Origin of the sequence: Dolichospermum circinale AWQC131C, from assembly GCF_000426905.1 — a bacterium.
GTDB classification, from domain to species: domain Bacteria; phylum Cyanobacteriota; class Cyanobacteriia; order Cyanobacteriales; family Nostocaceae; genus Dolichospermum; species Dolichospermum circinale.
This window is the reverse complement of the sequence record NZ_KE384657.1, coordinates 69,587-127,257: the sequence shown is the minus strand read 5'-3', so window position 1 is coordinate 127,257 and position 57,671 is coordinate 69,587. Positions and strand designations below refer to the sequence as shown.

The window sequence follows — 57,671 nt, the reverse complement described above, 5'->3', positions numbered from 1 at the left end:
CTTGGGTTTTCTGCTGTTAACTCAATCTACCTTTCTGATAAGATTTTGTCTAACAAGACTGACCACAACCAAGTAAAGTTGGATAATTTGCTAGAATTACGCATTGATTTTAGGAGTCTGGTTAATGACAACAATCTTAGAAATAAGTAGTATAAATATACTTTTGCTACAAATATCACAAATAACATCATTTAGTGAAGCAGTCAGTAGTCAAGTTGATTTAGTTCAAGGAATCATACAGGCATTTATTTTAGGTATTGTCCAAGGAATTACAGAGTTTTTACCAATTAGTAGTACAGCACATTTAATAATTTTTACAAAAGTATTTGGTTGGAAAGAACTTGGTGATAAAGATTTTGTTGATGCTATTCAATTTGGTAGTGTAATTGCAATTTTATGGTATTTTTGGTCTGTGATTTCTAGTTTAGTTAAAGGTGCAATTAAAGCTTTTAAAAATAAAGACTGGGAAAGGGAAGATTGGAAAATTGTTGTGGGAATTGCTGCGGGGACAATTCCAGCTTTAACAATTGGTTTTGTTTTCAAAGATGTAATTCCAGAAAATTCCTTAATTATTGCGATAATGTCAATTATTATGGCATTTTTACTGGGTTTAGCCGAAAAAATTGGGACTCGGAAACGGGGTTTTGATGCTTTAGAAATTCGAGATGGGATTTTAGTAGGGTTGGGACAAACTTTAGCTTTAGTTCCCGGAGTTTCTCGTTCTGGTTCAACCTTAACCACAAGCTTATTTTTAGGGTTAAAAAGAGAAGCAGCAGCGAAATTTTCATTTTTATTAGGATTTCCAACTTTGACAATTGCGACTTTGTACAAAAGTTTGAAAATATTGAAAATGTTTCAAGCTCATGAGTTACCAGATAATATTGTGATTTTGTTGATTGTTGGTATCATTTCCACGTTTATTTTCTCTTATTTATCAATTGCCTTTTTAATCAAATACTTACAAACTAAAAATACCTTGGTTTTTGTTTGGTATAGATTGGCTTTTGGTATTTCCATCTTATTAGCCATTGCCGCAGGTTGGCCAGGATAACTCTGTTATAATATTGACGGTAGTTGGGAATTGGGTATTAAATTTTAGATTTTACTTGTCTTAAATTAATTTCTACCCCCTGACTATGAGAATAATATAGATTTAGTCAATAAAATATCGCTAAATCGGAAATCTAAGGGACAACAAACAACAAACAACTAACCACTGACAACTGACCACTGACAACTGACCACTGACCACTGACTCATGACTACCATTCAACCTGCTAAAATTACTAAGGTGCTTCCTGACTCAATTGCTGAAGAAATTGGCTTTGAGGTTGGTGATATGATTGTTAGTATTAATGGCACAAAACCCCGTGATTTAATTGATTATCAGTTTTTGTGCGCTGAGGAAATTCTTGAATTAGAAGTTTTAGATACGACAGGGAAAACCCATTATGTAGAAATTGAAAAAGATTATGATGATGATTTAGGTGTAGAATTTGCCACAGCTTTATTTGATAGTTTAATTCAGTGTAATAACCGTTGTCCTTTTTGCTTTATTGATCAACAACCACCGGGTAAACGCACCAGCTTATATTTAAAAGATGATGATTATAGATTAAGCTTTCTCTATGGTTCTTATCTGACTTTAACGAATTTAACCGCTAAAGAATGGCAAAGAATTGAACAAATGCGATTATCACCTCTATATGTTTCTGTACATTCCACAGAACCAGAGGTAAGAATTAGACTTTTAAAAAATCATCGCGCTGGTGAAATACTATCACAAATTCGCTGGTTTCAAGAACGAAGATTACAAATTCATGCCCAAGTCGTTGTTTGTCCGGGTATAAATGACGGTGAACATCTCGAAAAGACTTTAAAAGACCTCACATCTTTTTATGCTGGAGAATTACCAACGGTAGCATCAGTAGCAGTTGTTCCCGTGGGTTTAACGCGGTTTCGTCCCCAAGAAGATGAATTAATCCCTGTAACGCGGGAAAAAGCGCGGGAGGTAATTTGTCAAGTTAAATTACTAGCTGCGGAATTTCGCCAAAAATATGCTTCTAGTGTGGTATGGTTAGCTGATGAATGGTTTTTAATTGCGGGAGAAGAATTACCTACCGAAGCTGAATATGAAGAATACCCCCAAATTGATAATGGTGTAGGTTCAATTCGCTTATTTATTAAACAATTTACCCAAACTGCAAAAATACTATTACCACCGAAAATTATACATCAGCGTAGATTAACTTGGGTGGTCGGTAATGCGGTGGAAACAGCATTTAAACCTCTGGTAAAGCAATTAAACACTGTAGAAGGTTTAGAGGTAAATATGCAGGCTTTGTGTAGTGATTATTGGGGTCAAAGTATCAGTGTGACTGGTTTATTAACAGGACATGATTTACTTTTAAACCTCAAAGGACAAGATTTAGGAGAGGGAATTTTATTACCTAGGGTTATGCTTAAACACGGGGAACTAGTATTTCTAGATGATATGACGGTTGAAGAAGTATCTCAACAATTAAATGTCAGCATTTTCCCTGTATCAGGAGTGGAGGAATTAATTAAAACTTGTATTCGTCGGTAATAAATTTGGACTTTTCAATAAATTAGACATCTGGTGAAAATTAAAATTAAATGTGCTAAATATGGGGTTTCTACAATCTCTACTCTATCTCCAGATGTCTATTCTAGATCACCTTAAAAAAAAATCACCCCTTTCACTATTTGAGTTTGACCGTCTGTTAAAGTTATTTGAAGATAAAGTGTTTCTCTTGTCACTTCCTCTTGGTCAGTAATAATTATTTCTCCTGTTGGTAAACAATCTTCCCAGTCCAATTCTAACCCTTTGCATATCCTTTTAAAGGATTCAACTGAAATTGGTTTACCCTGAAAAAACTTGGTGACAGTAGTTCTAGATGAATGATATTTAGCAAAATTAGATTTTGATTCAAATCCTAGCCTAATTAAAGCCGTTTCGGCCTTCTTTAGTCCTTCATAAGAAGCTGTAACGACGATTCTTTTCTTTTTTTTATCATTATTAGGGCTTCTCATCACCTAAAAAATATATACAGCACGTTCAGCTTGAGTGCGGTAGAGCATTGGTAGGTAAGATACGCGCACCACAAGAATTTTATCATTAATATCTGTATTTTGTGAATATCAGTAACTACTGTAGTTTGCAGGTCATTTTTGAATGAAACTTCTGCAAAACGGTTATCTTATCTCTCCAAGTTGTCTAAAACGAATGCACAAATACCGACAACGTTATTTATTTATTTTCCCATAAGTTAATCATAAAATAAACAAAAGATAGTCATTACTTACACAGGGGTTGAAATTTCTAGATTTACAATGAAATAAGTAAATCTAGGTGGAACTATCTTATGTTAAGAATCTTTTCAACCCACAGGCTTTTTGCATTTCTACTGATTGGTTTAATGATTACCTCCTGTGGTGGAGGTACATCAAGTAATACCCCCAGTACAGGTACATCTAGCGGTACATCTAATAATACTTCTGGTGGAGGTACTACTAGTGGAGGTAGTACTAGTGGAGGTGGAACATCTAATCTTGCTGAAAAAGCTGAAATGGAATGGCAATTATATCAAAGTGATTGTAGTTCAGCTGGACCTATTCCTGCGAAAACCTTTAGTGATGGTTCAAGAGGGAGATGTACATTCGGCGTGCCTAGTGGCGAGTTTGGAAATAGTATTAGTCGACCACGAGCTTTTAGAGATTGATACAGCATACAACCAAGCAGTTGCTTTTATCAGGAGTTAAAGTCGTAGGTTGGGTGTTGTAGGTTGGGTAGAGCGACAGCGAAACCCAACATTTCCAAAAATAACTTAACCAGCAGTTTGCGAAAAACAAAAATAAGATTAATAAGCGCACCACAAAATTTTTATCACTAATATCTGTATATCAAAATATTGTCAACCGCTGTAACTACATAACCTGCAAAATGATAAATGAAAAAAATAAATACTTTTCCTCACATATCATTACTAGAGCGCTATTTAATCTCAGAAATCATCCCGATTTTACTATTTACCATCGTTATTGTTACTGTTGTTGCGGAATCAATTGGTATATCATTCGAGCAATTTAGTTTTCTCCTGACGGAACAAATATCTTTGGGTACTTTAATATATTTACACATTCTTAAAGTACCTGAGTTTATTGTTTTGGCTGTACCAATTGCTATTTTAATGACCACAATATTCGTTTATGATAAATTATCAAGTACCAGGGAAATTATTGCTTTACAAAGTTGTGGAATAAGTTTGTATAAATTAATCTGTCCAGCGATTCATCTAAGTCTTATTCTTTCATTAATCCTATTTATTGTTAATGAGAGTATTGTCCCTATCTCTAACTATAAAGCTGCTATTACTTTAGAAAAAGCGATGAATATAAATAGATGGGATATTAAAAATAATGACATTGTTTATAAGGAATTAGCTAACAGGAATCATGAACAAATATCAGATGAAAATAATTATCTTAAATACCTCTTTTACGCGGAGAGATTTAGCAATGGAAAAATGAAAGAAGTTACCTTATTAATTAGAGATACCCAAGGATTAAAGGTAATTATAAAATCTAAATTCGCTGAATGGAATCAAGGAGAAAAATATTGGTATTTCTATGACGGTATCAAGAGTATAATTAATCCAGATGGTTCTTATGGTCAGGGAATTAAATTTGATAAAATTGCTGTTGATCTTTCTCATATATCTTCACAATTTCAACTCGATAGGGAAAGATTAGATGACAGAGAAATGAATATATTACAAATTTATCAACGATTGTTAGTTGCGAAAAAAGCCGGGGATATTCCGAATGTAATCAAATTACAAGTTAATTTTCAAAAAAGATTTACCCTACCATCTTCCTGTGCTGTATTGGCTTTATTAGGTGCAGCTATAGGAATTAATTTACAACCAAGAATTAAATATAATAGTTTGACAATTACTTTAGTAATTCTCTGGTTAATAAAAATATTTGAGGCGATTATTCATGCTTTGATTATATCAGAAAATATCTCAATTTATGCAATGTGGCTACCAAATATTTTGGCTACAGTTTTTGGCTTCTATATATTAATTAAAAAAATTTAGGTAATTGGTAATTGGTCATGGGTAATTGGTAATTGGTAATTGGTGATAAAATCCCGCTTTCATCCTGTTTATCCTTTAATCCTGGACATCCTGATTCTGGCGTTGTGCCTAACTAAGTAGGTGAACGGAAAAAAACCAACATAAGTAACGAAAAGTAAAGTTGCCCGAAACCTCTTTTCTGTTCCCTGTTCCCTGTTCCCTGTTCCCTTGTCATAACGACAATTTCTAACGCCAACCTACTTAGCAACTTACGCTATTAGGATCAATCCCCTGAGATCGCAAATAAGCTATTAACCGTTCCTTTTCCTGACGTTCCTGTTCTGCTCGTTGGTGTTCCTGTTCAGCCCGTTGGTGTTCCTGTTCAGCCCGTTGGTGTTCCTGTTCTGCTCGTTGGTGTTCCTGTTCAGCCCGTTGACGTTCCTGTTGAATCAATTCTACAGCCCAAGGTAACAAATTACCTGTTTTATCCCACCATCGCAACCAATAGCCAGTACGACCTTCCTTTGCACCTCTCCATGTTCCTAAAAATAGTCCCATGGTATCAACCCAATGACGACCATTCTCATCTGGTTGCTTTAATTCATAACGTCCATTTTCCAATTGATAATATTCTAATAATCCCCCCTCTGGCTCAAAAATTATATAAGTGGTGATTTGTAAAATTTGTTCATAAAAAAACCATTTTCCTGGTGGATAGATACGTTTAACTGAATATTCCCCACCGTCTTGATCTGATAAAAACTCTATGACTATTGCCGGTACATCCCCTTCTAAGTTGGGTGTATAACTTTTCCTGTCAGGTAATATCTCTTTCACTGAAGGTATGTATACCCAATCTGGTGCTTTAGCCACAAATTGCCCATTTAATGTGGCACATAGCCCAAAATTAGCCGCAATTAACATCTGTGGTTGTATAAATCCACTGATTTCTAAACTTTCACGCAAAGCCCCCGCTAAAAGTGGTTGTCCTGTATTTTCCACTGGTTCGTCCTCTAACTGAAAATCATCAGGTAAGGCTTCCCAGGAGATGACCAGTCCAGTGTGTGATTTAATTTCACTGAGTAGGGTTGCCATAAGCACCATAAAGGTTGATTTATTCTGATTTTATCAGATGATATGATTCTTAAAGAAGAATATTGATTAATTAAATATCTGTTGAATGCCAGTATTTTCCCTGTAGCGGGAGTAGAGGAATTAATCAAGACTTATTATATTCAATAGATCATTAATAGTCTAAAACCATCCTTCTTGTTCGAGGGTTTCGATTAATTGTAAACCGCGAGGATCTCCTACTCCCAGAAGCGCGGCTTTAGTGTCTTCTCTCACTCCTAAGTCTTTGTCTTCAGCAAAAGCTTGAATTAGTGCGTCTATGGCTGTAGCATAGACGACATTAGAAGGTAGTTCTTTACAAAGCTGGCCGATTGTCCAAGCGGAGTTACTACGCACGGCAGCTACAGGGTCTTTAACCAAGGCTTCAATCAGGGCAGGAATAGCACCTACAATGGCTTCATAACCTACTTCTGTCATCTGTGCTAGGGCGCTGGCTGACCAGAGACGAACTGCGGAAATATCGGTTCTGAGGGCATCTGTGAGGGGTGCTAAGGAACGAAAATCACGACAGTTTCCTAAAGCCCATACTACTCCTTTGCGAACATAACCATTCCAATCGCGGTTGAGTTGGGTAATTAATGGTGCTACGGCTTCCGGGGACGGGTTGCGGCCGATACCATAAGCGGCGCTGACTCGTACCAGAGGACAGTTATCGGTTAAGAGGTGGATGAGATGGGGTGTAGCTCGTTGATCCTGAAGATCGCAAAAAGCACGCGCTGCTAACATCCGCTGTTGGGGCTGGGGATTTTTCAGGAGTACCAGCATCAATTCTACATCAGGTTTTTCTACTTCTGATTCATTAAGTGGTTCTATTTGGTCTAGGGGGGTAATAAGCTCCCCTTCGGTATCAAGTAGGCTTAGTTCGTATTCGTCGTACATAATGATTCCACTGTAACCCCTATTCCTGGATGCTGGTAATTCATGAATTACTAATTGTTAATTGTCAATTGTTAATTGTCAATTCTCACGCGACTAAAGTGATTTTACCATCCAGAGGGATTGTTCTTGATAACCGAGTTGATGATAAAGATCTAATGCGGGTATGTTTGTTTGAAATACTTGTAGTCCGATTTTTCCGTATCCCCTTTGTTTAGCCCAGTTTTCTATATAATTCATTAATGCTTTACCAATACCTCTATGGCGATATTCTGGCATCACATAGAGAAGAAAAATATGGGGATGGCGATCGCCCCTGACCTGATCTATAGCATTTCCCACCCAAAGACAGCCTATGGGTGATTGGTGCTGATTTTTTGTTTCCTGTTCGTCATATACCCACCATAAAGGGGTATCACGGGAGAAATATTGTTCAACGGTACGGGTTAGGTGAGAAAAGTTTTGATTGGGAAATTGTTCTTGGTAAGTCCGCTCCATGAATTTTACCAAGAGGGCTTGATCTACAGTAGAACCTTGCTCAATAGCATAGCCTGGGAGTAAATTCAAAATAGACTGATTCCCCAATTACTTAATTATAATCCCAATAGGTGCGGGGGCTGCCATGTCCGATGGTAAAAAGATTCGGGCGCTGACTGCGACCAAAGCAAAGGTAAAAATCAAGACTGCAATCAAAGGAGCGATATATTGACGTAAAAAGGCCATGGTGTTTTGAATAAATAGGAACTATCTTGATTTTAGCAATTATTCCAATTTGGTGAAGGCTGGCTAGGATTCCTGATTTTGGTCTAATTCATCTAAGACCTTTTCACAATACCAATTTTCTGGCATTCCGGGAACATTTTCTTTAGCTTGTTGAATGAGTCTTTCCGCAGCAGCCACATCTCCAGATAATCTAGCAATTAGGCGATTTTTTAAGTAATTGCTGGTAAATTCTGCGTCTGGTTGCTTGGGTATGGTGGGAGTGACTGTTTTTTGGGTTTCTCGTCGTAATTGCCAAAATAAGACGTAATAGAGCGCACCAAAAATCAGGATCAGGCTAATTGTTCCTAGTAGTGTGAAGGGATTAAAATACAGGTGTTGGAGAACTAATTGTGAGATCACATAGCCCAGTAATAAACCCGTGACTATGAGAACAAATGTACCAGCAATAATAATTACTTGAGGTCCCATATATCTTCTTCTTCCAGTCCTGGTCTGTTAATTGCTAACGGTTTGGGATGCCAAGGGGCAACCATCGGTAATAGTAGCAAACCAGGTAACGCTGCCACAAGAGAGAGCAAGAAAAATGTCGGCCAACCTCTGGCTGTAGCCCAACTACCGGCGGAGGCGGAAAGTACGTCTCGACTAATGGCCATGAGACTGGAGAATAAAGCAAACTGAGTGGTTGTGAATCGGTGATTACAGAGACTCATTAAAAAGGCGACTGTAGCGACTGTGACTAATCCAGCAGAGAAGTTTTCGATGTTTACAGCGATCACTAGTAGGGAATAATCTTTTTTATTAGCGATCGCCAGGGCATAATAACCTAAGTTACTGAGTAATTGCAGCGCTCCAAATACCCACAAACTGCGATTTAAGTTAATTTTGGTCATGATCACACCCCCAGCTAATACGCCGACGGTGGTAGCAATAAATCCCATTCCTGCTTGAATTGTGCCGATTTCGGTTTTGGTAAAGTCTATTTCTCGTAAAAATAGGTTGGCTGTAATGCCGACTAGGGAATCACCTAGTTTATAGAGGAGAATAAAACCTAGTGTTAAACTGGCTTGTTTGATGCCAAAGCGGTGAAAAAATTCTTTGAAAGGTAGAAAAATAGCTGTTTGTAAGTTTTGAAGGGGACTATCTTCTGTAATTTCATTGAGGAGGGAGTTTGGTAATAATAATGATGCTGTAATCCAAGCGACTAATAATCCTGCTAGTAACCAATAAAATACAGGTTGGGGAATGAAACCAACAAAAACGCCAGCAATTAACCCTGCTACTAGTAAAGTGATCAGGACTATAAAAATCACGTCTTCCCTGGAAATGGGTGCTAGTTGTGTTTTGTCTTGCAGTTTGTGTTCTCTGGGCGACAATAGGGTGGTAAATATACTTCCTGCCATAATTACTGCCATGAGGAAATATACGACATTCCAAGGTAAGTAATCTGCTAAGACTAAGGCGAGGGAACTGGTAATAAATAGGGCGATACGGTAGCCTAATACCCACACAGATGCACCTGGTTGAGCCTCTAGGGGGTTTAAAATATCCGTACGGTAGGCATCCCCAGCGATGTCCTGAGTGGCACTGAGGAAGGTAATAATCAGGCAGTTGATGGCGAGGATTTGTAATATCTGGTCGTTTTGGGCTGGTTGTTGAATGGCAAGGGTAGCGATCGCTAATACTAACCCAATTTGGGTGATAATTAACCATCCTCTTCTTCCATCTAAGAATGGTGGTGTAAATCTATCTAATAGCGGCGACCACAGGAATTTTAAGGAATAAGGTAAACCTAATAAGCCAAATAAGGTAATGCTGGCAATATCAACTTTAGCATCTTGCATCCATAGTTGTAGGGTTCTACTGGTAAGAAATAGGGGCAGACCTGATGCAAAGCCTAGTAATAGTAGAGCAACCATTTTCTGGCTTTGGAAGGCCTGTCGCAGTGCTTGAATTTCTTTCATAGAGATGATCTTGCTATGCCGGCTAAAGAAAGTAAAATCATGATTTTACTTTCTTTGTGGATAGTTCAATTAGATCTTCAATTTTCTTAATATTCTGATCTCCTGCTAGGTAGCCAATACCTCTATGTAAGTGTAAGCGAAATTGGATAATTAGGGTCTCTCTATCTGTATCTAAACCGTCATTGTAACACCGTTGTTTGAGTGCTAACAGCAGAATATCCGCTATTTCTCCCCCAAAAACCCGCCATGTCATCTCCACGTTGCTATCTTGGGGAATAGGTACAGGCGACGGCGCTGCGGGTTCTGCAAGAGAACGACAAAAAGCCCACCGACATAATATGTTCCATTGTTCGATTTTGGTGCTGCGTTTGAGTTTGAGTAGTTGTTCTTTGGCTGTTTGGGAAAGTTTGATTCTTTCTATTGGTGATTCCATGATTTTAGTAATTAGTAATTGGTAATTGGTAATTGGTAATTGGTAATTGGAAAAATCTATTAGTCATTACCAATCGAATTTAAATAAGCATTTAACTTGGCGGGAAGTTCATGAATTATCGGTTTGAGAATATTTACTTGTTCAACTGTTAATAAATTACGGCCATAAGCAAGCCGCAACCAATGAATTGTTTCATTAAGAGAACCTCTAGCTATTTTAATAAAGCGTTTATTGTCTTGAAAGTTATAACGTCCTCTACCCTCTGCTATATTTGCTCCAATGCTATCTGCTGAACGCACAATCTGCTTACCAATTGTATCTTTACTAAAATTATCCCATCCCATAACCACTTTCCAAATTTCATTTGCTAATTTTTCCGATAATTTATACACTTGTAACTCTTCAAAATCTGGTCTACCCATTACTCACTACCCACTACCCATTACCCATTACCCATTACCCATTACCAAAAATAACCGGGTTTGATTGTGGTTTCTCGTTTGTTGGAGTTATATTGGAGTAAGTATTCACGGGCTATGGCTTCGGTTTCTTTGAGGTTTTGATATTCTTTTTTAGCGATTTCGGTGTCGGTGGAAAGGAGAATTACTTGATGACTGGCTGAGGGAAAGTATCTTTCTACTAGGTTGTTACGGTGGGAGGAGTCTAGTCTTCCTAAAGGGGTGTCTATGGCTATGGGTAAACGTCTTCCTGATACTTTAGCTAATCCCCACAAAAATGCGATCGCTAATAGTTGTTTTTCTCCTGCTGAAAGCCGATGTTTGGGAACCGGTTTTCCATTGTAATCATATAATGATAAGCTGAAGCTTTTACTGTCTATGGCTATGCGATGTACTAGGTCTGATTTATGTAATAAATATAGAAAACAGTTTTTTACTTCTTCTTCTAATTTATTCAATTTTCTCAGGGTTAATCTTTCTCGAAATATCTTTAATGTTTGTTGAACTTTTGTCGCCGAATCAATAATATGTTCACTATTTTGATATTTAAGATTTTCTACTGTATATTCATTTAATTCTTGTCTCAATTTCTTGGTTTCTGCTTCTAATTCTATCAGTTTTTGATTCATCATTTCTGCTTGATATCTAATTTGATTAAATCCAGTTTGTGCCTGTTTAACTGCTTTTTGTAGTTTTATATATTCCTCTGGTGCGGCCGCTGTTTGTACTTGTCTTTCTAGGGTGAGTATTTCTTCTTCATAATTAGTTAATTCATCTAATTGTTTTTGGGCTGTATTTTGACCAATTTGCAACCGATAGGTTATATTGTCAACTAAACTTAAACTTTCTTCATCTGCATTTAACCAGGTATTTTCTGTGGATGATTTATTGCTATATAAGTTATTGATGTCCTCAGCTAAAAAAGATTGAATATTACTAATTTTAGTATTTTCTAGATTTAATTGTTTTAGCCAATTCATTAATCTTTCATCTCTCGCAATTAAGACATCTTTAGCTAATTGAATTTGTTGAGTTTTCAGTTCTTTTTCTCCCTGTCTTTGAATTTGAGATAATAAAGGACTAATTAACGCTAAAGGTAAAACATCACCAGCTAATTCACATAAGGACTCACGAACATTATTAGCAAGTTTGATTTTCTCTTCTCTTTGTTTTTCTAATTGACTACGTTCAGCAGCAATTTTACCACCTTCGTTCACAAATTTATCTAAAGCTTCTTCCTCAATTTTTTCTAATTCTGCAACTTTTATATTAACAGTTGCTAGTCTTTGCCGATTATTTTCATATTCTTGCTGTTTTTCATGAAGTTTAGTCTCAATTTCTTCTAATTTACCTAAATCTTTATTATCTGCAAATTCTCGTTTTTTGCGATTCACTAAAATCTCTAAATCAATTGCTAATTTATCTGCTAATTCTAAACCCAAAAGTCCATTAATTGCATCAATAACTATGGGTGGCGGTATTTCCTGTTCTGCAAGTTCTTTGACTTGTTCACCGTCAAAAAGAAATAAATTAGAAATGCCTAAAGGTAGGATATTCTCTATATATTCATCCCAAATATTAACTAAGGAATCAATTGGCCAAGTTTCATCATCTCCTAAAATACCTAAATGGTCTTTACCGTCTTTCGGATTTTTTTCCCAAGTCCGTACAACTCGATATTGTATGGGTTTATCTTCTTCAATATGTTCAAAAACTAATTCAATTCTAGTTTTTTCTGTGGGGTTAGCTTTACTGTTGACACATTGGGTTAAAAAATCACTATAACTGAGATTTCCTCTAGTTGAACATTGGGCGCGTTGTCCATATAATGCGAGGCGAATGGCATCTATTAAGGTGGTTTTTCCGCCACCATTCATTCCCCCTAAAAGGATAATTGGGCGGGCGTTATCTTCATCAATTTGGGGGTTGAGGTTGATGATTTGTTTACCAGCATAAGGACCGAAGTTTTGCAGAACTAATTCTAGGAAGATCATGGTTTTTTGTTGTTTTTTTGTGTTTTTTTAACGAACCACTCCAGGCGCAGAGGACGCAGAGGAAGAAAGATGTTTATCTCGTTCCCTGGCTCTGACAGGGAATGCTTTCAAGAGGCTCTGCCTCTGTTATAATTAGTTGAGATAAAATCTCAAAATTGGCTTTCCTAGCTAGGGGACAGGAAGGAAGAATATAGATTAAATGAACCACGAAGGAACGAAGAACACAAAGGAAGAAGGAAGAAGATAATTAATCTTTTAGTGGGAAGGAAGTGTTTTATTCATCTGGGTTCTTTTGTGCATATTTGAAATTAGCCCAAGTTTGTGGTTTACTCTCTTCTTTATTGGGGGTATCTCTTAATGTTAATTGTTTGACTTTTTCCCGCACTGTAGCAACATCACCTTCTAATGCTGCTTGTCGTAAATCTCTTTTTAAATGGGCATTTCTAATGGCTACTTCTGGAGAACGGGAACTTGTATCAAAGCATTTTTCCAGGCTTTCGTAAATACCCACACGGCGAGTTTTTTTCTTAAATTGTCTTTCTGTATCTAATAGTCTAGCCATTAATTCTAAGTGCATTCCGTCACCTTCACAAATTTCTTCTAATACTCCCCATTCATCACTACCAAGTATACTTTGATCTGCGCCAGGACGGGGATCTTTAAATACTTCTCCTGTCACTTCTTCATATATTCGGGGTAAACTATCATCAAATTCGTGTCTTTCTTCTAACCAGATTCGGCGAATTTCACTTAATTCTTCTATAGTAAGTAGGGTGATGTCACGCATATTTTCTGGTGCTGTTTGACGAATTTGCTTTTCAACTTTTAGCAGCTTTCTTAACCAATCTTCCCGCGCTTCTTTAAGATATGGACCAGGAATAGGTTCAATAGATACTTCACCTTCTAAATTACGTTCATACAGTTGGACACCTCCACGTCTACGGCGAAAATCTCTCCGGTTACGGTTCTCTTCTAAATCTAATTCTTTGCGAAAATCTAATAATGGTTGCATCCATTCTTTTTCTTCATCATTTTGAATCATTGCTGTTAATGATTTATCTTGACTAACAAGAGTACAAACCCAGCAACCAAAACGGGAACTTCCACAACTGGGAGTAGTTGTATCAACAACTAAAGGACATTCATTATCAGCAGATGCACCTCGATAAATAGCAAATAATTCTTTATTACTGTATTTCCAGGGATTTTCCCATTGCATTAAATAAATCCATACATCATCATTTTCCCAATCTTCAATAGGACTATAAACTAAAGAGTTTGGTAAATTCATATTAGGACTTAGATGATCTCTTACTCTCTGGGCTTCTAACTTTTTCATTCTATGGGCGCGTTTTAAGCTCTCAGCTTTGCGCGTTCCTAATACAACAATTGCTTCTCCATTATTACGAACAACATCACGAATAAACCGATTAGAAGGATTAATTTTAAGACGTTCTGTACACCAACGAAATTTTCCTCTTGGGGCTGGATAACCCTTACCAATTAAACCTACCCAAAATGTTTCTTTAAAATCTGGACTTAATAAATGGGGTTCAAATGGTAATCGTTGCTTTTGTGACTCAAATTTCATTTGTTCTAACGAATTACGTACCCAAGCCGCAACAATAGGATTTTCTACAAGTGTGTCTGTAGTAATGACATATATTTTTTTAGTTCTTTTTTCCGGTGGGAGTTCAGAAATTGCATTCCAAATAAGCTGTAAAGTAGCAGTGCTGTCTTTTCCGCCGGAATAGCCTACCACCCAAGGTATCTCATCTAAACAATACAATTCTTGAATTTCTGTAGTCAAAGCTTGGATATACTCCACTAACTCTGGTACAGTACGATTTTGCTGATTTTTATTTTCTGGCTGTTGTGAATAAGTCATTTTTCCCCTACTTGTAGATACATGAACCTAAAATCAATACTTCCCCGTAGCATAATGGAATTATTTAGTATATAAATAAACATATATTTACGCGTGTAACATAATATTTTTAAAAATAACATCATTAGTATCCATTTTTTTGGATAATAAAGCAACAATTAGTCAATAAGTTTTTAAAAATTAACATGAATGATAGTACAAATACACTAAATAATCAACTCGCTAATAAGTATCTAGAACGGGAAAATAACGATAAACAGGTATTAGCTTTACTGCTAGACCGATTTTTAGAGAAAAAAGACCAAATTCTTGTCCAAAAAACCGAAATGGGTGGTACAGAGGCTTATATAGGTTCTGTCACCTTGGAATGGTTCGCGGGACGGGTACATTTTGCGTCAGGTTTACCTCTCCTGCAAAAAAAGTACAACCCAGATACGGAAAATATTGAAATTGATGCTGATAGCATTGATGAAATTCAACAACGTCCTGTTGACTGGTCACGTCAAGCACCGTTAGTACAGTATTTAGCAGCGAGAAAAAACCATAAATTTCCGGCTGTTTTGGTGGTAATTAATCAACCTTGGGTAGATAACCCCAAAGCAGCGGAGTGGGATAGTCAAGGACGGGCTAAAAAAGCGACAACTGATTTTATACCTTTAGATAAAGATGGTAAAGTCGGTTTACTAAATATTTCTGAAGAGAATGTGACAATTTATGCTTTAGATGGTCAACATAGATTAATGGGTGTACAGGGCTTAATGGAATTAATTAAATCTGGTAAACTCCAACGTTATAAAAAAGATAAAACTGCTGATGAAACTTTTATTACTTTATCTGATTTGATAGATAAATATCAAGTAGAACCTGCTTATTTACAAAGTTTATCTAAAGAAAAAATTGGTATTGAATTTATTTGTGCGGTCAATGCTGGAGAAACTCATACAGAAGCAAAACGACGAATCAGATCAATTTTTGTTCATGTAAATTTGATGGCTGCACCTTTAAGTAAAGGTCAGTTAGCACAATTAAATGAAGATGATGGTTTTGCTATTGTAGCGCGAAAAATTGCCGTTACACATCCACTTTTAGAACAAAAACCAAATCGCAATTCCCGTGTTAATTGGAATAGTGCCACAGTAGCCGCTAATTCTACGGTTTTAACCACTCTGCAAGCCCTACAACATATGTCTGAAAGATATTTGGGACAAAAGTTCCCTCACTGGAAACCTTTAGAAAAAGGGTTAATTCCCATGCGTCCAGAAAATGAAGAAATTCAGGAAGGAATTGCAGATTTTAGATTACTTTTTGATCATTTAGCTAATCTTCCCAGTTATAAAATATTGGAACATGAAGAGACAACAGTTTTACGTCGCTTCCATTTTGAAAAAGACGGAGGTGAGGGAAATATGCTATTTCGTCCAGTTTCTCAAATTGCTTTAGCGCAAGCTTTGGGAAATTTAGTATTTAAAAAAGGTTTTGCTTTGATGGATATTTTTAAAAAGTTAGAAAAATTTGACCGTCAAGGGGGTTTTAGTGGTATGGAATATCCTCAATCTTTATGGTATGGGGTTTTATATGATCCGAATAAAAAGCGGGTACAGGTAGTAGGAAAAGATTTAGCTGTGAAGTTATTGATTTACATTTTGGGGGGAATGACCGAAAAAATGGAAATTACTGCTTTACGTAAGGCTTTAGCCAATGCTAGAACCATAGAAGAACAAACTATAGGTTTTGATGGTAAGTTTGTCAAACCGCAAGATGTAGGACTACCGATTATACTGAGTTAAGCAAGTTAGCTAGTAACATTACTCTGGATTTTATACTGATGCTTAATATCACTATTGTTGTTTACTATATTTTTAATATAGTTCGGTATACGGGGTTGATATGACTCAATTAAACGAAGAAAATAACAACGATATTACTCCTGAAATAAAAGCTCAGTTTAGCTCATTTATAGAACCATTCTTTTCTAAATACCATCGTGAACGCTGTTATCCAGGGTTGATTTTGCGCCACGGTAAGCGACAAATGCTACAAATTAATATACCACCCGGAGATTTTCCTGCACTTTTGGTAATCAAACCTGCTACTGAGAATGATCCTGATTCAGGTAGACAACGCCCAGAAGTACCAGGCCATGCTGACGAGATCAAAAATTATATTATCGAGCAAGCACAAAAAGGGAAACCTTGGATTTTGGGGACATTGACAGCAAATGTAGCTCTAGGAAAAATAAATATTCTTGAATTTGGGAGAGGTATTTGTTTAGTTGTAATCCCTCGTGGAGTAAAGTTAGAGATTACAGATGGTCAACATCGTAAGAGTGCTATTCAGAAATTAATTGAAGGTGATCTAAGTGACTTAATTAGTGATGATGATTTTCCAATTACATTGGTTTTAGAAGGAGATATTGATCAGTGTAAAAAAGATTTTCGAGATATGGCTCAAACAAAACAACTAGATAAAGCTTTGCTATTGTCATTTGGTGTATCTGAAGGTCGTGTTGGTATTACTAAAAAATTGGTAGAACAAGTACACATCTTTCATAAAAAGACAGATAAGGTTCATGATAATCCTCGTGTTACCAAGGGATTTATTTACACAAATAACTACATAGCTAGGGCTGTAAGTTGTGCTTTTACTAATAATCCCGAAGCTGAACTTAGCGACTATGATGTAGTGATATCGTCTAACTCCCTGGCTAATTGTCTCAATGGGTTTTTCTATGAATGTAGTAATACTAGATATATTTCTGTAAAAAAAGCAGAAGATTTGACTGTTGCTGAGATCAAGAAATTTAAGGATGAATGTCTATTGGGTGTGAGTGTGGGACTGGAAGTTTTGGCTAGACTACTACATTTAACTTACAACAAAGACAGTAGTTATTTTGATGAAACAAAAGTTTCCCAACTTGCAAAAATAGCTTGGACAAGAGATAATCCAATTTGGGAAAATACTTTAATCAGAATAGATCCTAACCCAAAAAATCCGAATAAGCGTTATAAACTATCTACAGGTGCAAATGCAGTAACAGATGCAGTTAAAAAGATCAAATATGAATTAGGATGGACAGATAACTCTTCTTGTTAAACATACCCTAACTCAACTGAGGAATTTAGTTAAATCAAATTCCTCGTCCTCTTTTGGATTATTTGCTCTTTCATAACTGAGAAATAGTAAAATCCGCTCAGAATAATCTACCGCACCTCTTAACTCATTTTGTAATATTTCTAGTCCACCATTAGCGTATTCTTCAAAAATTCCATTACGTTGTTTTTCGTGTTCTTCCCCATGAGGAGACAAAATAATAATATCTTGAGTTTCTGTAATTCCCAATAATTTAATTAATATATCATGTCCCATTGTGGCAAAAACTTCTAACCTAATTGGAGCAGGTTCACGTTTAGAAATTTCCCCCAAAGGAATACGCTTTTTATACTTTACACCCAAAGCAGCCGCAAAAACAATCACATCAGCGAAAGTCTGAAAAGGACCAGTTCCCCCATCAGCAGAAGTTAAACTTTTTACCAACTCAGCTTTATCCTTAGCAACCCTGATTCTACCAGTTTCCGCCATAATTATAAAATCTACACCCTTAACATCATAAACCAACGCTAACTTACTAATACCACAATCTTACCCTCTTCTTTGCGACTGTGCGCGAAACAAAGAATCAAAAAACATCCTCATAAACCAGAGAAAGAGGAAAAGTAAAATCAACACTAACTAAATGTACCTCATCACCCTCAACAAAAGGATGTAACTCCCATAAACCCCTATCATTTAACCGAAAACAATCCAAACCTACCTTATCAGCACTAATTAAAACATATTCCTGCAAAGTTGGAATCTGTCTATATAACTGAAACTTACCCCCCCTATCATAAGCTTCCGTACTCGAAGAAAGCACCTCAACGACTAAACAAGGAAATTGAATAAACTTAATCGCTTTTTTATCTTTAGGGTGACAACTAACAACAACATCAGGATAAATAAACGGACCATTTTCCGATATACCCACTTTAGCATCTGCCATAAAAGGACGACAATTACCACCACGCAAATGATTTTTCAACCCAGAAGCTAAATTTAAAGCAATAGTAGTATGAGGAATAGTTCCCCCAGTCATAGCAAAAACTTCACCATTGATATATTCATATTTAATATCTTGCTTTTCCTCCCACTCCAAATACTCCAAAGGACTCATATAACTTGTATCAAAATTAGCAACCATAACATTTACCTCCTGATTTTCCGTAAAATAAATTAACTAAATAAATTAACTAAAAATTTGCAACAACCAGCGATTAACTTCACCATCATCTTGAGTTAAACTACGTTGAATAGCTTCCTGAACAATAGCTATTTGTAAACCTGGTAAAACCTTGGACTCCTCAATTCTTCTACTCCCACCGTCAATAATTTCAAAAGCAATAATATCATTATTATTAGCATTCATTACCCAATATTCCTTTACACCTAATCGTTCATAGAGTAGTCGCTTAAAACCCAAATCATCATTAATAGAAGAAGCAGCAACTTCTACCACTAGAGTCGGCGCTGCTAACTCATTAATATTGACAGGAGAATTATTCAAAGGTGGAAATTTGATTTTATCCCCAATATAAAAAGCTAAATCAGGTTGACATTCTCCTTCACTCGTCCTGCGAAAACTGGTATTTACCCAACCTTTAATTTTAATGTTTTTCAATGTCGCATAAAAATTCACAACATTTGCAACAACATTATGATTATTTCCATGAATTGAACCAACTGGTAACATTTCTACCCTCATATAATTTTGATAAAAATAAAATCTTCCGTGCTGATAATCAGAATGTTCAGCAACTTCCAGAAATTCATCCCAACTTACCTTTACCCAACTATCTGTCACCAAACTTAAAGAACTAACAACCATAATTTTCTTCCTCCTTTGCGACTTTGGGTGAGATATATTAATTCCGTTCCACTTCAACAATTTCCGTATATTCAAAACCATTCAAACTCTGTCGCACCAAAGAATATCGTTCCCCGTGTAACTCAATAAAATCCTGTTCACAATTAGGCTTAGAAGAATAATAAACCAAAACATATTCCTTCCCGATTTTATCAACAATTTCCTCCTCAACTTCTATCCTCCATTGAGTTTTAGTCACCAACACAACCAACTGATTTGCTAACTTAGGAATAGTACGCGCAATGTGACGACGGGAATTAGCATCTAAACTCCCAAAAGGGGAATCCATAACAATGGGAAAAGTGCTACTATCGGGAACCATCATCATTTTTTTCTTCTCACTCCACTCGCGCACCTTATCAATAATACTAGCAATGAAAGACAGACTTAGAATTTGATTTTCTCCCGTAGAAGCTGCGACTGGTGCTTCAATTCCCGTGGTATTTTCCACTAAACTTAATTCATAGTTTTCGCTAATTTTGGGAATATAGGGAGTAAAAGAAATCTCTGAAAAGATTTCCTGTACTCGCTGTTCCAATTGCAGACGAAACTGATTTTCTTGACGGTTTTTCACTTCTGACAATCGTTCAATAGCATCCTGAGTAGCATTAATACGACGCTGTGATAAAAATTGTTTTTCCTCATTTTGTTTTTGCTTAGATATTTGTTTGATCAAAGTATCCATACTTATTTTTAAGTGAGAAAGTTCCTGGTGATTTGCACCTTGTTCCCGATTTAATTCATCAATTTTAGATTCAATTTCATCCAGACGTTTTTGTAAATTACTAATTTCCTCATTGGGATCTTTTCGTAATTGTTCTTCAATAGTTGTTAATTCCAATTCGACTTGATTGAGATTTTCCCTCAACTGTTGAATTCTTAATTGTTCCCTATCCGCTTCTTCCCAAAAAGCAACAGCTTGTTTATCAATTTCATCAACTTGTGCGCTCATTCTAATTGCGGTTTCTTCTACAGTTGAAGAACCGGCTTTTCGCATGAGATTCTTCACATGAAAATGAGTATGAGTTCCTTCCCTTAAATCTGCACCACAAATACAACGTCCAGTATTCAGTAAATCATTGACAAATTCCCGCGAAATCCCTGCTGTTAATTCACCACGTTTTTTTAAATCTGTAAATATTTCCCGAAATTTAGCGGTAGTTTCTGTTAGCAAAACAGTATAACCCCGTGCGGAAATAACTTTTTTTAAATTCTCCCGTGTTTTTTTCAATTCTGATCGCAAACTATTTCTTTGCGATTCTAAATTTTGCCTTTTTTCCTGTAATTCTTTAACAGCACTCAATTCTCTTAGTTTATTACTGACCTCCTTTTTAAATACCTGTTGATATTCTAATTCTTGATTTATTTCCGTTTGACGTTTATTAATGGTTTCAATTTCTAATTCTTGTTTTTGTTGCTTGGTCAATAACTGTTTAGTTTCTGAATCACCAATATTTTTAAACTCAGTTTCTAAAGACTTTTTTGCTTCTTTCAAGTGTTTAATAGAAAGTTCAATTACTTCCACACCTAAAAAAATTCTAATTGCTTCTGCAATTTCCGCTTTATTATGAGAACGCACAATTTCCTCAATACGTTCACCGTCAAAGAAAAAATATTGATGTAAACTTAATGGTAGAATTTGGGTAATGATTTCCTCTGGAAACTGATTAGGAATTTTCCATTGACCATCATCTCCACCTAACCACATAGTTAACTGAGTCTTACCAGTTTCTATTAAATCACTTTGGTTTTTATAGACTCGACAACCACGTTTAGCACGATAGCGAATATTTTCATGTTCCCAACCAATTTCTACTGAACATTCTACAGGTTGACCAGGTTGAGATTCTGCGATCGCCCGTTTATTTACTAACTGTTCGGTTGACGCAAAAGCAGCACTAAATTTCTCATATAAAACCCAAGTAAACCCATTCAAAATACTAGTTTTACCTGCTCCATTACTACCATAAATCATCGTTGTATTGCGAATATCTCCATTAGCTAAAATTATCTCTGGAGTTTTTCCATAAAAGGAACGAAAATTACATAATTTAATAGAAGTTAGCCTCATTGTACTGCTTCCTTAACAATTGTGAGAATATCATCATTAATATGGCCTTTGCTTTTTCTATCTAATCTACTTTTTTCTAATCTCCAGACTTTTTCAATAATTTGCTTTACCTCTGGTGGTGCGCTGGAAATTGGTTCTTGAACATCTTCAATATTTGATTCTGGTATCATCCTAAAAATGCAATCAATGTTTCTTTTATTTTAACCAGTTTTGATATGATCCATATCATCTACACAAAATTTTTCTCAGGGGCTTCCAAAAAATAAATTATCCTTGTCATCATACCTTCATTAAAAAAGAGTATAAAAAGAGGACTAATGTAGTAGATTTATAGTCTTCTAAAATGACAACTCAAAAACAATAAATAAATCATGGTTGATATCTTTACACTATTGCAATATTTACTACTAAAAATCAAATTGACACCAAGGAATCAAACCTATTGTCAAATATTTTAATTATTTAATATTTTAGCATTGATAAATTATTACTTGTGAATAAGTAAGTCAGGATTATATCATTATAAGATAAAAAAGTATATAAATTAACTAAAAATAAATATTTGAATTGTTAATCTCAAAAAGAGTTTACTAATTTTGAATAATTACATAGGATTACTATTTTATTTTTGAATACAATGTCAAAAATTTAGTATGTTACGCTGTTTAGTATAGCTTACATATCTTTTCAAAAATTAAACTAGATTCCTATATTTATTTGCGTTTTTATGTAAACGCAAGTAAAAATTATTTATTAGTAATCATTAAAGTTCTTAATCAACTTTTATTTTCCTCAACAAAGGTAATCTGATCATGACATTCCTAAATGAAGTTATTAATTGTAAAAAACCCATTGAAGAAGCAATTTTTGAAGCTATTGTTAAAGCCAGAACAACTTGCGAAGAAAATGGTAATAGTTCTATTAATTGTGTATTAGCTTGGAATGTTGTTGAAAAATTGGAAGTAGAAAAAGCCTATCAAAAACAAGTAAAACACCGAAAAACAAGTTTAGAAGAATATTGTGAAATGTATCCAGACGCTTTGGAGTGTTTAATTTACGATATTTAACTTAAATAGCTACACTTCAAAAAAAATAGATATTCAAATCTCCGATTTATTGCAAAAGTCGGGGATTTATATACTAAATGAGTTTATTTAGATTTTTATATAATTTGCAACAATGCTATTGTTTAATCTTGCATTATTAGTTTTTTAAATCTATTCTTATTTGATGATATTACATAATTAATGTATAGCACGACATTATGAGTGTATGACGTTACATTAGTAATGAATAAGTTTACATAATTGATAATTTTATTTACAGAAAGACTGTAAAGTTTAATTATTGATTATTTTTTGATGAACTCTTGAATTACTTGTTTAGTAATGTCTTGAATAGTAGCTAAGGTTGGTGGTATAATATCGCTTTCCATTTTTAACCACAAAAGATATTCAATATTTCCCGCAGGTCCAGTTATGGGGGAATAAGTTAAACCTTTATATTTCCAACCTAATTCTAAAGCCTTTTGCATCACCTGAAAAATCGCATCTGCTTGGTCATCAGAATCACGCACAACGCCTTTTTTTCCTATGCGAGACTTCCCGACTTCAAATTGAGGTTTTACCAGCAATACAGCCTCTCTGGAAGGTTGTGTTAATCCCCAGATAGCAGGTAAAATTTTAGTCAGAGAAATAAACGAAACATCCACAACCACCAAATCAGGAAATATAGCATTTTCAGTATATAATTCCTGTGGTTGTAATTGACGTAAATTCGTGCGTTCCCTTAAAATTACCCTTTGATCATTTCTGATTTTCCAGTCAACTTGTCCATAACCGACATCAATTCCATAAACTTGTTTCGCACCAGATTTTAACAAACAATCTGTAAAACCTCCGGTAGAAATTCCACCATCTAAACAAATTCTTCCCCTTACAGAAATCGCAAATTGTGCTAAAGCTTTAGCCAATTTTTCTCCACCACGAGAAACAAAAAGAGGACGTTCTTTAACTTGAATTTGTGCGGTAATATCAACCTCAGTTCCTACCTTATCAATTATTTGTTGATTTACAGTTACTTCTCCAGCTTGAATAAGTCTTTGTGCTTGTTGACGAGAAGGAGACAATCCCAAATCAACTAATAATGTATCTAATCTTTGTTTAACCAATGTTACCTTCTTTAATGCTTACAAAATCTCCGAATTGCAGATTTTAAGTAGGTGGGCGTTAAAAATTGTCGTTGGGGCAAGGGAACAGGGAACAGGGAACAGGGAACAGGAAGAGAGTTTTGAGTGATTTTACTTTTCTTCACATACCTTTAAATTTTTCTGTTCATCTACTTAGTCACCTTTTAGTCATCTACAATATTATCTAATTAAAACGATGAATTTTATCATCTGAATTAAAACCTGTGAATATGACGAACCTGAACTTTATCACGTGGATCAAAACCTCTATCAACAAAATTCAGAATAATTTTTTTCAGCAACCAATGTAAACCGCAAAGAATGATAAAAGTGAGGGTAATGATAATTAATGGTTCTTTACCAAGAAGTTCCTCCAGACCTTTTGTAATTATTTCATCTGGTTGAGTGACAAAATCCCAACTATTAAAACGTAAAAATCTTCCCCAATAAATACCCACAGCACAAAGCGCGTGAGTAATTAACTCAACTGGAAAAATCCATTTACTTTTATCAATGCGATGTAAATAATAACCCAGGTTTATTAATGATATGACATAGGCTGCAAAACCGGAGAAAATTACTACAAAATAAACAGGAATTAAGACTAATGTAATCATCCATATTGACTGGACTGTGCGAATATCATGTATTAAGTGAATAACATCAGTTAATAAATAAGGTGCGTTTGGTAAAAAAGCGTAAAAAGTCAGAGATACTGGCCAACGTAACCAAGAACGACTACGTTTATTGCGAAATAACCAAACACTTAAAGCTAGGGGAATAAAAGCTAAAAATAAATTCCATGTCATCCACCGCATATTCACTTGTAATATATGCAGAACAGTTTTCATTAAGGCAATGATTTCTGGTTTCATACAATTTTAATAGTATTAACTAGAATAATTTCTGTTTTTGGTTGCACAGTGTTGCACAGTATTCATATTATAAATCATTTTTATATCAAAATGGACTGCCAATAAATTATTTTATTTAACGAACCACTCCAGGCACAGAGAACACGGAGGTTTGATTATGAATCATAACATTAAAAATATGAAATCATAACATTAAAAAATTGTTAAAAAATTGAAGATCTTTAACTTTACGACTTTGTACCTTTGCGCGAAATAACATCTAGGGGTAATATGAATTACCCCTAACAATTAAGTCCTAAACATCAATCTCACTCAACTCACGAGTGATATAATCAAAAGGCTCATCCACAAAAGCAGCATTGGTAATACCCGCAACTGCTACTTGTTCTTTAACAAGATCCTTCATAATCTGGATACCTTGCACTGTTGAACCAATGGGTACACCCAAGGAATTGTAAGTTTCCCGTAGTCCTTGTAACACACGCTCGTCAAGTACATTCATATTACCCGCAACTAACGCATAGGTAGCATAGCGCAGATAATAGTCCATATCCCGTAAACAAGCCGCAAAACGACGAGTTGTATAAGCATTACCACCGGGACGAATTAATTCTGGTAACTGTTCAAATAACTTTGCACCAGCTTGTTTAACAATTGCGGCTGCATTAGCATTAATTGCTGCTGCGGCTTGTATTCTGGCTGTTCCACTCTCAAAGTAAGATTTGAGACTATCAATGGCGTTCCGGTCAAAATAACGACCGGTTACGTCATAATTCTTAATTAAAGTTGTAACGGCATCGCGCATTTTTTTCTCCCAATTGTCAACTATTTATGGTTTGATATTAAATTGGCTGCAATTACGCACCAATAGAATTTTGTGCCAATTCGCATAAAATAGACTTTGGCACAAAACTATTCATCTACTACTTAAGGATTTTATGCCAAAGTTGACCCTTGATGATAAAGTTTATAGTTTTGTACAAATTACGAAAGAAAGGTTAACATAACCTGTAATCCAGACAATCTGTAACTAACATGACAAAATCATGTCAAGTTAACTATTTACGATATTTCAGGTGGTGTGTGACAACTTGGTTGAGCGTAACAGGGTGAGAACGTCTTATGATGGTTTGGGTTTATATTAGGTAATTGCCTACAGAAGGAGTAAAGTAACAATGGCAACCCCAAAAGAAATCTTGAAGAAGATTCAAGACGAAAAAATTCAGATGATTGATCTGAAATTCATTGATACACTGGGAACTTGGCAGCATTTGACCATGTACCAAGACCAAATTGATGAAAGTTCATTCTCTGACGGTGTTCCCTTCGACGGTTCTAGTATTCGGGGTTGGAAGGGTATCGAAGAATCTGACATGACAATGGTACTCGATCCCAACACTGCTTGGATCGATCCCTTCATGAAAGAACCAACTCTAAGTATCATTTGTAGTATTAAAGAACCTCGTACAGGTCAGTGGTATAACCGTTGTCCCCGCGTTATTGCCCAAAAAGCCATAGACTACTTAGCTTCTACTGGACTTGGTGATACAGCTTTCTTTGGTCCTGAAGCTGAATTTTTCATTTTTGATGATGTCCGCTACGACCAAACCACTAACTCAGGTTACTATTATGTAGATTCTGTAGAAGGTCGTTGGAATACTGGTAGAGAAGAAAAGCCTAACCTGGGTTATAAAACCCGCGTTAAGGAAGGTTACTTCCCCGTACCTCCCACAGACAGCTTTCAAGATATGCGGACGGAAATGCTGTTGATCATGAAAGATTGTGGTGTACCTATTGAAAAACAACACCATGAGGTAGCCACCGGTGGTCAGTGCGAACTTGGTTTCCGTTTTGGTAAGTTAATTGAAGCTGCTGACTGGTTAATGACTTACAAATATGTCATTAAGAACGTTGCTAGAAAATATGGCAAAACTGTCACCTTCATGCCTAAACCCATTTTTGGTGATAATGGTTCTGGTATGCACTGTCACCAGTCTATCTGGAAAAATGGTCAACCTCTTTTTGCGGGTGACAAGTACGCTGGTATGAGTGAAATGGGACTTTACTACATTGGTGGTATTCTCAAACACGCTCCAGCGTTGTTGGCAATCACTAACCCCACAACAAACTCTTACAAGCGTCTTGTACCTGGTTATGAAGCACCTGTAAACTTGGCTTACTCCCAAGGTAATCGTTCTGCTTCGGTCCGCATTCCTCTTTCTGGAGATAACCCCAAAGCCAAGCGCTTAGAATTTCGTTGTCCAGACGCTACTTCTAACCCTTACTTGGCTTTTGCGGCTATGCTTTGTGCTGGTATTGACGGTATCAAAAACAAAATTCATCCGGGTGAACCCTTAGATAAAAATATCTATGAACTTTCCCCAGAAGAATTATCTAAGATTCCTTCCACTCCCGGTTCTTTAGAATTGGCTTTGGAAGCTTTGGAAAATGATCACGCTTTCTTAACTGAAACTGGTGTTTTCTCTGAAGATTTCATTGAGAACTGGATTGATTACAAAATTGCTAATGAAGTTAAGCAAATGCAATTGCGTCCACATCCTTATGAATTCTTCTTGTATTACGATTGCTAATTACAACAATTACTAACGTACAACTAATTTTTTAGCCACCCTCTGGGGTGGCTTTCTTTTTCTCTTAACTCATAGTCGCTTGGCTGCGTCCATAAAGGGTCTGGGTAGCCGCATCCATCTTACCTTGAATGGGATTCCAATAGTGAGACATTTCTTCGTGCAAACCAAGTTCCTGTGCAGCACGCATCAGCATGGACTGTTGACGGTTTTTAGCTTGCTGATGTTGACGTACCATCAATTGACGAGCTTTTTCTTGAATAGACATGACACTACCTCCCTGTATTTATTTACTAAGAAATAATTTCCTACTTCCTGCAATTTGATGATAACACAAAAATCTGTAGTGTAAACTACAAAATCTTAAATAAATATGATTATATTTCTTCTATGCTGCTTGTACTCTACATGAGAACATAAAAGTCTGTAGCGTAACCTACAAAATTGAGAAATGATATAAAAATTCATAAATGCTTTCCCCCTCTCCCCTGGTTGTCTTAGGGATAGATTAAGATTTTATAAGTTTCTGCTGTCGGGGCGATCGCTTGGTCTACGGCTTGTGGTAGATCTTGTAGGGGATAGCGATCGCTAATTAAAGCTTTAACATCAATGCGGCGATTAAAGACAATATCCGCAGCTAGACTTTGTAAACGGTAGGACGAGCTATAACTACCCATTAGATCTATTTCTCGACGATAGAGGATATTAGGATTAATGGGAATGGTCAATTCATCGGGAAATTCCGCAAAAAATAGGATTTTTCCACCTTTGCGAGTACAGTCCAAAGCTTGAAAAAACGCTTTATCGCTAGGAACTGCTAATAAAGTGACATCAACCCCCATACCCCCAGTCAAAGCTTGAACTTTGGCGGGTAAATCAGGATCACGGGCATCAAAAGCTGCTTGTGCGCCTACTGCCAGGGCTTTTTCAATTCTAGAAGGTAAGAGGTCTGTAGCGATCGCTTTAGCCCCAAAGAACTTCACCAACATCATAAACATTAAGCCAATAGGACCTGCACCTGTTACCAGTACAGTTTGACCTGGTGCAATTTGGGCTTTTTTAACAGCTTTTAAACAGCAATTAGTAGGTTCAACAAAACTAGCTTCTTCAAAACTGATATGATCAGGAATGGGAATTAAGCCACCATTTTCCACAATGTGGGCTGGAACTTTCACATACTCAGCAAAACCGCCGCCACTGGGGTTAAAACCCGCGCTAGTGGAGATATTTTTATAAACATCGCACATGGAAAAATTATCATTTAAGCAATAGGCGCAACGCATACATGGTATATGGTGCATCACCGCTACCCGTTGTCCTACCTGCCACCCTTGCACCTGAGAACCAACAGCCGCAATAGTTCCAGCAGTTTCATGTCCAAATATGCGTGGCGGTTCATACAAAGGATAGCGAATCTTTTTAATATCTGACTGACACAAACCCACAACCCGCACCTGGACTAGAACTTCACCTGCTTCTAGGGTGGGAACTGGGACTTCTTCGTAGGATAGGCGATTTACGCCTCTAAATACTTGTGCTTTCACGTTGGTTTTTTATGATTCAACGTTACTAGATTTAACATCTTGTGGTTAAAGTTAGGTTATGGAGTTTGAGACTTTTGTATTTCAGCTTCTTGTAATTGCTGCTCTAAGCTTTTTTCAAATCTTTGGAATACTTCAACATCTGCTGATGAAAGATATCCTCCGATTTCCCCATTCTCAAATCTGAGAATCTCACCACGGTTGTCTTTAGCAGTAATTGTTAAAATTTCCCCTTTTTGCCAAAGACTATATCGCTTACCTTCATAGTACCGCCCACCATCTGGTGCTACTTTACCTAGTTTATCTAATGTTTTTTTGGCAATTTGCATAATTACGTCACCATAGAATTGGCAGCGAATAGTATGAGTAAATTTTGGTACTCTATTCTTTCTGTTTAAATTAGTTGTTTCTAACTTGTCAATAATCTCAGGAACACTTTTTGGAACTTTAAGCTCATTAGACTGTTCCCAAATAATTTTAATCATTGTTCCTGGATTTTGCTCATCAAGGTACACCAGAAAATCATCGGCGTGCCAAGCTTCAATACCCCAAGGAGCTAAAGCTTCTGTGGGAAAACCATCCATGTCAACAGTAACGATGACTTCTGCCTTAGCAACTATAGCAGCAGCAATAACATGACGATCATCTGGATTATTTGTCATCTTTGTAACTAAATGCTCTGGCACTTCCACAATTGCTTCAGGAAAGTATTTCTGATTTCCTCCTGTAAGTATGCTGCTTTAGCATTCGTTTTCATTCTTCCATTTTGTACAAGTTGGCGAGTAACACGATCTAGAATTTCTTGTGAAAAATGAAGTTCGTATAACTCCGCTTCAGCAGCACGCATCAAAGTATCACGTAAGGGCATGGGGTAGATGACACAGGAATCTAAAATTACAGAGAGTACCATTTTACTGATCTAATTCGCTACTCTCATCATCATAGAACCCTTCAACTTCCAAAAACTGAGTAAATTGCTTAATTCCTTCCCGACGCTTAGTATCTCGTTCTTCCTTATATTTCATTAAATCATCAAAGCGAACACGCCGATGTGTTCCTACTCTAATACAAGGAATTTCACCTTGATCTAATAACTTAATCAGGTAAGGACGGGAAACTTTAAGAAGGTCTGCTGCTTCTTGTGTTGTCAATTTTTGCTCTTGGGGGACTATAGAAATGGCCTTACCTAAAGCCATTGCATGAACAGCTTGAAGTAATATCTTATATACTGAGTCGGGAATAATAATTTCTTGACCGTCCGCGCCTACTAATTTTGGTGGAGAAGGTTGAGCTTTGAGTAAATTTTCCAGGTATTTGATTGATAACTGTTCATCTACTACATGAAAATGAGGCTTAATTGCCTCTACAGGTTGGTTTTGGACAGGCATGATATTCTTCATAATGGTTAGATTTGTGATATATTCTCTAATTGCATAATATCTTTTATTTTCGCTAAACGCAATATCCGAAACGATAGTTAAATAACAAGGGGTTGCATAATGGCGGTATGAATGACAGCATCAGAAGATAATTACCAATTACCGAAACGATGAAAATACCCGGATTTACTGGAGAAAGGAACAAAAAAGCAGCCATACCAGCCCGAAAGTCCCGTTTTTTGATTCCGCCATTAGTCCAATGGCATCCTTGGTGGCATCAATTTATAGATTGGATGGTAATATTCAACACAGTGATGTTATGTTTATTAATGTTGCCAACTCGTCTGCCTGGGATGGAGTTATTAGGTATAACTCCTAACTGGCTACTAATTTGGGTAGTGTCTTGGAGTGTAAACCGGTCAGTATTATCTGGTATGCTATCAGGCATTATTTTAGGGCTATTGCAAGACGCAATGACATCACCAGATCCAACTCATGCCTTGGGTTTGGGAATAATAGGGATGTTAACAGCACTAATTCAAAAACAGCGGTTTATTCAAGAAGACTTTATTTCTATTGCTTTAATTGTATTTGGGATGGCTGTGGTGGCAGATACTATTTTTGCTGTGCAGTTGTCTTGGGCAGGAAATCGTCATCTAGCCAGCATTTGGACCTATTACCAGCGTGTTACCCTAGCTTCGGCAATTCTTAGCAGTTTGTGGGCCCCGGTGGTTTATTATCCTCTTAATCGCTGGTGGCGGCAGATAAAATTAATTCGTAACTCATAAGTCCAATGGATAAGCTCCCGGAAATCTCGCTCACATCTCTATCTTTTCCTCAAAGTCCTCTTGTAGAACAGGCTGTAGTTACAGAAAAAATCGCTAATGACTTTGACTCTAGGATGATGCTACGCTGTCTAGAACTAGCTGCTAAAGCTTTGGGACGGACTTCACCAAATCCCTTAGTCGGGGCGGTGGTTGTTCAAAATGGGGAGGTTGTGGGGGAAGGATTTCATCCCCGTGCGGGTGAACCTCATGCAGAAGTTTTTGCCCTGAAAGCAGCGGGAGAAGGAGCGCGAGGAAGCACTATTTATGTCAGTCTTGAACCTTGTAACCACTATGGACGCACTCCTCCCTGTTCAGAAGCATTAATTAATGCTGGAGTGTCTAAGGTGGTGGTGGGAATGGTTGATCCTAATCCCTTAGTCGCTGGTGGCGGTATAGCGCGGTTACGTGCTGCTGGTATAGAAGTTGTCGTCGGCGTAGAAGAAGCAGCCTGTCGGCGATTAAATGAAGGGTTTATTCATCGTATTCTCTATCAGCGACCTTTAGGGATTTTGAAATATGCTATGACCTTAGATGGCAAAATTGCTACTACTTCCGGTCATAGTGCTTGGGTAACAAATCAAGATGCTCGCGCGGAGGTTCATCGCTTACGAGCCGCTTGTGATGCTGTTATTGTCGGTGGAAACACGGTTAGACAAGATAACCCTGATTTAACTAGCCACAACTGTAATACTCATAATCCCCTGCGAGTAGTGATGAGTCGAAGCCTGAATCTACCAGAACAAGCTCGATTGTGGGATACCAGTGAAGCTCCAACTTTAGTTATGACGGAGGTTGGCAGCTCACAGACTTTTCAAAATATGCTGCGGGAAAAAGGGGTGGAGGTACTGGAATTTACATCACTGACTCCAGAACAAGTTATGACTCATTTATATGAGCGCGGTTTTTGTAGCGTACTATGGGAATGTGGTGGTATTCTAGCAGCTAATGCGATCGCTCAAGGCGCAGTCCAAAAAATTATGGCATTTATCGCCCCCAAAATTATTGGTGGAAATCATGCTCCCACGCCTGTAGGAGATTTAGGTTTAACCAGTATGACCCAAGCATTACCTCTGGAACGGGTAAGTTGGCGAATTGTCGGCTCTGACTGCTTAGTAGAAGGTTATTTACCATCAGTAGTTAATTGAATTAAGTAGCATAAAGACTTAATCATGTTTGTTGACGCTCATAAGCTAAATCACGAATCAAACTCAGCCGAGATTGAATATAATCACAGAGGAAATCAATCTCACTGGCATCTAAGAAAGCTTGATTAGTGATTTGTTTTACCAACCACTGTACTAAACTATCATCATCAAGCTGTAAAAGTGTTACTGTGTGGGTAGCTTCAATTATAGACCAAAGCTGACGCATGATTGTGGGAGTCATTAGACCTCTATTTAATCATTAGTTAGTTGTTTTCAGATTACACAATTGTCATCTTAAGTGACTGCATAAATCTATAACTAGATATAAGTATTATTAAAAATTTAATAATTAGACAAATATCTTGATTTTAATTAAGAATTGTCAATTTATATGAATTAACAAAACTTTACTCATCTCAAATTTTTGTTTCTGGCCTTTTGGCTCTTTTTGCTATATTTAATCAATATCAGAACGAACCTACTAGGACAACTAGGACAACTAGGACAACTAGGACCGAGATAAATGACGCTTTGAGCGGTTTTTGTCTAAGTTATCACGTTTTTCATTTCCATTTTCAGCTTTTTGTACTAAAGTAATTTTAATCAGGTTATCTCTATTTTTACAAGATGACAGATTCATGTTTGAACCTGACAATATCACCAATACCCTTGAGGAAAACCTCTCCAAGTTTTATCCTCTTGAACTCGGTAACATAATTCAATATTGCCAAAATAGTCCCTTTGGCAAAATTTTACCAGATGCTTTTTACATTCATGTTTTAGCATTACATACTCTTGACCCTTGGCTGCAAGAATATGAAGGTTGTGTTCGTAGGGCTTTACCTCAAGTTCAATCAGCAACGATAGTTAAATTTAGCACTAATAAACCCAAAATTTCCTATTTATTTTATCCTGAATTTGATACAGACCCTCATCCGTCTTTACACTATAGTATTCAGGTGGATTTAGCAACTCTAGAAGTTGGTTATCGAGATTACAGGAATTCGGAAAATCCCCCCATTTTACACCGCAAAGAAACTTTTGTTACCCCAGAATATCCCTTGTATGCAGACTTTGCAGCTTTAACTCGCGCTGAAATAAATTTAGGACTCCTTAATCACACTAAAGGAATTGGTACTAAGTTAGGTTGGGAACAAAGGCTACAAATTTTTGGAGTAGAAATTCAGGGACATCACTTAATTCAACAACCCAGTCGTTCTGTAGCCACAACCATAGTCCCAAAAATAGAGCGTCACAAAGCCGCAATTATTCGTCCTGATTTATCCCGTCCCGTCCGTTTAGCCCTGGAATCTGGGTTATTTAGCCCAGATTCCACCTTTTTTGATTACGGTTGTGGCCATGGTGGAGATGTGACTCGTATGGCTGAACAAGGTTATATAAGTTCTGGCTGGGATCCGTACTATTCCCCAGATACACCGCCCATGGCTGCGGATATTGTTAATATCGGTTTTGTGATCAATGTCATTGAAAATACTAGCGAGCGCCGGGAAGCCCTAATTCAAGCCTGGGAACTGACTCAAAAGGTACTGTTAGTAGCTGCTCAGGTGTTGATAGCCGATATTAAACGCGGTGTGATTGCTTATGGCGACGGGGTGATCACCAATCGTAACACATTTCAGAAATATTATGAACAAGAAGAATTAAAAATTTACATTGACCAAGTGTTAGGAGTGGATGCTATTCCCGTGGACTTGGGTATTTATTTTGTCTTTCGAGATGAAGCTGACGCGGAATTATTTCGGGTTTCTCGTTTCCGGTCTCGTGCTACTACCCCTAGAATACGTAATTGTGTGAAACAGTTTCAGGAACACCAAGAATTATTGACTCCCCTGATGAATTTTATCACAGAACGGGGAAGACTGCCCATTAAAGGTGAATTACCCCAAGAGGCGGAAATTGCTCAGGAATTTGGCAGTTTACGCCGGGCTTTTAATGTCATTATACAGGCAACTGACTCAGAAGAATGGCAAGCGATCGCTGACAAACGCCGTCAAGACCTAATGGTTTATTTAGCACTCTGTAATTTTAGCCGTCGTCCCAGATTAGGACAATTAGCACCAGCGGTAAAGGAGGACATAATTGGTTTATATAGTAGTTATAAACAAGCTTGTTTAGACGCTGATCAAATGTTACGTAGTTTAGGAAATACAGAACTAATCATTAAACGTTGTCAAGAAAGCAAAGTAGGTAAAAAACTTCCTAATTCCCTTTTGGTACATATTTCCGCATTACAAGCAATAGACCCTTTATTACGGCTTTATGAAGGCTGCGCTAGTCGCACCATTGGCAGATTAGAAGCCGCAAATGTGATTAAATTCCATCTAAAAACACCGAAAATATCCTATTTATTTTACCCTGATTTTGATAGCAACCCCCACCCAATTTTATCAAAAGTGATGACAATTGATTTACGAGATTTGCAAGTTACTTATCAAGATTATGATCTAGAAGATGACCCACCAATATTACACCAAATAGATGCTTTAGTCACTCCCGATTATCCCCAATATGAGAAATTTGCTAAATTAACTCGTCAAGAGGAAAATAGAGGACTTTTGGATAATTGGCACAGTATTAGTCATCTTTCTGGTTGGAAAAAATGCTTAAAAGAAAACTGCACTGTTATTAATGGTTATAGGTTAATTTGGTGCAAAGATGCGGATGTTTATAAGTTAAAAGCACTGAAAGCAGCTTTGAGAACTCGACAAAAAAATAATAATTTTGCTCACGCAGAGTCCCAGAGTCGCAGAGAGGAGGAATAGGGATTTATGTTTGTTTTGTTTGTTTTGCTAGTTTTATCCAGTTTTCAATTCCTTTTTTTGTCGGTGTTCCTAAGTTATTAAATGTCCAAATATCCCGTTTATGTTGTTGTCCATAACTAATGTGAATTGGTTGATAGTTACTGTAAAAATACAGGGAATCAAAAGGTAGTTTACTTTGTAATATCCATTCTACTAATTCTGTGCTGGGTAAGTCTCTAATTAGAAAATCACAGGCCGCACCTAATCTTTGACAGTAATATTGACCATTTTTGTTAATTTCATGGCTCATATGTTGGTCAAGATTTGGGGCTACACGCCCATTTTTTTGACCTGTAACTGGGTCTTTTTTCTCAAGATACTTTTTTAAGTCTGAGGAACAAAAACCGTAGGTAAGATCAAATTTATCTCCACCAAAATAATCTATAATTGGGTCAATGATAAATTTGTTTAAATCCTGTAAAGCCGGAATTACTTCTGGTAGATTTTGAGGATAGGGGTTGATATTTTCGGCGTATTTATGATAAGTTTGAGTGCAGGTACAAAATTCTTCTAAGGTTAGATATTTGCCTAGTTTTAAATTGCTATTATCCATAAATACAAAAGCATTAAGGTTAGCTGTTATATTGTAAGTAGGTGAACGGAAAAAAACCGACATAAGTAACAAAAAGTAAAGTTATCCAAAATCTCTTCCCTGTTCCCTGTTCCCTGTTCCCTGTTCCCTCTTTCTTTTATCAAGGTGTATATATGAATGTTAAAGAACTTTTAGCTAGATACGCGACAGGAGAAAGAAGTTTTAATGGCATTGTATTAAAAGGAGCAAACCTAGAAGGAGTCAATTTGGGTGGTGTGGATTTTGGTAGAGCAGATTTAAGAGGAGCAAATCTGACAGATGCTTTTTTAAGTGGAGCTAATTTGAGTAAAGCCAATTTACAAGGGGCAAAGTTAAAAGGGGCGCACTTATCTGAAATTATTCTTTGTGGTTCTGATTTAACTCAAGCTACATTGGAAATGGCACATTTAAACGAATCCGACCTCAGCGGGGCATTGTTAAGTGGTGCTAACTTGTGTGATGCTAATTTACACATGGCCTCAATTTCCGCTGCAAATCTCCGGGGTGCAAACCTGAGTGGTGCGAAAATGGGGGGTGTGAGAATGTGGAAAGCAGACTTACAAGGAGCAGACTTGAGTGGTGCTGATTTAAGCGAGGCTAATTTGTGCGAAGTTAATTTAACAGGTGCAAATTTAAATGCTACAGATATGAGTGAAACGTTCTTAACAGGTGCGATTATGCCTGATGGTAGCATACATAGTTAATTCAGATACTTCAATCCCGGACATTAACTAAAGCCCTGACTACAAAAGGATGATAAGTAGGTGAACGGAAAAAAACCGACATAAGTAACAAAGAGTAAAGTTCCCTGTTCCCTGTTCCCTGTTCCCTGTTCACGGAAAATTACTGCTACAAAAATTTACAAATAAAGTAAATAGAAAAAAATTAAATCAATATCTTCTTGGCATGATTTCCCATATACTAGACTTTGTTATACACTTAAAAAGTTAATGTATACCAGCGAATTAACTAAATATTCTGCGAAAGCGGACATTGGAAAAACCAGCCGTATCTTCATAGTCGAAGATGAAGAATTGATTCGAGAAATGATAGTTGTGGCGTTGGAGGCGGAAGGATATGATATAATCACTGCTAGTGATGGCCGGGCAGCGGTAGAATATCTCAAAAGTTATGAACATAATTCTGAGGAATTATCTTTAGACTTAGTGATATTAGATATAATGTTGCCTCAGATCAATGGTCTCGATATTTGCCGTTTTTTACGTCATCAAGGGAACTCAGTGCCAATTTTAATCCTGAGTGCTAAAGGTAGTGAAACCGACCGGGTGCTAGGGTTAGAAGTGGGTGCTGACGACTATCTCACCAAACCATTTAGTATGCGGGAATTAGTAGCCCGGTGTCGAGCGTTACTTCGTCGCCAACGTTTAAGCGTACCACCACAAACTCCCATTCTCAAGCACAAAGATATAACTTTAAATGCTCGTGAGTGTCGGGTTATGGTGCGTGGAGAGGAGGTAAATTTGTCACCTAAAGAGTTTCGGCTATTAGAACTCTTTATGAATTATACCCGTCGGGTATGGTCACGGGAGCAATTACTAGATCAGGTATGGGGACCTGACTTTATTGGTGATAGTAAAACTGTTGATGTTCATATCCGCTGGTTACGAGAAAAATTAGAAATAGATCCCAGTCATCCAGAATGTATTGTTACTGTGAGAGGTTTTGGTTACAGATTTGGGTAATTAATCAAGATAGTTGTTAGCTTTGAGTGATAATACACCAACTAACAACTTCTATGTTTTTATTGGGATTTTTACTGGGTTTAGCTGTCGGCCTTGGTTTTTGGGTTTGGCAACTAGTTCATCTGAACTGGTATCTAGAGCGGTTACTGCAACCCTTCAATTCTCCTGCCCAGAAAATGACGAATATCAAACTGCTGCTGAGACCTCGCTTACGTCAGGAAATTGCCCTCGTGAATAGACAGCGACAAGATATACAGCAGTCCTTATCTACCTATCAGGAATTGCTGGATTTTGCACCCCTGGGATATTTACAAGTAGACGAAGAAAACCAACTGCTGTGGTGTAATCAGCAAGCACGGGAAATATTATATCTCCAAAGATGGCAACCAGGACAAGTCCGGTTATTATTAGAATTGGTCAGATCCTACGAATTAGATCAGTTAATTGAACAAACTCGTAATTGGCAAAAACCACAGGTACAAGAATGGGTTTTTCATCCCCCTTGTGAAGATGCCAAGGTGATGACACAATTAAAGTCTATGTTCCTACGGGCTTCTACTTTACCTTTACCAACAGGACAAGTTGGCGTATTTTTGGAAAATTGTCAGCCGATGCTAGATATCAAGCAAGAACGCGATCGCTCTTTTTCCGATTTAGCTCACGAACTCAGAACACCCCTAACTGCAATTCGTCTAGTAGTGGAAACCCTGTTAACTCGGTTAGAACCACCTTTAGATCGTTGGGTTAATAGGCTGATGCAAGAAGTTGATAGACTGATTAATTTAGTACAAAGTTGGTTAGAACTGACACAAATAGAAAATAACCCCACCATGCAGTTAAACTTAGAAATGGTGGAAATGCGATCGCTTATTGCCTCAGCATGGCAAACTCTAGAACCAATTGCCCAACTTCAATCTTTAAGTATATCCTATACTGGACTAGAAAACATTTACATTAGAGCAGATAAATCCCGACTTTATCAAGTATTTGTTAACTTACTAGATAATAGCATCAAATATAGTCCCCCGGCGACAACTATTCACATTGAGACTAAAATAATTGCTGTTGACCACAGGCAAATACTGGAAATAAATATTATTGATGCCGGTATTGGTTTTGCTATTAGTGACTTACCTCATGTATTTGAACGGTTTTATCGAGGAGATAAAGCCCGTTATCGTTCACCAGTCAATGAAGTAAATTCTACAACGGGAATTGCTGGTAGTGGCTTAGGTTTGGCCATTGTCCAGCAAATAGTTATTGCCCATGGTGGTTCAATTCAGGCCATGAACCATCCAGACACTGGTGGCGCTTGGATACAAGTTCAATTTCCGCAAATGATCACAAATTCACCTCAGTCTTGACTATAGTTAAGACAATATATAGTTTTTTTAATATGACCAGCGTGGAAACTGTACTTTATACACCGAATCATGAAACACCCCAAATAAAACGTTCCATTAGGCGTTTAGAACGGGATTTATTACGCATGGGTGCTTTAGTAGAACAATCATTTCGGCTCTGTCACCAAGCCCTATTTAACCGCGACTTAATGGCAGCGGAACAAATACCCCGACTAGATAAAAAAATTGACCGCTTTTATCGGCAAATAGAATCAGACTGCACCACCATTATCACCCATCAATCACCCACGGAACAGGATCTACGGTGTTTGAGTGCTTTTATGCAATTAGTCCGCGATTTAGAACGCATTGGGGATTATGCTAAGGAATTGGCAGATATTGCCATTAAAATCTTTCCCTATCCTCCCCATAGTTCTTTACCGAAGATTGCTATTATGTCTCAACACGCCCAAGCAATGTTAGCTACTTGTTTAGTTGCTTTGGCGGAGTTAGACGAAACCAGTGGACAACGGATGAATCAGTTAGATGATGCTGTAGATAATGCTTATGAGCATCTTTATCAAACCTTTGCTCACATTCAGGATTTTCCGGGGGTAATTGAGCCAATTTTACTGTTAACCCTAGCCATTCGTTCTTTAGAACGCATGGCAGACCACGCCACCAACATTGCCCAACGAGTCACATATATTGTCACAGGTCAACGTTGTTAAATTGGATTTCCGGCAGAAATTAATTCCCGTAGGGTGTGTTAGCTGTCTTCGTAACGCACCAAACATTTAATAATTCTGGGTTATGGATCTCATCTCCACTACCCTGCAATACCCTAGACTATTTTTGACAGGACTTAACGCAGGTATAATATTTTAGATTGTAGTAGACATCTGCAAAAAAGAATGTAGGGACAATTCATGAATGAATTGTCCCTACAAGGGTTTAAGGCTACGCATATTTAATTTCTGGAGATGTCTAGTGAGAACTAAAGTTTCTCTCTTTGAGAGGTTGGAGAAATAATCAGGGCTAAAGCCCTGACTACAAACGTATCCTATGATAATTTTTTGTGACACTTGCGTAAGTCCTAGTTGACAAAAAAATCCGATTCATAACTTTGTGTTTACCAAATCATAATCATAAGATAAAAAAATAAAAAAAATTATAACTTCGTATAAAAATTTTGGTGTTTGGTTGTGTTAAGTGTTATTTATGATGTAGAATCAAATCATAAAACTTATGTGTAACTCCCTGAAGAGGGACTTTACCATAAGCTCAGTTCGTTTAGGTGTGAGAGAAATTAAAATTTATGAAAAAAGCTTTCTGGAATATCCTCAAAGTTAGCCCTGCTGTGGCCTTGACCTTATTGGCCGGTAACAGTGCCTTTGCCGGTGAAGTTAATGGTAAAGTGACAAGTGTTGCTGAATTATCTCAAGAGTCCAACAACCTGAGTCAAGTAACATCTGTTTCTCAATTTTCCGACGTACAGCCCACAGATTGGGCATTTCAATCTTTACAATCCTTAGTTGAACGTTATGGTTGTGCGGCTGGTTATCCCAGCGGTACTTTCCGTGGTAATCGTGCTTTAAGTCGTTATGAATTTGCTGCTGGTTTAAATTCCTGCTTAGACCGCGTGAATGAACTTATTGCTACTGCTACTGCTGACCTAGTGACAAAGCAGGATTTAGCGACTTTACAACGGTTGCAAGAAGAATTTAGCACTGAATTGGCAACTATTCGTGGTCAAGTAGATGCTTTAGAAGCTCGTACCGGCGAACTAGAAGCTAATCAATTTTCCACCACCACCAAACTATCTGGAGAGGCGATTTTCAACTTATCCCAAGCCTTTGGAGATAAGGTAGCGGTTCAATCCAGCGCTAGTGGTACAAGCCCAACAACAGACTTAAATTCTAATGCAACCTTCTCTGACCGAGTACGGTTGAGTTTGAACAGTAGTTTCACTGGTACAGACCAATTGCAAACTCGTTTGCAAGGAATAAATATCATACCTAATAGTGGTCTTACAGGTACTAACATGACTCGACTAGGTTATGATGGTGCTGCAAGTGGTAGTAATAGCAATAACACCGTAACTATTGACAAACTCAACTACGCCTTCAATTTAAAAAACAACATTCGTGTCAGAATTGATGCTACTGGTGCTGAGTTAAACGAAAACGTCAATGTTTTCAACCCCGACTTTAGAAGCAGTGGTACAGGTGCTTTGTCTCGCTACGGACGTTTCAGTCCCATTTATCGTCAGGCAGGTGACGGTGCTGGTATCACTGTTAACGTCAATCCTAATGGTAAATTGGGTTTGAGTGCAGCTTATTTTGCCACAGGTAGGGACAGTGCGGCTGATCCTAACGTAGGAAAAGGACTATTCGAGGGTAATAACACCATGTTTGGTCAGTTAGCTTTGAAGCCTAATCCAGCCATCAACATTGGTTTGACCTACGCCCACACTTATCAATCTGGTACTCCCAACCTCTTCGGAAGCACGGGTAGCATTAGAGCTAATACCCTTGGTCTTGTTGGTTCTAATAAGATTGAAGCAAGTAACTACGGTATACAAGGTACATTGCAACCCACTAAAAATATCACAATTGGTGGTTGGGGTGGTTATACCGCCGCTAGCACTTTAACTGGTAATAGCACTAGTGGAGAAATCTGGTATTGGGCTGCTACCTTGGGTATTAAAGACTTCATTAAAGAAGGTAATACTTTGGGTTTAATCGTCGGTCAATCACCTAAATTAACAGGTGGTACTGTTCGTACTGGTGCTACTACTAGTAATATTACCAGAGATTTTAACACTTCTTATCATATAGAAGGTCTTTACAAAGTGAAGCTTTCTGATAATATCCTTGTTACTCCAGGTGTAATAGTCATCTTGAATCCTGAGCATAACGACAAGAACAGCGCTGAATACGTTGGTACTTTACGGACCACTTTCACTTTCTAAAATTAGCCGTGGTTAACCCCACCCTAACCCTCCCTTTGCTAAGGGGAGGGGACAAGAATCCGGTTTCCCCCCTTGTTAAGCCAGGGGGTTTTAAACATTTAACCTACAGAGATTATTTGTGGTCGTGTTGCTACTTCTTCCATAGCTGCAAAAACTTCTTTTCTAGCCCATTGATCTGCGTTTAAAATGTCATCTAAAGTGGGATTTTGTTGGTTATGATGTTGATGGCGATCGCACACAAATTCGATACATTTAGGAATATCTAAAAATTGAATTTTCTCATCCAAAAATAACGCTACAACTTGTTCATTTGCTGCATTTAATACAGCGGGCATAGAACCACCAGCCCTACCAGCAGCATAAGCTAAACGCATACAGGGATATTTTTGATGATCTGGTTCACGGAAAGTTAAATCACCAGATTTGACTAGATTTAATCTTTCCCAATTAGTGTAAATTCGCTCTGGCCAAGATAAAGCATAAAGCAAAGGTAAACGCATATCTGGCCAACCCAGTTGGGCTAAAACTGAAGTATCTTGTAATTCTATTAATGAGTGAATAATACTTTGGGGATGAATGACAATTTCGATGTTGTTATAATCTACCCCAAATAAATAATGAGCTTCAATGACTTCTAGACCCTTATTCATCAAGGTTGCAGAATCTACGGTGATTTTTCTTCCCATTGACCAATTAGGATGTTTAAGAGCATCCGCAACTTTTACCGTTGCTAATTTTTCTACAGGCCAATCTCGGAAAGCACCACCGGAAGCGGTAAGTAATATCTTCCGTAACCCATCTTTGGGAACACCTTGGAGACATTGGAAAATGGCGGAATGTTCGGAATCTGCTGGTAATAATTTAACTCCATGTTTTTCGACTAAGGGTAAAACTACGGGAGCGCCAGCAATCAGAGTTTCTTTATTGGCTAAAGCAATATCTTTACCAGCTTCAATGGCGGCGATAGTCGGTAATAAACCCGCACAACCAACAATACCAGTAACAACGGTTTGAGAATCGCCATAACGAGCAACTTCTATCACTCCCTGCTCTCCAGCCAGTAAAATGGGTTGGGGATTTAAATCTTTAATGGCTTCTTTGAGTTCTGGTAATTTATCAGCAGCGGAAATGGCGGCGATTTCCGGGCGAAATTGGCGAATTTGCGCCGCAAATAACTCCACATTTCTTCCAGCAGCTAATCCAACAATGCGGAACTTATCTGGGTGTTCAGAGACGATATCTAGGGTTTGAGTACCAATTGAACCAGTAGAACCAAGTAGGGTAATGGCTTTCACAATTTTTTAAGAATTAATAGATAATTTTAACTATAAATGCCTTGGGACTCGTTGATCAGGGGAATTTTTACAATCATCAGACTTACTGACCAATTGCAAATTGTAGGTATATTTAGATGAATCTACATGATATGATTTTAATCATAATTAAACGCAGATAAACGCAGATAAACGCAGATACATGAATGGATTTCATAATTCCGTGCAGTTTTAGATGAAATTGGTATGAATGCTACATTAATAAATCTCTACGACAACCTTTGCTATTTTTGCCATTAATGCTTAACATTACTTAAAAGTAACATCAAATCAGGAAAAACAAAAGCCTATGGTTAAAGCACAAATAGCGATCGCTTCTCTTCGAGACGCTGCCCGTAGCTTGCCTATAATCGCTACCAGCATCGCTAAATTTATTTGGACGGAAGATTTCTTATTTCCCGCTGCTATGTGGTTTTTAAGTCGTCTATGGGTGGGGATTTCTATGTTGCTGATTGCTCCCAATCTCCCCCCATTACCAGATGGAATTACGCCCCATTTGGGCTGGGAGATTTTTAATGTTTGGGATACTGTACATTATCGGGCGATCGTTACTGAAGGTTATGAATTTGTTGATGATGGTAAACAACATAATTTAGCATTTTTTCCCCTGTTTCCTGTCAGCATTTTTATGTTCATGAAATTGGGTTTTTCCTTTGAAATAGCTGGATTAATCATCAATAATTTGGCATTTTTAGGTACAGTTTATTGTTTATATTCTTGGGTAAAAAAACAATGTGGCATCAGTGCAGCCCATTGGACAATTGCTTTCATAACTTGTTGTCCCATGTCTTTATTTACAGGAGTAATTTACACAGAAGGTTTATATTTGTTATTAAGTACAATAGCTTTACGTTCCTTTGATCAAAAACAATATATTTGGACGGCAATTTGTGGAGCAATGGCAACAGCAACACGCCCCACAGGCATGGTATTAATCCCCGCATTTTTAATCACAGCTTGGCGACAAAATAAACCACCAATTGCCTATATAGCAGGTTTATTATCCGCTACAGGTTTATTAGTATTCAGTGTGTATTGTGGGCTAAATTTTGATAATTTTTTAGCCTTCATTGCTGCACAAAAAGGGTGGCGGCCTTCCTTAGGTTTTGATTGGGAAGGTTGGTTAAATATGTTTATGCAAATTCCTTTTGGCAACAATTGGTATTTTGGTTGGGTGGAAAATGATGAAGGTGGAGTTAAAGACTTTTGGTATCCGCTGTTTTTTAGTTTAATTGTCATTAGTTCTTCTTGTTTATTCTATTGGCGTAAATATTTCCATCCCCAGATATTCCGTGCTGCTTATGTTATAGTCATATTATTATTAATAATTGCAGACCAAGGATTAATAAATAATTTGCTCAACCTATCTATGATATTAGGTAGTAGCTACCTCTTATGGTATTTCCGTCAGCAACTAACTCCCGTTATGGTAGTTTATGGTTTTTGTGGTATTGGTTTACTTTTAGCTTCTGGTGGGACAATTTCTTTAAGTCGTCTTGCTTATGGCATTGTGCCTCTGAGCGCAGCTATAGGTGTGTGTTTGTCTCGCTATCCCCGTCAAGCTTATTTATTGATGGGTATATTTATCACTTTGTTAAGTAAATTAGCAGTGGGTTTTGCCCAGGAAATTTGGGTTGGTTGAGGAGGTTTTAACTATTGTTTTTTGTTTCAGGTTCTGCAATTTCAAATTTGACTTTATTATATATATCCTGCAAAGAAATTGTGAAAGGTACTGTTGTCAGAGATATATTTTCATCTTCTGCATCATATTCACAAAAATTCCATCTTTTTTTCCCAATTTTAGAAAATTGTTCTACATGAATACGGTTTTGATCAATTAATAGGTATTCTTGAAAAGTGGGAATTGTTCTGTAAGCGGTAAATTTATCTTCTTTGTCGTAACTTTTAGTAGATTTAGACAAAACTTCTATAATTACCTGGGGGTTTGTAATTGTATCTGTCCGATTGTTGAAAAATTTCGGCTCATCTGCAATAATGATCACATCTGGATAAGTGTATATTAGCTTTTGAGGTATCCATAGACGCATATCACCCATGAAAACTTCGTAATTTTGATTTTTGAAGGCAAAATTTAGCACGGCGTAAAAATTACCTGTAATGCGGTTATGATTTATGGATGCACCAGCCATAGCAATGATTTGTCCGTCAATGTATTCGCTTTTGTAGTCAGCAGTTGCTTCTAATTCCAGATATTCCTCTGGAGTGTAATATTGCTTTTGGATTAGTTGCATATTTTTGATTAGAGAGCTATGTTTTTTAGTCTAGCATATCAGGAATAATTAATTATCATGTTTATGATGAAAAAATCAATTGAAACATTATTAGCGCTAATTGCAAATAGGTTTAATAATTTGCTAAAATTTAGACAATTACAGATGCCAAAATATTGGTTTATGGGCATTTTATTCGCTGTGGTAGTCAGATTAGTTTGTGTTCCTAATAAATCTGTAGATTATAAATACTTTTTAGATCCTTGGTATGATTTTATTGTCAATAATGGCGGATTTAGTGCCTTTAAATATGGTTTTTATGATTATACACCATCCTATCTTTATTGGTTATTAATTGCTGCTACCTTACTATCTGGAGTCCCGAAAATATTAGGAATTAAACTTTTTGCGATGATTATAGATTTTATTTGTGCATTTTTCACATATAAAATTGTCAAACTTAAATATCCTATAGGTAAAATGGCAAATTGGGCATTTTTAGCGGTTATATTAAGTCCCACCGTAATTTATAATAGTTCTCTTTGGGGTCAATGTGATGTTATTTACACCACTGGATTAATTGCCTGTATTTACTTTTTATCTATTCACAAACAAATTCCCGCATTAATAAGTTTTGGTGTAGCACTTTCCTTTAAATTACAAGCGATGTTTTTAGCACCTTTATTATTAATTTTATTGATTAAAAAAAGAATATTTTGGTTTTATTTACCAATAATTCCTTTAGTATATATAACAGCAATGTTACCCGCTTGGATTGCTGGTAGACCAATAAAAGAATTACTCTTAGTATATTTTGAACAATCTCATAAATATAAAGAATTGGCTAAAAATGTCCCTAATCTCTATCAATGGATTCCTAACGATTATTATAATATTGTAGTACCAATAGGTTTACTATTAACTGTAACTGCGATATTTTTGTTAGCATATCTTGTTTATAGAAGTAAATTAGAAATAACTCAAGATAGACTCATACATTTAGCGACAATATCAGTATTTATTATGCCATATTTATTACCCAAAATGCACGAAAGATATTTTTATCCTACAGATATTTTATCTATTATCTTTGCTTTTTACTTTCCTGAATATCGTTGGGTAGCAATATCAGTGCAACTGGCATCATTTTTTAGTTACTTGGGAACTCCTATATATATCCAGTTGTTTTCTATTCCTTTAGGTTTTACATTGTGGTTTGTGGTGCGGAATTGTGATATGATTTACCCCAAATCAAAAACGGATTTTGCCTTAAACATTAATAATAAAAAATAAACAATTGTGGAAAAATTACTAACCCGAAATAATATTAGTAAAATTATCGGTATTAGTGCCTTAATTTTATTTATATCTAGTATTATCAGACATGAATTATTTAATTCATCTGGAGATTTAGCATTTTTTGATCAAACAGTTTACTTAGTTAGTCAGGGAAAACCGCCAATTTCCTCCGTACTTGGTTTTCACATTTTAGCTGATCATGCTGCTTGGATATTGTATCCTATAGCTTTACTATATAAAATTTATCCTCATGTTTATTGGTTGTTTGCAGTCCAGTCTATTGCTTTGTCTTTAGGTGCTTTTCCTACATATTTACTGGCAATACAAGCGGGTTTGAAAGAAAATCAAGCAATAGCAATAGTAATTGTTTACTTACTATATCCAGTCCTATATAACAGCAACTTGTGTGATTTTCACCCAGATACAATAGCTGTTCCTGCAATTTTAACAGCAGTTTTAGCTGCGAGAAAAGGAAAATTAATTTGGTTTTGTATAAGTGTTCTGATAGTATTAGGATGTAAAGCGGTACTTTCCTTAACAGTAGTAGCTATGGGTATTTGGTTACTATTTTTTCAAAAGCGGCGTTTGTATGGTGTAATTGCTATCATTAGTGGTATAGCATGGTTTTTAATTGCTAACAAAATTATTATTCCTTTTTTTGGCAGCGAAGCAACATTGGTCAACCGACATTTTTACCGCTATAGCTATTTAGGAAAGTCATTTTCTGAAACATTACAAATTTTCCTATCTCAACCGCAAATTATTTTTAGTCACATTTTTACTCTGATAAATCTAGAATATTTATTTTTCTTATTAGCACCTATAATCTGGGGTTTAATACCTAAATATATGACACCATTGATAGGTGCAATTCCTTGTATGGCATTAAATATACTTGCTGATCATGCTTCACAGAAAAATGTAATTTTACATTATTCTTTACCAACAATTCCATTTTTAATCTTAGCATTAATTGCCAGTATAGCAGCCAATAAAGCATGGATAAAGCCAAGAAAAGTAATTATTTTGTGGTCTTTATTTTGGTTTTTATTTTTAGGCAAATGGGGATTTTTTATGTCAAAATATCTTAACTTTGTAGACAATTGGCAAGCTACAAGACAAGCAATATCTTTAATTAAAACTCAAGATAGTGTTTTAACTACAGATGTAATTACTCCCCATTTAACCCATAGACAAGAGATTAATTTTAAATATAGTATTAATGAATTAAATAAGTTTCATTATATACTGCTGAATATTCGTCATCCTGGTTGGGGAGGAACTATGGAAGATTATCATAATTTGAGGAATGAACTGAAAAAGCGTTCTGATTTTAATTTGAAATATCAACGCGATGATGTGTATCTCTTTGTGCAACAATAATAAGAGTTAATTATTATCTCGGCAAATGGAATTAAATCTTGGGAAAAATAAAAACGGACTTGGCGCTATTAGTTGGATGATTGCTGTAAGTGCTTTCATTTTATTTGCTTGTAGCAGTTTAAGACACACCCTATTTCAATCAACCGCTTTTGATTTAGGGATTTTTGACCAGGCAATTTATTTAATTAGTCAGGGAAAAGAACCCATTACTACGATACAAGGGTTTCATATTCTTGGTGATCATGCTGCTTGGATTCATTATATTTTGGCTTTACCATACAAAATTTACCCTAGTGTCTATTGGTTATTTATAATCCAGTCATTGGCGTTAGCTTTAGGTGCTTTACCTACATGGTATCTAGCCATGCAAGCAGGATTGAAAGAAAGTCAAGCTATGGCAATTGCAACTGCTTATTTATTGTATCCAGTAGTATTTAATGGCAACTTATTTGATTTTCATCCTGAAGTTATTGCCGTACCCTTACTTTTAAGTGCAGTTTTAGCAGCACGTTTGGAAAATATCGCTTGGTTTTGTGTATGTATTATTCTCACTTTGGGATGTAAGGCTGTATTGTCCCTCACTGTTGTGGCTATGGGAATAGGGTTAATGTTATTTGAAAAGAAGCGTTTGTGTGGCTTATTAGCTATTATTCTGGGTAGTGCTTGGTTTATTATTGCCACTAAATTAATTATTCCGGCTTTTAGTGGTGCAGAAGCAGCAGCAGTAGGACGTTACAGTTATTTAGGTAACTCGGTTTTTGAGATTGCCAAAAATTTAATTTTTCAACCTGGATTAATATTCAGTAAGATATTTTCTTTGGATAATTTTGGTTACTTAATTTTATTATCAGCGCCCATAATTTGGGGTTTATCCACTGCCAGTTTAAAACCTTTAATTGGTGCTATTCCTTGTGTAGCACTCAATTTAATCGCTGATTATCAAGCCCAAAAAGATTTAGTTCATCAATATACATTACCAGCTTTACCATTTTTGATATTGGCTGTTATTGCTAGTCTTGCTGTAGGTAAGGGATTACTACAAAATAAACGGGGAATCATTATTTGGTCATTAATTACATTTCTCTGCTTGGCAAAATTTACCCATTTTACAGGTAAATATTTAGAGTCTATAGATAATTTGCCAGCTACAAGAGAAGCAATTTCTCTGGTCAAAAATCAGGGTAGCGTCTACACAACGGCGCAAATTACCCCACATTTAAGTAACCGGGATTTAATTAAATTTACAAATGCAGATTTTCCCAATCAAGATTTGAATATTTTTGATTATATATTGTTAAATGTCCGTCATCCAGGTTGGGCAAGTAATCAAGAATTTGCAACAAGTTTAGTAAATCAATTAACCAACAAGCCAAGATTTAAATTGACATATCAACAAGATGATATTTATTTATTCACAAAAAATTAACGTAAAATATCTTCTGGTAGTGGTGAATTAAAGTCCGGGGTCTGGAATTTCTGTATTGTACATCCTCTAATTAATTAGTGGTGAAATCAATTTAAAACCTTCTGATTCCCCGATAATTTTACTCTCCTTTAAATTCATTTTCTGCAAGGTGTCATTATCCACCAACAAATAAGATTTATGAACAAACTTATCTTGTAAATCTGCAAGAGATGTAGGAATAACTTTACAATCACTATAAAAGTCTAAACTAGGACGACCATCAGGAAAAGAAGTATAAATTTCTGTTCCTGGTGGAATATTATCCCTAATTAATGCTGCAACTGGTAAAACGGGGAATTTTTCATTTAACTCCCATATCCATGACTGGGAACTCATTAACATTGCTAAAACTAAATACATTCCCGCAAATAAAACCGGGATAAATTGACGGTTATGCTGATTAATAAACCATGATGTGATTCCCATAGTCACTGCTAAAATCATACTCATAACAATTAACAATGGCTGTTTATCAACTATACTAAAATAAACACAACCTACTAAACCAATAATAACTAAAAATGCAAAAAATCCTGTCAAAAATCTGGTTTTAAACTTCTCTTCCTGCCAAATATAACTTAAATTAGCCCCAATTGCTAAAGCTAAAAATGGGTATATGGGCATAATATACCAGGGTAATTTGGTACTCATTAAAGAAACTATGGCAAAATAAACAATTGTACCAATGAGAGTTAAACAACCCCAAGCAGTATGACGATTTTTCCAACTTAAATATAAACCACCTGGCCAAAATAACAACCAGGGAAAACCATATTTTATCACTTCCAGTAAATAATACCAAATCGGACCGGTATTACCTTCTACAGCTTTTCCTAGTCTATCAAAAGCTTGAGACTGAAAATGCACTTCTAAGAAAATATTACCATAATGTTGCCATTGAGCAAAATACCAAGCAATAGCAGGGAAATTTCCTAAAAACATTCCTATCCATAGAAATGGATTTTTAAATATAGCTAATTGTTTATTAGCAATGATAAATAAACCTGCTATTCCTGCTAAAACTACTACTAACATTCCCTTTGTCAGAGTAATTAAACCCAAACAAAATCCGATACCAACAGCATATTTTCTATCATGACGCGCTTTGAGAACACAAAATAATAATAATAAGAAAAAGGAAATAGTCATTCCATCTAACATTGCTAGTCTACCATGACGGACTACAGGCAATAATGTTAAATAAACCAAAGCCGAAAATAAAGCTGGTAAAGTTTCTGCAAAAATTAACCTTCCAATTAAGTAAAGTAAAGGAACTCCTAGCGCGGTTAAAAATGCTCCGGGAAATCTAGTAGTAAATTCTTGTATTCCTCCTGCATGATAGCAAATAGCAATTAACCACTGCATTAAAGGTGGTTTTAATAAAAAAGGATCTCCTTGAATAGTAGGATAAACCCAGTTACCAGTACGATAAATTTCTCTAGCAACTATAGCATAAGTACCTTCATCCCAATCTCGTAAAGGTAAATTTCCCAGAAACATTACCCATAAAAGCAAAGACGCTACCAATAACCCTAATAACCATTGTTTATTGTTCATATTTTAGAAGTGAATTAAGGGGAGAAATTTCATAATATTTGTCACTGTTTTTAAAGTCTTTAATTCTGGGATATCTGGTTTGATTTTTTCTACCATTATTAACTGCTTTTCGGCTTGTCTGGGTTGAAAGTCATATAAATAAACAACTCCTAAATAAAGCCAAGTATAAGGATTTTTTGCATCATATTTAGTTAATTCTGTTAAATTCTGAATTAATTCCGGTGCTTTGCGCTGTAAAAGTTGTGATAGCACTAGAGTATAACGCCAATTTAAGTTATTTGGTTGATTTTTTAAGTAATAATTAGCAGCAAATTCAATTTGTTTTAAATAGTCTTGAGTCGGGTCATATTGATTAAAATTATCTATCTGTACAAAGATATTATCTAACTTGCCATTTTGTAATTCTACTGCTAATTGTGACATTCGAGAAACTAAATCTAAAGGTGGTGTTTTTTCTACTTTTCCTGTGTCTGTAACATTTACAGTTATATCAGAACTATTTAAAGGTGTGATTTTACCAGTAATTCTATCTAAATATAATGCTGATAGTTGATATTTTCCTAGTGGTAATTCCTGGGGAATAAATGTAGCTAGATTCTCAATGACTCGAAAATTTCCCTGGGGATGACATTTTAAACCACAATATAAATTACCTAGACCAATTGCATGATCATGATACCAAGCTGATTGGCCATTTTCCCATTTTAATAGTAATAAACCATTTTGTAATTCATTCCACGAACCAGTTATTTGATAAGTAACGGAGTTATTTTTACCTATTATAAATTGATTAGCAGTTATAACTTTTTCTAAAGCAACTGATTTCTGATCATGCTGATTATTATTTAATTTTTCAATTAATTTTTCAACAACTATCTGAGGATTTTTCCGATGATATAATCTTAATTTATCACCATGAGGTAATACCCAATCACCTTGTAATTTTAAATCAGGAGAAGTTTCTATCAAAGATTTTAATTTGCGTTTAGTTTCTCCCTTTTCTCCTGGTTCGTCTGGTTCATTATCTTTGGTAACATACCAAGATAAATACTGTAAATCTTGGTCTACTTGCGATAATTTCATGGTTAATTTTCTCCCATAGACGCGAAAATCAGCCAATGTACCGAAATAATCTAAGGTAAATTCATTAACTTGGGGTGTAGAAACGGGAACTACTCCTAAAGTTGTTTTTAAATATGGGGTAGTTTGATAAATTTTCTCGATTAATTCAGCAAGAGGATATTTTTTACTTTCATTATTTGGTAAATGTTTTCCTCCATAAGCCTGAATTAGAGGTAAAGGAAATAAATTATTTAGTAAAATTATGCCACTTAATAGTATAGTTGCTAATCTTAATTTATTAAACCAGATATTTTCAATTAAATTAAAAAAGTAAGCTAAAATTAAACTAATTACCGGAAAAGAAGGAAGAATAAATCTAATGTCTTTGTTTGTCCCCAGAGAACAAATTACATAGCTACCAATTAGAAAAATAAATAACCAATTTAAAGCAGATTTAGCTAAATTATCTTTAACTGCATTTTGACTAAATCTAGATTTAAAAAGATAAATTAAGAAAATACCAATACTCATAAATAATATCGGAAAACCAACAGTTTCTGGGATAGTTTGCGGATAATATAACCAACCAGCAATGGTTGTCGCAGCAGGATCACCCTCTCCTTTTCCCACATTATTAGCATTTAATGCAGAAGTAATAATAGTTAACCAATTTAAACTATACCAAGAACCACAAATTAACCAAGCTAAAATTAAAGATAAGGCTGTTTGAATTAGTTTAATAAATTTACGTTTGCTGATAAAAATAATTAATGTGTAGATACTAGGAATCAGAATAAAAATAAAACCTGTGGGTTTAGCTAACATAATTAACCCTATTCCTAACCCCAATATCAAAGTTAATACCCATGACACAAAACCAGTATGACTATCTTTCCAAATTGTTAAAATGGTGAAAGTAGCTATGACAATAGACGTTAAACCATAATCTAATAAATAATCAGTTCGCATAATTCCCATAATGGGAAATAATAAGCAAAATATGCTGGCTGTGATGCCAATTTTTCGGTTTTTAAATAAATAATTCCCTAAGTGATATACTGATAAAGTCAGTATAGCTGTATATAATAAATTGACTAAACTCGCTTGATCATAGCCTTTACCAAATAATACCAAAAATGGTACAGTACAAATATACACAAAAGGAGCGCGATAACTGGGGGTTAATTCCCACAGAGATAACCACCAATTACCTGATAAAATATTCAGGTTTTGAAAAATTCGATAATGATGCAATGCTGCGGTTAAATGGGCGCTTTGATCATAGGATGGAATAGATTCATCTAAGAAAAACCATGTTCTATCTATCAGTAATCCTATCAACCAAATTGTTAATAGTATGATATAGTCTTTATTGATTTTCAGATAACGGTAATCATTCATTAGGTTTTGATTTTCAGGTAATTAAATTTTAAAGATGAATTTTAAACATTTTCAAGTTTCTCAAAAAATTTTATCATGATCAACCAACCTATCTACTCCCTCGTGATTCCCATTTATAACGAATCAGAAAACATCACAGAGATGTATCGCCGATTACATCATGTCATGGCACAGTTAGACGGTGATGCTGAATTAATTTTAATAGATGATGGTAGCCGCGATCGCTCTTTAAGTATGATGCGCGAATTACACCATCTTGACAACCGAGTCCATTACCTCAGTCTAGCCCGGAATTTTGGACATCAAATTGCCGTTACCGCAGGTTTGAACTTTGTCCAAGGTAAATGTATCATTGTTATGGATGCCGATCTCCAAGATCCACCAGAATTAATCTTAACCATGATTGACAAATGGCATCAAGGATATCAAGTAGTTTATGCCCAGAGGACATCTCGTCAACAAGAAACCTGGCTAAAACGCTTGACAGCATATCTTTTTTATCGCATTCTTCGACGTTTGGCTAAAGTTGATATTCCCGAAGATACAGGAGACTTTTGTTTAATGGATAGACAGGTCGTAAATATCCTTAATTCTATGCCCGAACGTAATCGCTACATTCGCGGTTTACGTGCTTGGGTAGGTTTTCGACAAACTTCCGTACCTTTTGCACGAGATCCCCGCTTTGCTGGTACAGTAAAATATACATTTGGTAAATCTTGGGCTTTAGCAATTGATGGTATTATCTCCTTTTCCACAGTTCCCTTGAGGCTGGCAACTTATATAGGCATATTATCAGCTTTTATTGCCCTATTTATGATATTATTAGTTTTGTATTGGCGTTTATCCCAACCATTCTCCCCCATAATCGGTTACACATTAATTACAATTGCCATGTTCTTCCTTGGTTCAGTACAATTAATTTGTATTGGTATTTTAGGCGAATATATTGGCCGGATATACGAAGAAGTCAAAGGTCGTCCTCTTTATACATTAAAGGAAACTGGAGGTTTAAAAGAAAACTCAAATATAACATGACCATAGTATCATTTTATTCAATCTCAACGGGATAAACCTTGTTTCTGTAGCAGCGTTTACCATTGACGTAGTGAATCCCTATGGATTCGTATTTGTGTTCTATATAATATCTCAGGTAATATCCGTGTCAATCCAAGAATTTAGTTTACTGCTAATTTCAGTTATCATTAGTGTTGGTGGACAGTTTTTTTTGAAGATAGGAGCGACAAAATTAGGTAAAGTTGATGCAGGTAACGCTATTAGTCATATTCTCAGTATTGTGACTACACCAGAACTTTTATTAGGACTAACCTGTTATGGTATTGGTGCTATAGCTTATATTCTCCTGCTGACGAGAATCAATCTTAGCGTTGCTGCTCCCGCTGTATCAATTGGTTATATATTTTCCGTATTATTAGGTTACTTTGTTTTAAAAGAAACTATTCCTCTCAACCGTGTTTTTGGACTAGGTTTAATTGTCACGGGAGTGATATTAGTAGTTTGGAAAAAATAAACTATGTCCTCACCCACTCTAGCAAATCTTCAAACCTCTCCCCTGTCAAGGAAGAGACTTGAACTCGTCTTTATTGATAATTCAAAGGAGTTGGAAGTTAGGTCAGGCTAGTGAATCTCAGTATATAGAGAAATGTGTTATAACCTAGCATCAGAGTCATGATCCTGATCATTTATTGCTCACCCCTTGAAGGAGTTATGCTGTGGAAAATAATAAGTCATTTTTTGAGACGCAGGGAATATTAATATCAATACTTGGCTTAACTGGTGCTTTAAGCATTGCTTTGATGATCATGTTCAAAGGTAACACCTCTGACGCTGAAAATCGCAGCGTCAGCACCAAGGATAATGATACTGCTGTTCTTATGGTAACTCAAGAGCGGTTAGAGCAGTTGAAAACAGAAATGCTCACCAGTTGGCAACAACAAGCACAAGCAAAAGGTGTTTCTACTGATGTACCGACTAACTTTCAAGGAATTGTCGTCAGTGAAGCTAAACTTCCCCCAGGAAAAAAAGTTATCGCCCTAACCTTTGATGATGGTCCTTGGCCTAATAGTACAGCAAAAGTATTAGATATTCTCCAGAAAAATCGCATCAAAGGCACATTTTTCGTCGTCGGACAAAATGTTAAGAATTATCCTGACTTGACAAAACGAATAGTTGCAGATGGTCATACTATCGCTAATCATACTTGGCATCACTGGTATCATCACATGAATGCACAGGTAGCCGCTGCGGAAGTTGCAAATACCGGAGACATAATTTATCAAACTACAGGGGTGAAAACTAGTCTATTTCGTCCACCTGGTGGCAATATGACCAATGGGGTGGTAGCTTATGCTAAAAGTAATAAATATGCTGTTATTATGTGGTCATCTGATTCCAAGGACTATTCACGTCCCGCTGTACCTCGGTTAATGAATAATATCTTTAGAGAAGCTAAACCGGGTGGTATTGTATTAATGCACGATGGAGGCGGAGATAGATCTCAGACTGTTAAAGCATTACCAGCAATTATTAGTAAGTTTCGCAAACAGGGTTATGAATTTGTCACTATTCCCGAACTTTTAGAAATGCAAGATCAGTATCCATCTTTAATTGCCCACAATAAAACAAAATCTCAAAAACCCCAAAAACCCAAGAAACCTTAAAGAAATAATGTCAGAATCAGGATACCCAGGATTAAAGGATGAACAGGATGAATAAGCTGTTGGACATTTAGATTGTATATTGCTCACAACTAAAACTCTTGTGGAACAGGCATCCTGCCTGTTTTAATTATGCAAATTAAATCTTTCTCAGCTTATACCAATTCTGTATGAAGATGCACATAATCGTAATTAAATCCTGTAAATCCTTAAATCCTGGACATCCTGATTCAGACAAAAAAGATGAAAGGATGAACAGAATAAATACAGATAAAGTAGACATCTCTAAATACGCAATGAGTGGGGGATTATACTAATGATGAGAGCGATCGCACAATCATGATATTATCCATTTATGTCTTGCGTGTTATTCTCAGTCCACCTTGTTACAAGACAAGCTGTTACACAAAAATTAACCGGAAAAATTAATTATGGCAGATAGAACCGAAATTCTTCCCCTTAAACTTTCTGATGGCCAAATAGTTAAAGTAGAAGTTACGCCTATAGGGGAACAACCTGTTTCTGCTGACACTAGAGTCCTTCAACAAGCAACAAAAATTATTAAATCCATTGCTGAAGATGTCGCGGGTACATTAGAAGATATCAAAGAAGCAGTCAAACCAGATAAATTTACCGTCAAGCTAGGGTTACAAATTGGAGTTGAGGCAGGACAACTAACTGCTTTAATTGTCAAAGGAACAGGCACAGCTAATCTGGAAATTACGATGGAATGGGGTAAATAAACGTTAATTCCCCCATACTTGTCATTCCCTCACAGCTATGGTACTCTTATCATCAATATGCTATGTGAGCTATGTGAGGGTAATCAATGGCTAACGAAGATAATTTACAACGCTGCTTAGAACGCTGCACAGTGCGTTTAAATTTAGCTGACAGTCAGGGAACAGGTTTTTTTGTTGCATCGGGTTGGATTCTCACCTGCGCTCATGTGGTTGAATCTGCAAAAGATAATCCTGTGCGGGTATTCTGGAAAGCAGAAAAGCGGAATTCTACTGCTAGGGTTAAGCAATTATACGAATATCCTATTGATTTAGCCCTATTGAAATTAGAGGGAGATAATTTCAATCATCCGTGTGTTGAATTGGATGTTACAGAACCTAATCACGATGATAATTTATATATTTTTGGTTATCCCAAAGATGCGGAAGTTGATTATTCTCAGGGAGATTCCGCAAGCTTTGAATATGAAGGAATAAGTTATAAAGACGACATTGTTCTTCATAAGTTCAAGCACGGGCAAGTTAAATCAGGCTTTAGTGGTTCACCTTTGCTAAATGTACGAACAGGAAAAGTTTGTGGTATTGTACATCTTTCTCGTGATAGAAGTACCGATTTAGGGGGGCGGGCAGTCTCCGCTAAAGTGATTTTACAAAAGTTTCCCGAAATTGCCCAACTTAATAAACAATTTCATCAGCAACAATCACCTGATAATAATCAGCCACTTACCGAAAAAGATGGAGACAATATGAACAAATCTCCACTTAGCGAAGAAGATAGAGACAACCTGAAAAAATTTTTGTTGGATAATACACTTGCGGATAGTCCTGACCAAAGAAGAACACTGTGCATAAATCTTGGTATTTTCGAGATAGCAAGAAGACGAAACTTAACAAGGAAAGAGGAATATGATTTTGTCACAGATTTAGTTAAATGGTTACATGATACATACAATCAAAAAGCCCTGAATAAT

Annotated in this window: 55 protein-coding genes; 25 read left to right on the top strand and 30 right to left on the bottom strand. The window is 36.3% G+C overall.

The window, feature by feature from the left end; genetic code table 11:
- Positions 1-124: 124 nt before the first annotated feature.
- Positions 125-1,051, top strand: coding sequence for an undecaprenyl-diphosphate phosphatase (locus tag ACIR131C_RS0120685; RefSeq protein ID WP_028091691.1), 927 nt, complete (start codon positions 125-127; stop codon positions 1,049-1,051).
- Between the two features lie 207 nt (positions 1,052-1,258).
- Entirely contained in the window at positions 1,259-2,587 is a 1,329-nt protein-coding gene (locus tag ACIR131C_RS0120680) for a TIGR03279 family radical SAM protein (RefSeq protein WP_028091690.1), read from the top strand.
- Between the two features lie 113 nt (positions 2,588-2,700).
- Here ACIR131C_RS0120680 and ACIR131C_RS0120675 read toward each other — a convergent pair whose 3' ends face one another.
- Positions 2,701-3,054 carry a hypothetical protein gene (locus ACIR131C_RS0120675; RefSeq protein ID WP_028091689.1) on the bottom strand — a complete coding sequence of 118 codons (354 nt, stop codon included), beginning with the start codon at positions 3,052-3,054 and terminating at the stop codon, positions 2,701-2,703.
- A gap of 332 nt (positions 3,055-3,386) precedes the next feature.
- On the opposite strand from ACIR131C_RS0120675, the gene ACIR131C_RS0120670 reads away from it, so the two are divergent.
- Both ACIR131C_RS0120670 and ACIR131C_RS0120665 read left to right on the top strand, forming a co-directional pair.
- Positions 3,387-3,743, top strand: coding sequence for a hypothetical protein (locus ACIR131C_RS0120670; protein ID WP_028091688.1), 357 nt, complete (start codon positions 3,387-3,389; stop codon positions 3,741-3,743).
- A gap of 228 nt (positions 3,744-3,971) precedes the next feature.
- A complete protein-coding gene (locus ACIR131C_RS0120665; protein ID WP_028091687.1) occupies positions 3,972-5,123 on the top strand; it encodes an LptF/LptG family permease in 1,152 nt (383 codons plus the stop codon).
- A 240-nt stretch (positions 5,124-5,363) separates the two neighbouring features.
- On the opposite strand, the gene ACIR131C_RS0120660 is transcribed toward ACIR131C_RS0120665, so the two are convergent.
- The 10 genes from ACIR131C_RS0120660 to dndC all read right to left on the bottom strand — a co-directional run bounded on the left by ACIR131C_RS0120660 (position 5,364) and on the right by dndC (position 14,566).
- Positions 5,364-6,197 carry a Uma2 family endonuclease gene (locus ACIR131C_RS0120660; RefSeq protein ID WP_028091686.1) on the bottom strand — a complete coding sequence of 278 codons (834 nt, stop codon included), beginning with the start codon at positions 6,195-6,197 and terminating at the stop codon, positions 5,364-5,366.
- Positions 6,198-6,356: 159 nt separating this feature from the next.
- Positions 6,357-7,112, bottom strand: coding sequence for a HEAT repeat domain-containing protein (locus tag ACIR131C_RS0120655; RefSeq protein WP_028091685.1), 756 nt, complete (start codon positions 7,110-7,112; stop codon positions 6,357-6,359).
- A gap of 93 nt (positions 7,113-7,205) precedes the next feature.
- A complete protein-coding gene (locus tag ACIR131C_RS0120650) occupies positions 7,206-7,676 on the bottom strand; it encodes a GNAT family N-acetyltransferase (RefSeq protein WP_028091684.1) in 471 nt (156 codons plus the stop codon).
- A gap of 18 nt (positions 7,677-7,694) precedes the next feature.
- On the bottom strand, positions 7,695-7,832 hold the full coding sequence (locus ACIR131C_RS26380) for a hypothetical protein (RefSeq protein ID WP_168358188.1): 138 nt from the start codon (positions 7,830-7,832) through the stop codon (positions 7,695-7,697).
- Between the two features lie 63 nt (positions 7,833-7,895).
- Entirely contained in the window at positions 7,896-8,300 is a 405-nt protein-coding gene (locus ACIR131C_RS0120640; protein WP_028091683.1) for a hypothetical protein, read from the bottom strand.
- Positions 8,285-9,793: an AmpG family muropeptide MFS transporter gene (locus tag ACIR131C_RS0120635; RefSeq protein WP_028091682.1), complete on the bottom strand. Its 1,509-nt coding sequence runs from the start codon at positions 9,791-9,793 to the stop codon at positions 8,285-8,287. Before ACIR131C_RS0120635 ends, ACIR131C_RS0120640 begins: the two co-directional genes overlap by 16 nt.
- A gap of 37 nt (positions 9,794-9,830) precedes the next feature.
- A complete protein-coding gene (gene dndE, locus ACIR131C_RS0120630) occupies positions 9,831-10,226 on the bottom strand; it encodes a DNA sulfur modification protein DndE (protein WP_028091681.1) in 396 nt (131 codons plus the stop codon).
- Between the two features lie 59 nt (positions 10,227-10,285).
- Positions 10,286-10,648 (bottom strand): four helix bundle protein, encoded by a 363-nt coding sequence (locus ACIR131C_RS0120625; RefSeq protein ID WP_028091680.1) that lies wholly within the window; start codon positions 10,646-10,648, stop codon positions 10,286-10,288.
- Between the two features lie 41 nt (positions 10,649-10,689).
- Positions 10,690-12,678 (bottom strand): DNA sulfur modification protein DndD, encoded by a 1,989-nt coding sequence (gene dndD / locus ACIR131C_RS0120620; protein ID WP_028091679.1) that lies wholly within the window; start codon positions 12,676-12,678, stop codon positions 10,690-10,692.
- Positions 12,679-12,952: 274 nt separating this feature from the next.
- Positions 12,953-14,566 (bottom strand): DNA phosphorothioation system sulfurtransferase DndC, encoded by a 1,614-nt coding sequence (gene dndC / locus ACIR131C_RS0120615; RefSeq protein ID WP_028091678.1) that lies wholly within the window; start codon positions 14,564-14,566, stop codon positions 12,953-12,955.
- A gap of 185 nt (positions 14,567-14,751) precedes the next feature.
- Here dndC and ACIR131C_RS0120610 point away from each other — a divergent pair, with 185 nt between their 5' ends.
- Positions 14,752-16,353 (top strand): DGQHR domain-containing protein, encoded by a 1,602-nt coding sequence (locus tag ACIR131C_RS0120610; RefSeq protein ID WP_028091677.1) that lies wholly within the window; start codon positions 14,752-14,754, stop codon positions 16,351-16,353.
- A gap of 100 nt (positions 16,354-16,453) precedes the next feature.
- Positions 16,454-17,659 carry a DNA sulfur modification protein DndB gene (locus ACIR131C_RS0120605; RefSeq protein WP_028085157.1) on the top strand — a complete coding sequence of 402 codons (1,206 nt, stop codon included), beginning with the start codon at positions 16,454-16,456 and terminating at the stop codon, positions 17,657-17,659.
- Positions 17,660-17,671: 12 nt separating this feature from the next.
- Here ACIR131C_RS0120605 and ACIR131C_RS0120600 read toward each other — a convergent pair whose 3' ends face one another.
- From ACIR131C_RS0120600 to ACIR131C_RS25805, 5 genes are all read right to left on the bottom strand, one after another.
- The gene (locus ACIR131C_RS0120600; protein WP_028091676.1) at positions 17,672-18,145 is read right to left on the bottom strand and encodes a DNA phosphorothioation-associated protein 4; all 474 of its coding nucleotides are present in this window, start codon (positions 18,143-18,145) and stop codon (positions 17,672-17,674) included.
- Positions 18,146-18,242: 97 nt separating this feature from the next.
- On the bottom strand, positions 18,243-18,803 hold the full coding sequence (locus ACIR131C_RS0120595) for a Uma2 family endonuclease (protein WP_028091675.1): 561 nt from the start codon (positions 18,801-18,803) through the stop codon (positions 18,243-18,245).
- 45 nt (positions 18,804-18,848) lie between these two features.
- Complete coding sequence (locus ACIR131C_RS0120590) at positions 18,849-19,487, bottom strand: Uma2 family endonuclease (protein ID WP_028091674.1); 639 nt, start codon at positions 19,485-19,487, stop codon at positions 18,849-18,851.
- Between the two features lie 37 nt (positions 19,488-19,524).
- Positions 19,525-21,597, bottom strand: coding sequence for an AAA family ATPase (locus ACIR131C_RS0120585; protein WP_028091673.1), 2,073 nt, complete (start codon positions 21,595-21,597; stop codon positions 19,525-19,527).
- Positions 21,594-21,767 (bottom strand): hypothetical protein, encoded by a 174-nt coding sequence (locus tag ACIR131C_RS25805; RefSeq protein WP_155963214.1) that lies wholly within the window; start codon positions 21,765-21,767, stop codon positions 21,594-21,596. The genes ACIR131C_RS0120585 and ACIR131C_RS25805 overlap by 4 nt, the downstream gene beginning before the upstream one ends.
- Before the next feature lie 642 nt (positions 21,768-22,409).
- Here ACIR131C_RS25805 and ACIR131C_RS0120575 point away from each other — a divergent pair.
- Entirely contained in the window at positions 22,410-22,664 is a 255-nt protein-coding gene (locus ACIR131C_RS0120575) for a Calvin cycle protein CP12 (protein WP_028091672.1), read from the top strand.
- Between the two features lie 284 nt (positions 22,665-22,948).
- On the opposite strand, the gene ACIR131C_RS0120570 is transcribed toward ACIR131C_RS0120575, so the two are convergent.
- The 3 genes from ACIR131C_RS0120570 to apcB all read right to left on the bottom strand — a co-directional run bounded on the left by ACIR131C_RS0120570 (position 22,949) and on the right by apcB (position 25,465).
- A complete protein-coding gene (locus tag ACIR131C_RS0120570) occupies positions 22,949-23,767 on the bottom strand; it encodes a TlyA family RNA methyltransferase (protein ID WP_028091671.1) in 819 nt (272 codons plus the stop codon).
- A 233-nt stretch (positions 23,768-24,000) separates the two neighbouring features.
- Entirely contained in the window at positions 24,001-24,660 is a 660-nt protein-coding gene (locus ACIR131C_RS0120565; RefSeq protein ID WP_028091670.1) for a DUF1361 domain-containing protein, read from the bottom strand.
- A 295-nt stretch (positions 24,661-24,955) separates the two neighbouring features.
- A complete protein-coding gene (apcB, locus tag ACIR131C_RS0120560) occupies positions 24,956-25,465 on the bottom strand; it encodes an allophycocyanin subunit beta (protein ID WP_028091669.1) in 510 nt (169 codons plus the stop codon).
- A gap of 370 nt (positions 25,466-25,835) precedes the next feature.
- On the opposite strand from apcB, the gene glnA reads away from it, so the two are divergent.
- The gene (gene glnA, locus ACIR131C_RS0120555; RefSeq protein WP_028091668.1) at positions 25,836-27,251 is read left to right on the top strand and encodes a type I glutamate--ammonia ligase; all 1,416 of its coding nucleotides are present in this window, start codon (positions 25,836-25,838) and stop codon (positions 27,249-27,251) included.
- Positions 27,252-27,315: 64 nt separating this feature from the next.
- On the opposite strand, the gene gifA is transcribed toward glnA, so the two are convergent.
- The 5 genes from gifA to ACIR131C_RS0120535 form a co-directional block, all read right to left on the bottom strand.
- Entirely contained in the window at positions 27,316-27,516 is a 201-nt protein-coding gene (gifA, locus tag ACIR131C_RS0120550) for a glutamine synthetase inactivation factor IF7A (RefSeq protein WP_028091667.1), read from the bottom strand.
- Between the two features lie 229 nt (positions 27,517-27,745).
- Positions 27,746-28,792, bottom strand: a complete 1,047-nt coding sequence (locus tag ACIR131C_RS0120545) for a zinc-dependent dehydrogenase (protein ID WP_028091666.1) — start codon at positions 28,790-28,792, stop codon at positions 27,746-27,748.
- Positions 28,793-28,848: 56 nt separating this feature from the next.
- Positions 28,849-29,451 carry a hypothetical protein gene (locus ACIR131C_RS23705; protein ID WP_071604982.1) on the bottom strand — a complete coding sequence of 201 codons (603 nt, stop codon included), beginning with the start codon at positions 29,449-29,451 and terminating at the stop codon, positions 28,849-28,851.
- An 8-nt stretch (positions 29,452-29,459) separates the two neighbouring features.
- Positions 29,460-29,699: a PIN domain-containing protein gene (locus ACIR131C_RS26375; protein WP_071604981.1), complete on the bottom strand. Its 240-nt coding sequence runs from the start codon at positions 29,697-29,699 to the stop codon at positions 29,460-29,462.
- 1 nt (position 29,700) lies between these two features.
- Positions 29,701-30,177: a helix-turn-helix domain-containing protein gene (locus ACIR131C_RS0120535; protein ID WP_035372644.1), complete on the bottom strand. Its 477-nt coding sequence runs from the start codon at positions 30,175-30,177 to the stop codon at positions 29,701-29,703.
- A gap of 161 nt (positions 30,178-30,338) precedes the next feature.
- On the opposite strand from ACIR131C_RS0120535, the gene mreD reads away from it, so the two are divergent.
- Positions 30,339-30,956 (top strand): rod shape-determining protein MreD, encoded by a 618-nt coding sequence (mreD, locus tag ACIR131C_RS0120530; RefSeq protein WP_028091664.1) that lies wholly within the window; start codon positions 30,339-30,341, stop codon positions 30,954-30,956.
- Between the two features lie 5 nt (positions 30,957-30,961).
- Entirely contained in the window at positions 30,962-32,140 is a 1,179-nt protein-coding gene (ribD, locus tag ACIR131C_RS0120525) for a bifunctional diaminohydroxyphosphoribosylaminopyrimidine deaminase/5-amino-6-(5-phosphoribosylamino)uracil reductase RibD (RefSeq protein ID WP_028091663.1), read from the top strand.
- Positions 32,141-32,162: 22 nt separating this feature from the next.
- On the opposite strand, the gene ACIR131C_RS0120520 is transcribed toward ribD, so the two are convergent.
- Positions 32,163-32,381 carry a hypothetical protein gene (locus ACIR131C_RS0120520; protein ID WP_028085144.1) on the bottom strand — a complete coding sequence of 73 codons (219 nt, stop codon included), beginning with the start codon at positions 32,379-32,381 and terminating at the stop codon, positions 32,163-32,165.
- A 397-nt stretch (positions 32,382-32,778) separates the two neighbouring features.
- On the opposite strand from ACIR131C_RS0120520, the gene ACIR131C_RS0120515 reads away from it, so the two are divergent.
- Positions 32,779-34,923, top strand: coding sequence for a DNA phosphorothioation-associated putative methyltransferase (locus tag ACIR131C_RS0120515; RefSeq protein WP_051347649.1), 2,145 nt, complete (start codon positions 32,779-32,781; stop codon positions 34,921-34,923).
- 4 nt (positions 34,924-34,927) lie between these two features.
- On the opposite strand, the gene ACIR131C_RS0120510 is transcribed toward ACIR131C_RS0120515, so the two are convergent.
- Complete coding sequence (locus ACIR131C_RS0120510; protein ID WP_028091661.1) at positions 34,928-35,515, bottom strand: hypothetical protein; 588 nt, start codon at positions 35,513-35,515, stop codon at positions 34,928-34,930.
- A 152-nt stretch (positions 35,516-35,667) separates the two neighbouring features.
- Between ACIR131C_RS0120510 and ACIR131C_RS0120505 the strand changes: the two genes are divergently transcribed.
- The 5 genes from ACIR131C_RS0120505 to ACIR131C_RS0120485 all read left to right on the top strand — a co-directional run bounded on the left by ACIR131C_RS0120505 (position 35,668) and on the right by ACIR131C_RS0120485 (position 41,553).
- Positions 35,668-36,237: a pentapeptide repeat-containing protein gene (locus ACIR131C_RS0120505; RefSeq protein ID WP_028091660.1), complete on the top strand. Its 570-nt coding sequence runs from the start codon at positions 35,668-35,670 to the stop codon at positions 36,235-36,237.
- A 246-nt stretch (positions 36,238-36,483) separates the two neighbouring features.
- Positions 36,484-37,236, top strand: coding sequence for a winged helix-turn-helix domain-containing protein (locus ACIR131C_RS0120500; RefSeq protein ID WP_028091659.1), 753 nt, complete (start codon positions 36,484-36,486; stop codon positions 37,234-37,236).
- Positions 37,237-37,289: 53 nt separating this feature from the next.
- A complete protein-coding gene (locus tag ACIR131C_RS0120495) occupies positions 37,290-38,600 on the top strand; it encodes a sensor histidine kinase (protein ID WP_028091658.1) in 1,311 nt (436 codons plus the stop codon).
- A 32-nt stretch (positions 38,601-38,632) separates the two neighbouring features.
- Positions 38,633-39,310 carry a phosphate signaling complex protein PhoU gene (gene phoU, locus ACIR131C_RS0120490; RefSeq protein ID WP_417033373.1) on the top strand — a complete coding sequence of 226 codons (678 nt, stop codon included), beginning with the start codon at positions 38,633-38,635 and terminating at the stop codon, positions 39,308-39,310.
- A 587-nt stretch (positions 39,311-39,897) separates the two neighbouring features.
- Complete coding sequence (locus ACIR131C_RS0120485; RefSeq protein WP_028091656.1) at positions 39,898-41,553, top strand: iron uptake porin; 1,656 nt, start codon at positions 39,898-39,900, stop codon at positions 41,551-41,553.
- 98 nt (positions 41,554-41,651) lie between these two features.
- Here ACIR131C_RS0120485 and ACIR131C_RS0120480 read toward each other — a convergent pair whose 3' ends face one another.
- Positions 41,652-42,848, bottom strand: a complete 1,197-nt coding sequence (locus ACIR131C_RS0120480; RefSeq protein ID WP_028091655.1) for a 1-deoxy-D-xylulose-5-phosphate reductoisomerase — start codon at positions 42,846-42,848, stop codon at positions 41,652-41,654.
- 328 nt (positions 42,849-43,176) lie between these two features.
- Between ACIR131C_RS0120480 and ACIR131C_RS0120475 the strand changes: the two genes are divergently transcribed.
- Positions 43,177-44,529: a hypothetical protein gene (locus ACIR131C_RS0120475; protein WP_231395519.1), complete on the top strand. Its 1,353-nt coding sequence runs from the start codon at positions 43,177-43,179 to the stop codon at positions 44,527-44,529.
- Between the two features lie 7 nt (positions 44,530-44,536).
- Here the strand turns inward: ACIR131C_RS0120475 and ACIR131C_RS0120470 are convergent, their stop codons facing one another.
- Positions 44,537-45,139, bottom strand: coding sequence for a Uma2 family endonuclease (locus tag ACIR131C_RS0120470; RefSeq protein WP_028085117.1), 603 nt, complete (start codon positions 45,137-45,139; stop codon positions 44,537-44,539).
- A 66-nt stretch (positions 45,140-45,205) separates the two neighbouring features.
- Between ACIR131C_RS0120470 and ACIR131C_RS0120465 the strand changes: the two genes are divergently transcribed.
- The 3 genes from ACIR131C_RS0120465 to ACIR131C_RS0120455 are packed head-to-tail and all read left to right on the top strand — an operon-like array spanning position 45,206 to position 49,226.
- Complete coding sequence (locus ACIR131C_RS0120465) at positions 45,206-46,411, top strand: membrane protein (protein ID WP_035372655.1); 1,206 nt, start codon at positions 45,206-45,208, stop codon at positions 46,409-46,411.
- Positions 46,412-46,414: 3 nt separating this feature from the next.
- The gene (locus tag ACIR131C_RS0120460) at positions 46,415-47,800 is read left to right on the top strand and encodes a DUF2079 domain-containing protein (RefSeq protein WP_028091652.1); all 1,386 of its coding nucleotides are present in this window, start codon (positions 46,415-46,417) and stop codon (positions 47,798-47,800) included.
- Positions 47,801-47,825: 25 nt separating this feature from the next.
- On the top strand, positions 47,826-49,226 hold the full coding sequence (locus tag ACIR131C_RS0120455; RefSeq protein WP_035372643.1) for a DUF2079 domain-containing protein: 1,401 nt from the start codon (positions 47,826-47,828) through the stop codon (positions 49,224-49,226).
- Between the two features lie 66 nt (positions 49,227-49,292).
- Here the strand turns inward: ACIR131C_RS0120455 and ACIR131C_RS0120450 are convergent, their stop codons facing one another.
- Both ACIR131C_RS0120450 and ACIR131C_RS0120445 read right to left on the bottom strand, forming a co-directional pair.
- Complete coding sequence (locus ACIR131C_RS0120450) at positions 49,293-50,822, bottom strand: ArnT family glycosyltransferase (protein ID WP_028091650.1); 1,530 nt, start codon at positions 50,820-50,822, stop codon at positions 49,293-49,295.
- Positions 50,823-50,825: 3 nt separating this feature from the next.
- On the bottom strand, positions 50,826-53,285 hold the full coding sequence (locus ACIR131C_RS0120445; RefSeq protein ID WP_028091649.1) for a hypothetical protein: 2,460 nt from the start codon (positions 53,283-53,285) through the stop codon (positions 50,826-50,828).
- 78 nt (positions 53,286-53,363) lie between these two features.
- Between ACIR131C_RS0120445 and ACIR131C_RS0120440 the strand changes: the two genes are divergently transcribed.
- The 5 genes from ACIR131C_RS0120440 to ACIR131C_RS23700 all read left to right on the top strand — a co-directional run.
- A complete protein-coding gene (locus tag ACIR131C_RS0120440) occupies positions 53,364-54,320 on the top strand; it encodes a glycosyltransferase family 2 protein (protein WP_028091648.1) in 957 nt (318 codons plus the stop codon).
- 124 nt (positions 54,321-54,444) lie between these two features.
- The gene (locus ACIR131C_RS0120435; protein WP_028091647.1) at positions 54,445-54,813 is read left to right on the top strand and encodes an EamA family transporter; all 369 of its coding nucleotides are present in this window, start codon (positions 54,445-54,447) and stop codon (positions 54,811-54,813) included.
- Between the two features lie 202 nt (positions 54,814-55,015).
- On the top strand, positions 55,016-55,963 hold the full coding sequence (locus ACIR131C_RS0120430; protein WP_028091646.1) for a polysaccharide deacetylase family protein: 948 nt from the start codon (positions 55,016-55,018) through the stop codon (positions 55,961-55,963).
- Positions 55,964-56,391: 428 nt separating this feature from the next.
- Entirely contained in the window at positions 56,392-56,703 is a 312-nt protein-coding gene (locus tag ACIR131C_RS0120425) for a CU044_2847 family protein (RefSeq protein ID WP_028091645.1), read from the top strand.
- An 86-nt stretch (positions 56,704-56,789) separates the two neighbouring features.
- A partial coding sequence (locus tag ACIR131C_RS23700; protein ID WP_196811824.1) for a S1 family peptidase occupies positions 56,790-57,671 on the top strand: 882 nt, incomplete at its 3' end.

What these genes read in the sequence shown, in the direction of transcription:
- ACIR131C_RS0120670 (WP_028091688.1), top strand. Translation starts at nt 3,387, where the DNA reads ATGTTAAGAATCTTTTCAACCCACAGGCTTTTTGCATTTCTACTGATT.
- dndD (WP_028091679.1), bottom strand. Translation starts at nt 12,678, where the DNA reads ATGATCTTCCTAGAATTAGTTCTGCAAAACTTCGGTCCTTATGCTGGT.
- ACIR131C_RS0120625 (WP_028091680.1), bottom strand. Translation starts at nt 10,648, where the DNA reads ATGGGTAGACCAGATTTTGAAGAGTTACAAGTGTATAAATTATCGGAA.
- ACIR131C_RS0120635 (WP_028091682.1), bottom strand. Translation starts at nt 9,793, where the DNA reads ATGAAAGAAATTCAAGCACTGCGACAGGCCTTCCAAAGCCAGAAAATG.
- ACIR131C_RS0120495 (WP_028091658.1), top strand. Translation starts at nt 37,290, where the DNA reads ATGTTTTTATTGGGATTTTTACTGGGTTTAGCTGTCGGCCTTGGTTTT.
- ACIR131C_RS0120575 (WP_028091672.1), top strand. Translation starts at nt 22,410, where the DNA reads ATGACATTCCTAAATGAAGTTATTAATTGTAAAAAACCCATTGAAGAA.
- ACIR131C_RS0120610 (WP_028091677.1), top strand. Translation starts at nt 14,752, where the DNA reads ATGAATGATAGTACAAATACACTAAATAATCAACTCGCTAATAAGTAT.
- ACIR131C_RS0120535 (WP_035372644.1), bottom strand. Translation starts at nt 30,177, where the DNA reads ATGCCTGTCCAAAACCAACCTGTAGAGGCAATTAAGCCTCATTTTCAT.
- ACIR131C_RS0120455 (WP_035372643.1), top strand. Translation starts at nt 47,826, where the DNA reads ATGGAATTAAATCTTGGGAAAAATAAAAACGGACTTGGCGCTATTAGT.
- ACIR131C_RS0120450 (WP_028091650.1), bottom strand. Translation starts at nt 50,822, where the DNA reads ATGAACAATAAACAATGGTTATTAGGGTTATTGGTAGCGTCTTTGCTT.
- ACIR131C_RS25805 (WP_155963214.1), bottom strand. Translation starts at nt 21,767, where the DNA reads ATGATACCAGAATCAAATATTGAAGATGTTCAAGAACCAATTTCCAGC.
- ACIR131C_RS26380 (WP_168358188.1), bottom strand. Translation starts at nt 7,832, where the DNA reads ATGGCCTTTTTACGTCAATATATCGCTCCTTTGATTGCAGTCTTGATT.
- ACIR131C_RS0120520 (WP_028085144.1), bottom strand. Translation starts at nt 32,381, where the DNA reads ATGACTCCCACAATCATGCGTCAGCTTTGGTCTATAATTGAAGCTACC.
- ACIR131C_RS0120515 (WP_051347649.1), top strand. Translation starts at nt 32,779, where the DNA reads ATGTTTGAACCTGACAATATCACCAATACCCTTGAGGAAAACCTCTCC.
- ACIR131C_RS0120655 (WP_028091685.1), bottom strand. Translation starts at nt 7,112, where the DNA reads ATGTACGACGAATACGAACTAAGCCTACTTGATACCGAAGGGGAGCTT.
- ACIR131C_RS0120510 (WP_028091661.1), bottom strand. Translation starts at nt 35,515, where the DNA reads ATGGATAATAGCAATTTAAAACTAGGCAAATATCTAACCTTAGAAGAA.
- ACIR131C_RS0120665 (WP_028091687.1), top strand. Translation starts at nt 3,972, where the DNA reads ATGAAAAAAATAAATACTTTTCCTCACATATCATTACTAGAGCGCTAT.
- dndE (WP_028091681.1), bottom strand. Translation starts at nt 10,226, where the DNA reads ATGGAATCACCAATAGAAAGAATCAAACTTTCCCAAACAGCCAAAGAA.
- ACIR131C_RS0120470 (WP_028085117.1), bottom strand. Translation starts at nt 45,139, where the DNA reads ATGCAACTAATCCAAAAGCAATATTACACTCCAGAGGAATATCTGGAA.
- apcB (WP_028091669.1), bottom strand. Translation starts at nt 25,465, where the DNA reads ATGCGCGATGCCGTTACAACTTTAATTAAGAATTATGACGTAACCGGT.
- gifA (WP_028091667.1), bottom strand. Translation starts at nt 27,516, where the DNA reads ATGTCTATTCAAGAAAAAGCTCGTCAATTGATGGTACGTCAACATCAG.
- ACIR131C_RS0120660 (WP_028091686.1), bottom strand. Translation starts at nt 6,197, where the DNA reads ATGGCAACCCTACTCAGTGAAATTAAATCACACACTGGACTGGTCATC.
- glnA (WP_028091668.1), top strand. Translation starts at nt 25,836, where the DNA reads ATGGCAACCCCAAAAGAAATCTTGAAGAAGATTCAAGACGAAAAAATT.
- ACIR131C_RS23705 (WP_071604982.1), bottom strand. Translation starts at nt 29,451, where the DNA reads ATGACAAATAATCCAGATGATCGTCATGTTATTGCTGCTGCTATAGTT.
- ACIR131C_RS26375 (WP_071604981.1), bottom strand. Translation starts at nt 29,699, where the DNA reads ATGGTACTCTCTGTAATTTTAGATTCCTGTGTCATCTACCCCATGCCC.
- ACIR131C_RS0120600 (WP_028091676.1), bottom strand. Translation starts at nt 18,145, where the DNA reads ATGGCGGAAACTGGTAGAATCAGGGTTGCTAAGGATAAAGCTGAGTTG.
- ACIR131C_RS0120565 (WP_028091670.1), bottom strand. Translation starts at nt 24,660, where the DNA reads ATGAAACCAGAAATCATTGCCTTAATGAAAACTGTTCTGCATATATTA.
- ACIR131C_RS0120685 (WP_028091691.1), top strand. Translation starts at nt 125, where the DNA reads ATGACAACAATCTTAGAAATAAGTAGTATAAATATACTTTTGCTACAA.
- ACIR131C_RS0120485 (WP_028091656.1), top strand. Translation starts at nt 39,898, where the DNA reads ATGAAAAAAGCTTTCTGGAATATCCTCAAAGTTAGCCCTGCTGTGGCC.
- ACIR131C_RS0120425 (WP_028091645.1), top strand. Translation starts at nt 56,392, where the DNA reads ATGGCAGATAGAACCGAAATTCTTCCCCTTAAACTTTCTGATGGCCAA.
- ACIR131C_RS0120585 (WP_028091673.1), bottom strand. Translation starts at nt 21,597, where the DNA reads ATGAGGCTAACTTCTATTAAATTATGTAATTTTCGTTCCTTTTATGGA.
- ACIR131C_RS0120475 (WP_231395519.1), top strand. Translation starts at nt 43,177, where the DNA reads ATGGTTAAAGCACAAATAGCGATCGCTTCTCTTCGAGACGCTGCCCGT.
- ACIR131C_RS0120675 (WP_028091689.1), bottom strand. Translation starts at nt 3,054, where the DNA reads ATGAGAAGCCCTAATAATGATAAAAAAAAGAAAAGAATCGTCGTTACA.
- phoU (WP_417033373.1), top strand. Translation starts at nt 38,633, where the DNA reads ATGACCAGCGTGGAAACTGTACTTTATACACCGAATCATGAAACACCC.
- ACIR131C_RS0120605 (WP_028085157.1), top strand. Translation starts at nt 16,454, where the DNA reads ATGACTCAATTAAACGAAGAAAATAACAACGATATTACTCCTGAAATA.
- ACIR131C_RS0120500 (WP_028091659.1), top strand. Translation starts at nt 36,484, where the DNA reads ATGTATACCAGCGAATTAACTAAATATTCTGCGAAAGCGGACATTGGA.
- ACIR131C_RS0120445 (WP_028091649.1), bottom strand. Translation starts at nt 53,285, where the DNA reads ATGAATGATTACCGTTATCTGAAAATCAATAAAGACTATATCATACTA.
- ACIR131C_RS0120505 (WP_028091660.1), top strand. Translation starts at nt 35,668, where the DNA reads ATGAATGTTAAAGAACTTTTAGCTAGATACGCGACAGGAGAAAGAAGT.
- ACIR131C_RS0120640 (WP_028091683.1), bottom strand. Translation starts at nt 8,300, where the DNA reads ATGGGACCTCAAGTAATTATTATTGCTGGTACATTTGTTCTCATAGTC.
- ACIR131C_RS0120595 (WP_028091675.1), bottom strand. Translation starts at nt 18,803, where the DNA reads ATGGTTGCTAATTTTGATACAAGTTATATGAGTCCTTTGGAGTATTTG.
- mreD (WP_028091664.1), top strand. Translation starts at nt 30,339, where the DNA reads ATGAAAATACCCGGATTTACTGGAGAAAGGAACAAAAAAGCAGCCATA.
- dndC (WP_028091678.1), bottom strand. Translation starts at nt 14,566, where the DNA reads ATGACTTATTCACAACAGCCAGAAAATAAAAATCAGCAAAATCGTACT.
- ribD (WP_028091663.1), top strand. Translation starts at nt 30,962, where the DNA reads ATGGATAAGCTCCCGGAAATCTCGCTCACATCTCTATCTTTTCCTCAA.
- ACIR131C_RS0120590 (WP_028091674.1), bottom strand. Translation starts at nt 19,487, where the DNA reads ATGGTTGTTAGTTCTTTAAGTTTGGTGACAGATAGTTGGGTAAAGGTA.
- ACIR131C_RS0120465 (WP_035372655.1), top strand. Translation starts at nt 45,206, where the DNA reads ATGAAAAAATCAATTGAAACATTATTAGCGCTAATTGCAAATAGGTTT.
- ACIR131C_RS0120680 (WP_028091690.1), top strand. Translation starts at nt 1,259, where the DNA reads ATGACTACCATTCAACCTGCTAAAATTACTAAGGTGCTTCCTGACTCA.